We start from the raw sequence: 41,520 nt of genomic DNA on the forward strand, positions 1-41,520 counted from the left end.
ACGGCGTTGGTGTACGAGACCGTGCCGCTGGTGGTGATGTCGCCGGCGGTGTCGCTGAGCGTGACCGGCGTGTTGGTGGGGGTCGGCGCCGGCACGAGCTTCTGGCCGAAGCGCGCCGACACGGTGCGGACGCGCGCCTCGTCGGGGTCGATCGTGCCGTTGCCGTTGATGTCGAGGTTGGGGGCGGTGTTCCAGCCCAGGCCCGCGTTGCCGAACGAGACATAGAGCTGCGCCCGGATCTTGCGGCCGGTCGGCAGGTTCATGACGTTGTTGTCGTACGTCGCCGTGAAGGTCACGTTGACCGAGGCGCCCGGCGCGAGCGTGAGCTGCGGGGACAGGTTGATCGGGGCGCCGGTGGTGCTGTTCGTGAAGGTCAGCGGGCCCGACGCGGAGTTCTCGTCCATGGTCGTGACGTTGAACGAATCGCCGGGCTCGATGTCGTCATCGTCCAGGCCGTCGCTGTCGTCGTTGTTGTTGGTCCACTTGACGATCTTCGCGCTGACCGCCGCGTCGCCGGAGGTCGCGTTCGCGATGTCCGACGACAGCGTGACCCACTGGTTCGCCGGCTTGTGCTGGAGCGTCACGACCATGTTGCCGATCGGCGCGCTCTTGAGGCCGTTGTTCCTGATCGTGACCTTGCCGGTCACGACGAGCTTCTTGTCGCCGGTCGACGACTGGGTCGCCGTGATGTTCCAGGTGACGTCGTTGGTCGGGCTGATCGCGCCGACCTTCGAGAGGGCCCACGTGGCAGCGCTGCTCTGCGCCACGGTCGAGCTGCGGCTTCTCAGGGACAGCCGCGCCTTGCCGAGCGAGGTGGTGCGCAGCGCCGTCGCCTCGTCGGCCGCCGCACCGGCCGCAGCGACCGTCGCCGCCAGCAGGACGGTCAACGGGAGCACCCACCACCGCGTCGTGGTCGTCCGCACCTCGGGTTGCCCGCCGCGGCCCAGGACGAGCGTCAAGAGGAGGTTCCGGCTCCTGGGCTGAGTTCCCATTGTGCGCCTCATACCGATCCTCCTAGAGCTACATCCGGATTGACCCGCTCGAGGCGGGCCACCTATAGTTCTACCGACGCTAACCGGCCCAGCATCGGACTGGCCAGTCCCCTAAATGGAGGGTCCGGGACGTGTCCAAAGGCGACCTGTTGCGGCTGAGCGACGTTCGGCGGGTGATTCGGCTCGTCGGGGATTGCCGCGATCTCGGAGCGGATCCGGCGCTCTGGCACGAGCGGATGTTCGAGGGACTGTGCCGGCTGGTCGGGGCGACGGCATGCGCGGGCGGCGAGGGACTGTGGGGTCGCCCGCAGCGCCCCGTGCGCCCACTCTCGGCCTTCGCCGCCGGCTTCGAGCCGGATCAGCTCGCACTCTACGGCACCTACATGCGCCAACTCACCCCCGCGTCCGATCCGATCTTCCGGGCGCTCCAGCCATTGCCCGGTCGCCTGGTGACGAGGACGCGGCAGGAGCTGGTTCCCGATCGGGACTGGTACGGGGCCGCGCCGTGGAACGACTATTACCGCCCGAGCCACCTCGATCACCAAATGACGTCGGTCTTTCAGACCTCGGCGGAGGATGCCGTCGACGTCATCGCGCTTCACCGCACGACGGGAGACCGACCCTTCACGCCGCGTGAGCAGCGGCTGCTGAGCTTCGTGCATGAGGAGATCGGCCGCCTGATGGGCCAGGCGCTCGTCTCCGCCACCGAACCTACGCCACAGCAGGTTTCACCGCGATTGCGGCAGACGCTCGCGTTCCTGATCGAGGGCGACAGCGAGAAACAGGTGGCGAACCGTCTCGGGGTCGCCCGCGCAACGGCCCACGAGTACGTGAAGAGGCTGTACCGCCACTTCAAGGTCCGGAGCCGAGGCGAGCTCATGGCGCACGTCATCCGTCGCATCGCGAGCGAGCACTGGAAGGCCGTACTGCCGCTCCACGAAGAGGCGAAGCAGCGGACGTAGGGTTCCACCTCGCCGCGCGCCACCGCGGGACCTCACGAGACACTCACCGTCGCGATCATCGCGCGGACGACATCGCACGGCTTCCAGAGGACTAGCTGTACGGCGATCGACAAGGAGAGCGTCGCGGGCACCTGCACCACGTGATCGCCACCGGAGCCGCCGCGGTCTGCGGCGGCTCCGGCGTTGGCTGGGGTGTTCAGGGTTTCGGCAAGCAGAGACCGGTGTTGCGCCGGTCAGACAGGCAGTCGGCCGTCTTCCCGCTCAGCAGCGGCTCGTCGTTCCTCCAGTCGGCCTTCTTGCACTCCTTGTTGCCGCTCTTCGTCGTGATGTCGAAGCTGCCGCAGAACTGCGCCTGCGAGCACCCGGCGAGGTCGACGGGTATCGCGGCCGGCGTGTTCGGACAGGTGTCGATGCCGTCCGGCACTCCGTCGCCATCGGCGTCGGCAGTGGCGGCGTCGAGCTCGTCCGCGCAGGTCGCGAGATCGGTGTTGCACGTGCTGAGCGAGGCCTGGGCGGTGGCCAGGTTCGCCGCGCATGTGGCGACCGCAGCGTCCGGATACAATCCCGCCGTCAGCCGATACTGCCCGGCAACACCGCCGAGCGCGGCGATGAAAATCGTGTATTCACCACCGTCCGCCGGATCGATGTCGTAGGAGCGGCTCAACACCTGGCCCGGGGCGGTGGCGACGGCGTAGTCGATCAACCTCAAACCGGTCGAGCCTAGAGGATTGGTCGCCTCCGGCGTCGGGCTGGTGACGAAGGTCTGATGCCGTAAGGCCGTCGTGCTGGTGTCCCATCCGGCATACAGTGCATAGGCCAGCTGGGGAGCGACGCCGTCGGACGGATCATCGTCGAGGGTAACCGTGAGCTTCACTGGGCCGCCGGCGAGGATCGTGTCGAGCGGCGTCACGTGGATCAAGCCATAATCGAGGCCGTGTCCCCAGCCCTGGCCGCCGTTGCTCGGATCCGCCCAGGACAATCCGCCGACCGCGAGCACGAGATCGGTCGGATAGTCAGGGTCGTTCGCACCATTGTATGTCACCACCTGCGCGAGCAAGCTGCCCGAGGGTGGACTGGCACCCGCACCGGTCTGGATGGTACGCACCTGTTTCGCGTTGTGCAGGCCGCAGTACCACTGCACCGGGAGCGCGCCGGTGTAGTCGGCCACAGGACCGTTGGTCCAACTCGCCAACGCGCCGGACGTCGGTTGTCCGTCTGCGCCGTTCGTGCTGCCGCCGAGCCCCGAGCCGTACCCGGAGATGTTGTACGTCGCGTGGGTGTGGCCGGTCGACGTCGTCAGGGCGATCGCCGCCACCAATCCCGCCAAGATCACGGGGCCTTTCGTTCGTGAAGTCACTGATATCCCCTCCTTACGACAAAGTGGACCACAGTCTTTGGCTCCATTGACAACATAGGAAAGTGGAATGGTTATGTGAATGCGGCATGATGTCGCACGGGAGCAGCGCTACGTCACGGGTCGACCGCAAGGGGCCCGAGGGAATCGCCCCCCGCGCGACCGACGGCAGGAATCTCTTCGGTCGCGTCGCGCGTCGCACCCTGGCCATCGCCCACCACCATTCCGCTCGCATCGACCGCGCCATTCGGCACGAAGAGCTGGGGGTGATCGAACGGCGCCTGCTGACGGCCCACGCGTTCGTCGGTCAACGACTCCAGGAACGCTTCGAGCGCGTCGAGCTCGTCCGGTGTGTTCTCGAGGACGTTGAGCGGCGATATCTCGACCGTTGCATCGAGTGAATACTGCGGGACGACGTCTCCGCCGCGGGAATAGAACTGAAGCACTTGCCGCAACGTGAGAAAGCTTCCCGTATGGAAGTACGGCGCCGTGAGCGCCACGTTTCGCAGTCCCGGCACCTTCACCGCGCCGTCGACCGCGATCGGCTCGACCGGCGGCGGCACCAGCGCGCGCACCGTCGACAACGGCCGTCCAAAGGTGTCGCTACCGCCGACGCCGGGATCCTCGCGCGTCGGCAGGACGCCGATGTTGTTGAAGCCGCGGTCGAGAGCCTGGCCGTTGCGGATACGGGTCGGGCTCTCGGCAACGCGGCGGACGGATGCGCCGGTCAGCTCCGCGCCTTCGTGGCAGTTGATGCAGCGGCCGCGTGCCTGGCTGCGGAACACGTCGACGCCCGCCACCGCCTGCGGCGAGATCGCCCCCGGATCGCCATCCATGAAGCGGTCGTACGGCGAGTCGTCGGCGACCAGGGTGCTCTCGTAGAGAGCGATCGCGAGACCGAAGAAGAGCGGGAAGTTGTGCTCGAGGAGACGTTCCTCCCGCGTCATCGAATCGCGGTCGCTGTCGCGCGCGAGGTCGACGTGGCCGTCGGGCCAGACCCGCACCTTGCGGCGGGCGTGCCACCAACGCGGCTGGAACGCGCGGCGGACGAGCGTGCTGTAGCGAGCGATCCGCAGACCCGGCAACGGCCAACGGCTGAAGCGTCCGAGCACGCTGTCCGCGGGATGCACGAGCTGTCCCGTCAGCGGTCGCAGCCCCCCGATCCGGCCGCGCAGGTCGGACGTGACGATACGCTGGGCGAGGCTCCTGAAGGACCGATCGTGCGCCGCCATCTCGACGTCGCCCGTCGGCGGCGTCATCGCTTGCGACGCCAGGCTCGCGGGTGCGATCCGCACTCGCACCAGCTGCGGCGACCCGGGATCGTCGGCGCGGATCACCAAGGCGCCGGGGTCGCCGTCGCCCAGGCCGTTCACGCCGTTGAACACCCGCGCCGCGTGGCCGTCCCAGAACTGCCTGTCGTTGAAGACCGCGTTGATGACCGACGGCGCGTTGCGCGCGGTCGTGCGGCGCAGGTTCAGCCCCTGCAGCGTGAATCCGTCGGGGTCGGGCGCCGACTGCAACAACTCGGCGAGCCGGCGGTCGAGGCCGCGGAAGACGAAGTACGAGATCCCCTGCGAGCCGACCACGTCGTTCGACGCGGGCGTCGACGGAAAGTCCGCCGCACGGAGCAGATGGTTCAAGCCGCGACCGCGATCCCAGCCGCCATCGGGATCGGGCGAGCCATCGGGGCGCACGCGGCGCTGGCCGGGATTGCCCTGATTTCGTGTGCGTGCGTCCGCGCCTGCGTGGAAGTGGCAGGTCGCGCAGGCGACGATCCCGTCGCTGCCGATCTGCATGTCCCAGAACAACGCCTTGCCGAGCAGCACCGCCGCGTCACGGTCGCGGACGTACAAGTCGAGGTCGGCCGGCTCGGGGACGGGAACGGTCTTGAGCGATGGCGGGCGCGGTGGATCGTCGTCCGCCCACACGTCGGCACCGAGGGGCAATATCGCGAAGGCGATCAAGATCAGGTGAACGAAGCGCGACACGGCGGCAGGGAGCATACTGGACCCTCGTCCGCCTCGGTACGCGACACGTTGTCGCAGCCATCACGGCGGCGCCTGCGCGTCGAACGCGAGCAGCGGTCCGTCCGCAGCGCTCCGGCCCGATGCGGGGACCGCCGGCACCTCGAGATACTCGGTGGCGGCTCGCCCGTCCCTGCCCGCCCCGTCGACGGCGTGCTCGTCACCAACGTGCCCGTGCGGGATGGACAGTGCCGGGTGATCGAACGGCGCGCGCTCCCACCGCACCCGCTCGTCGGTGAGCGTGCGCAGGAACGCGACGAGGTCGGCGCGCAGGTCGGGGGCCGCGCCGATGCCGAAGAGGAACTCGGCGTCCTTGCCAAGCGACGCGAAGTTGCCGCCGCGGTTGTAGAACTCGACCACCTCGTCGAGCGTCGCCATGCCGCCATTGTGCATGTACGGACCGGTCAGCTCGACGTTGCGCAGCGACGGCACCTTGAACGCGCCCTGCACACCCAGCGGCAGTCGACCCCCGTCGCTCTGCGCGCTCTCGGCCGCGACGATGCTCGGGCTCGGCACGGCGGCCCAGCGTGGCGCGGTGCACGCCGTCGTCCCGGCCGGATCGTCGACGAGGTCGGTCGAGGGGAACGGCGGCTGACCGAATGCGGTCACCGCAAACGGGGCCGACATCGCGCAGCTGCGCGCAACGAAGTCGTCGACGGCGGCTGTGGGACCTCCGGCGAGCACGGCGAGATACTGCGCCGTGAACGACAGCGGGTTACCGAACGGATCGCTTCCCCCGATGCCCGGATCGGCATCGCGCGGCACCACCCCGGTGTTGATGAAACCCGTGTCGACAAGACCGAGCACCATCTCGCCGCCGCTTCCGCGCAGCGGCTTGCGATCGACCTCGGTGAGCGCCGCCGGATCGATGCCGAAGGTCGATCCCGAGAGCGTCGGCCCGCGGTGGCATTGTGCGCAGTGGAGATCGACGAAGGCCGCCAGCCCGCGCCGTTGCTGGTCATCGAAGGCGACCGGGACGCCGTCGGTACCGCGCGCGCCATCGAATGGCGTCTGATCGGCGATCAGCGTCGATTCGTACAGCTGTACGGCGAGCCCGAAGAAGAAGGCGAAGTTCGCTTCCATCTGATCGAATGGCGCGCCACCGACCGTCGGCGTCCCGACCTGGCCGCGGGCGACGCGCGACGGCGCGGCCCAGAACCGCCGGTCGAACGCGGCGCGCACGAGCGATGCGTATGTCCGCCGCAGTCCCTTGCCTGCCGGCGCGCGATAGGGACCGAGCACACCATCGGCGGGATGGACCGCCTGGAACTGCAGCGCGCGCCGTCGCAACAGCTTGCGGCCGAGGTCGGGAAACGTCCGGCCGCTGCAGGACATCTCGGTGGGATCGAGCGGGGGCTGGACGGCCTGGGATGCCAGCGACGCGTTCTGCAGGCGTAGCCGCTTGTGACGCAGCCGCCCGGCGCGCCACATCCACACGCCGGCGCTCGGGTCGCGATCGCCGTAGGGATTCACGCCGTTGAACACCGCGTTGGCGCGTCCGTCCCAGAACGAGCGTCGGTTGAATGCGGCGCCGATCACCGACGGCGCGTTGCGCGAGGTGACCGCGCGCGTGGCGAGCCCGTTGATCGTGAACTCGCCGGCGTCGCCCGGCGTGCAATCGTCGAAGGGCGTCGATCCGTCCCCGCCCCCCCGGAGCACCCCCGCGAAGGCGCCGCCCGATCCGGCGACGTCGTCGCTATCGAACAGCACGGTGGAGTCGATGATCGATACGTCGTCGAGCCGATGGAACGGGAAATCAGAAAGGCGGAGCGTGTAGTTCGATCCGCCCATGCCGCCGGACGCGGTCAGCCCGAACGTCGCGTTCGCGGCGCGGCCCGGCGACAGCTGGTTCTTCACACGCGCGTCGGCGCCGGCGTGGAAATGACAGCTCGCACACGCCATGCCATCACTGCCGACCTGCATGTCCCAGAATAGCGCCTTGCCGAGCGCGATCGCTTTCGCGCGATTGTGGACGATCGGGGCATGGCCCGAGAGCAAACCGGGAACCTTTGGCACCTCGACACCTTGCAGCGACCCGGGGACGTCGCCGTGCGCACGGGCGTCGCGTACCATCGCCGTCGCGAGGAGAATCATGGGGACGAGCGCGCGAGGCCGGCGAGCGATGCGAAGCGTCGAACGGCGCACGTCCTCCAAAGGTGCCACGCATGCCGGCGATCGTCGACGGCAAATCCCCGGGTGCGACATCCTGTCGCATTGCTCGCGACTTTCCCGGTCCGGTATTCGCCTGGTCATGCGTCGATCGTTGAGCGCGCTCGTCGTCTCCTTCGCTGCGTCGTTCCCGCTGCTCCTTTCCGCGGACGCGCACGCACACGCCACCTACAACCTGTCCGGATATGGCTCCGGGCTCGGCGGCAGCACGAACGGTGCGGATGGCACGCCCGCCGATCCCTCCGCGACCTGGACGAACGGCCCCCCTGAGGAGTACGGGGGCGCGCTGCCGGCGCAGTGGTATTGCGGCCTACACAACGCCACACAGGTGCGCCCCATGCAGACCGGCGCAGGCGCCAATCCGCCGTCGGATAGCTTGCTCGCGCAGGTGGCGACGTACAACGGCACGAACGACCCGGATCTGCCGACCGACCGCGTGCTCGCCGTCGGCGGCCTGTCGTGGACGGATCCGGCGAACGGCGACCAGGGCTGGGGGCACGGGCTCGACTACGGCGTGATCCACGTGACGCCGCTCGACACGATCGAGGAGAACGGCCCGGTCAAGCTCACCCTAACGCTGAGCGATGATCCGACCGACGACGTCGCCGTGACGTTGGCTTATGCGATCTATGGTGGATGGGACACCAGCACGACGGCCACGCGCCACCAGACGTTCACCACGAACCCCGCACCCATCGACAATCCGCTCGGATCGTCGGGACTCAAGCTGATCGATTTCGCGGTCGCGACCGGCCCGGGCGTGACCCTCAGCCGCTCCTACGACCTCGATCCAGCATACGAGGGGAAGTACACGGTCTTCATCGGTGCCCTCGGCGGCGTCGCCGGACAGTATCAGCTCACGGCGGGCCTGTTCCCCGCCGGCGCGGACACGAACGCGCAGCTCTCGCAATGCCAGGACGACCTCGCTGCAGCGAATTCCACGATCACCACCATGACCGCCGACGCCGACGGCGATGGCGTACCGGATGCGCGCGATCGCTGCGCGACCACGCCCGCGGGGCAGTTCGTCGACGACGGCGGTTGCTCGCAGGCCCAGTTCTGCGCCGCGTTCACGATCGCCAAGAAGTCGGACCGAAAGCTCTGCAAGGAGCTCGACTGGAAGAACGATGAGCCGAACATGAAGCCCAAGCAGGCGGACTGCACGTTCTCGAAGGCCTCGAGCGCGTGCGCTGCGACGGCGGCGCCCTGAGCGAGACTCGTGTGGTGGCCATCGGGCCACCCCGCTCCTCCGCCGCCGAGCGCCGCCGGCGGTCAGCCGCCGAGGCCGTGGAGGCAGAACTCCCAGGCGTCCTCGGCCGTCACACGCGCCCGGGAATTCGGGACGAAGCGGTTCATGAGCCAGCCGTACATGACGGTCTGCTGGATGAGCAGTGCGGCTCGCTGCGTATCGGTCACCTTGAGGGACCCGGCCGCGGCCGCCGCCTTGATCACGTCGACCAGGAGTCGGGAGATCGGCGCCATCGCCGCAGCCAGGCGGTCGGGATCCTTGAGCGCGAGCTGGAACGAGAACTCCGAGATGGGGACGCGGTTGTGGGCGCCGCGCTTGCGACGTGTCCCGAGAGGCTCGCACCATTCGTGGAGACGGATCGTGAAGGCGCGAAGTCGCTCGAGCGGCTTGGACTCGGACTCCACGGCGGCGTGGAGATCCTTGAGCGACTCGCGGATGGTCTCCTCGAGGAGCGCGAACAGCAGCTCGTCCTTGCTCTCGAAGTACTGGTAGAACCCTCGCAGCGACTGCTTCGAACGATCGACGACCTCCTGGATCGTGAACTGGGTCGTGCCCCTCTCGTCGATGAGCGCGAACGCGGCGTCCAGGAGTCCCTGAACGCGCAGCTCCGCGCGGGTGCGCGCGGCGCTGAGGCTCTTCGATACCGCACGGTGCCGCCAGCTGGGTCCGTGCCCGTCTTGCGGGTCGTCGGTTCTAGCCATGGCCATCCTTCACTTACCCTCCTGGAATTGCATTCTCGCAGAACGAGAATACAATCGCCAGCGCCTTCGGCCGCCGCAAACGTGGGGGACAGCTGGCGCGGGGGCCAAAGGAGACCAGGTGCGGATCGGCCTGATGATCGGCCCGGACAGAGGGCGGTACCGCCACAAGGTGGCGCAGCTCGTCGCCGACGCCGAGGCGGCCGAGGAGACCGGCTTCGCCTCGATCTGGGTGCCCCAGGTCCCCGGGGACTTCGACGCCTTCACCGCGATCACGCTCATGGGGCGGGCGACCGCGCGGATCGAGCTCGGAACCGCGGTCGTGCCGATCCAGACTCGCCATCCGATCGCCATGGCCCAGGCGACGCTGTCGAACCAGGCAGTGTGCGAGGGTCGCTTCACGCTCGGCCTGGGCACGTCGCACCACTGGATCATCGAAGACATGCTCGGCCTCCCGTACGAGCGGCCGGCCCACCAGATGCGCGACTACCTGGAGGTCCTGAACGCGGCCCTGCGCGGCCCGGGCTCGGTGGACGTCGAGAACGACGCGTATCGCGTGCACAGCCCGATCGACGTCACGGACCAAAGTGCCAATCCCGTGCTGCTCGCGGCCCTGGGTCCGGTGATGCTCCGTCTCGCCGGCCAGCACGCGTCGGGGACGATCCTGTGGATGGCCGACGAGCGCGCCGTCGCGGAGCACGTCGTCCCGCGCATCACGAAGGCAGCGGCCGAGGCTGGACGGCCCGCGCCGCGAGTCGTCGCCGGGGTCCCGATCGTCATCTGCCCCAACGACCGGGTGGACGAGGCGCGGACGTGGGCGAATCAGGTGCTCGGGCAGGCCGAGATCAGCCCGAACTACCAGCGGCTCCTCGCGCGAGGCGACGCCGACGACGTGGGCCACATCCTCGTGGCGGGGGACGAGTCGGCCGTCGGCCGTCGGCTGCGCGCCTTCCGCGATGCGGGGGCCACCGATCTCGCAGTTCGGGTCCTCCCGTTCGGACCACACCGCGAGGCACGCGTCGAGTCGCGGAATCGGACGCTCGCGTTCCTCGCCTCCCTGTGTCCGGAGCTGTGACGCCCGTGCGGGGCCGCGTCCGTCAGCGGTCGTAGTCCACGACGACCTCGCGGCTCGTGGGAATCGACTGGCAGGTCAGGATCCATCCCTGCTCGACCTCGTCGGCGTCCAGGGCGTTGTTCGCGCGCATCGTGACCGTTCCTTCCGTCAGGTAGGCCATGCAGGTCCCGCAGTTTCCCGCCTGGCACGCGAACGGTGGATTGAGACCCGCACGCCGCGCGGTATCGAGAATGGTATCGCCGGGCTCGTACCGAACGCGGCGTTTGCGGCGTTCGAGCTGGATCGTGACCGACTCCGTCTCGGATTCCGTGTCTGCGGCGCGTGCGTCGTCGGGTAGCTCGAAGCGCTCGATGAACAGGCGAGCCGGATCGACCCCTCGCTGATCCAGACCGGCCTGGACGACGTTCATGTACGGCCCGGGCCCGCACACGTAGAAATCGGCCTGCGTCCGGCTCCCGACGAGCGCAGCGCACGCCGCCGCGTCGAGGAATCCCTTCTCCGAGTCGAGGTGGTGATGCACCGAGAGGCGACCGCCCGATCCCGTCCGCAAGCGTTCGATGGCGTCGGCAAAGATGACGCCGTCGGGGCCGCGGTTCGCATACACCAGGGCGATCTCGCGCGCCGTCCTCGCGAGCGCGCTCTTCAGGATGGCGAGGACCGGAGTGATGCCGCTGCCCCCCGCGAACGCCACGATCGGAGTCGGGGCGGCGCGCAGCACGAAGACGCCGGCCGGGGGCATCACGTCGATCGTGTCACCCGTGGCGAGCGCGTCGTTCATCCAATTCGACATCTTCCCGCCGGGCACGCGCTTGACCGTGACCGTGAAGGGATCGCCCGTGTCCGGCGAGCTCGACATCGAGTAGCAGCGGACGATCTGCTCGCCGCCGATCGTCGCGCGGAACGTGCAGAACTGCCCGGCGACGTAGGCAAAGCGGGCCTCGAGTGCCGGAGGGATCTCGAGAACGAACGACCGCGCGTCGCTCGTCTCGTCGACGACGTCGGCCACCGTCAGGGGGTGGTAGCCGTGTTCTCGCAGCATTGGACGCTCCGCCGGGCACGGGAGCGCGGTCGATGATAGGACGACTTCGGGCTTTTGCAAGGTCACTCTCGTCTGTTACAAGTACAATTCTCTTTTCATGGATACCCGCGATACGCTCGAACAGGCCGAGCTGCGGCGCACCGCCCGCCGCGTGGCTCGCGAGCTCGGACCGCGTACCGTGGCGGACCTCGACGATCGCAAACGCAGCGAACGCCTCGCCGAGGCCGTGCGCAGCGCCGGGTGGCTCGAGCTGCGCCACAGCGCGGGCGACGGCGATCCGCTCGCCAGCGGCGTCGAAGCGGCCATCATCGCCGACGCGCTGGGCGAGGCCGTCGCCGACGTGCCCTTCTCCGGGCCGATCCTCGCCGCGGATCTCGCGCGCCGTGCGGGCGTGCGCCCCGTCGACGGAGCCGTCGTCGCCTTCTCCGCGGACCTGATCGATGCCGCCGTGGTCTCGCGCGCGGTGACGGACACGGCGATCCTCGCCGTCGACCACGCCGCACGGGGGCCCGTCGCGGCGTACGTCCTGGTTCCCGAAGGCGACGGCTACCATCTCGCACTCGCGACGACGGATGGCGCGAACGACGGCGCCGACCTCACTCGGGCGATCCGCCCACTCCCCGCCGGCACATCCGTGGTCCGGGTTCCCGACCAGTCCCGGCGCCTTACCCACGAAGATCTCGACGCGTGGGCGGCCCTCGGTCTCGCGCTGACGAGCGCAGACATCGTCGGGCTCATGCGCGGCGTGCTCGACCTCTCGGTCGCCTACGCGAAGGACCGCAAGCAGTACGGCGTCGCCATCGGAACCTTCCAGGCCGTGCAGCATCTCCTCGCCGAGGCTCGCTGCCTGATCGAGGCGGCGTTCAGCGCCGCGCTGTATCCCGCGTGGGCCGTGGATCAGCTCGCTCCCCACGATGCCCGCGCCGCGGGGCGCGTCGCCAAGGCCTACTGCGCGCGCGCCGCACGTACCGTCTGCGAGACCGCGGTGCAGGTGCACGGCGGGATCGGAAACACGTGGGACTGCATCGTGCACGTCTACCTGCGCCGGGCGTTGCTCTCCTCTCAGTGGTTCGGGGACGACGGTGAGCAGTTGCGCCAGCTCGAACGGATCCGCCTGGGGGTGACGTACGGACTTTCGTGACTCGCCGCAGGAAGCCGAGTTCCGGTCGCGGCTGCGCGCCTGGATCGCGGAGCACAACCCGGGACTGCCGGCCTCCTCGACCGACGACGAGTACTGGGCTCGGCAGGCGGAGTGGCACACCGCGCTCTACGACGCGGGCTTCTTCGGGCTCTCCTGGCCCTCCCGCTTCGGCGGTCACGACCTGCCTGCGGTCTTCGACGTCATCCTCGACGAAGAGCTCGCCGCCGCCGGCGCACCGCCGCGCCCCAGCCTCGGATACCTGGTCCAGGGAATCACGACGCACGCGAGCGAGGCGATCCAGCAGCGCCTGCTACCTGGCTTGATCAGCGGCCGCGAGCGCTGGTGTCAGGGCTTCAGCGAGCCCGAAGCCGGCTCCGACCTGGCCTCCCTGCGCACTACCGCCAAGCGCGACGGCGACGAGTACGTGATCCAGGGGCACAAGATATGGACGAGCTACTCCGACGTCGCCGACTGGTGCTTTCTACTCGCCCGTACCGACCCCGACGTTGCGAAGCACAAGGGCCTGTCCGCCTTCGCCGTGCCGATGCGCCAGCGCGGGATCGAGCAGTACCCGCTCCGCATGATGAACGGCATCACCAGGGAGTTCGGCCAGGTGGTGTTCGACGGCGCGCGCGTCTCGGCCGAGAACATGATCGGCAAGCCCGGCGAAGGCTGGCGCATCGCGATGACGATCGTCAGCCACGAGCGGGAACCCGGCGAGGTCGGCTACGTCGCGCGGTACGTGAAGACCGTGAAGGACCTCGAGGCGACCGTGCGGGCGAACCCCGGCGCGTTTCGCAGCGACCAGCGCGAGGCGGTCGCCTGGGCCCACGTGCAGGCGGAGATGCTGCGGCTGCACGTGCGTCGCAGGCTCTCCGAGCGTCTCGGCGGGCTCGACCACGGTCCCGGCGGCTCCATCGACAAGATCCTCATGACGTGGGTCGAGCAGACCGTCGGAGCCGCGGCGCTCTCCGTGGCGGGATCACGCGCCGTGGTCGACGGTGACGACGTCGCGCTGAAGATCTACCTCTACGGCCGCGCCCAGAGCGTCATGGGCGGGACCTCGCAGATCCAGAAGAACATCATCGCCACTCGAATCCTCGGCCTTCCGGCGACCTGAGTACGCCGCGCACAGAGAGGAGATCCATGGACTACCCTCTTCCCCAGGCGGTTCGTGTGGAGGCCGACGGCCCGGTGCGCATCGTGCGGCTCTCCCGCCCCGAGCAGCTGAACGCCGTGAACGACGAGCTGCACTCGGGCCTGACCCGCGTCTTCCCGCTCCTCAGCGCCGACCCCGATGCGCGCGTCGCGGTCATCACGGGGGAAGGTCGCGCGTTCTCCGCGGGCGGCGACTTCAGGCTCCTCGACCGGATGATCGGCGATCGTGAGCTGCGACGCCGGACGATCGCGGAGGGTCGAGAGCTCGTGCTCAACATGATCCGCTGCCGGGTTCCGGTGATCGCCGCGGTCAACGGCCCCGCCGTCGGCCTCGGCTGCAGCGTGATCGCGCTCTCGGACGTCGTCTACATGGCGGAGTCGGCCTATCTCTCGGATCCGCACGTGCCGGTGGGTCTGGTCGCGGCCGACGGCGGCCCGCTCACCTGGCCCCTCCACACCAGCCTGCTGCTCGCCAAGGAGTACGCGTTCACGGGAGACCGGATCGGCGCGGCGCGGGCGAAGGAGATCGGCCTCGCGAATCACGTCTGCCCCGACGGCGAGGTGCTCGCCGCGGCGCTCACCGCCGCCCGGAGGATCGCGTCGCTGCCGCAGCAGGCGGTGGAGGCGACGAAACGTGTCCTCAACCTGCACGTCGAGCGGGCCGTGCTCGCGACCATCGACTTCGCGCTGGCGGCCGAGACCGAGTCGTTCGATACGGACGATCTGCGTGGGAACGTCGCCCGCTTCCTGAAGCGATAGGAGAGACCGTGGCCAAGCGAACGAGGTTTGCGGAGTACAAGGACCGCTACGCCAACTACCGATTCGAGCTGAGCGCGGAGGGCATCCTCTTCATGCAGTGCCACACTGACGGGGGGAGCCTCGTGTGGGACTGGAAGGCGCACGACGACATGTCGGACGCGTTCGCCGACATCTCCGGTGATCGGGAGATCAAGGTCCTGATCCACACCGGGACCGGAGAGAACTACAACGCCAACTGGGGGCCCGCCACGACGGAGAAGCCCTTGTACCTCGCCATGGACGGCCAGAAGGGTCTCCAGAAACTCGACGAGAAGGCCTGGTACGGCCGCATGCTCATCGAGAACGTGCTGGCCGTCGACGTGCCGATGATCACCGCCGTCAACGGCCCGTGCAACATCCACTCCGAGATCCCGCTCATGAGTGACATCGTCCTGGCCTCCGACGACGCCTACTTCCAGGACCTTCCGCACTTCCCGCGCGGCATGGTGCCGGGCGACGGCCAGCACGTCATCTGGCCGGCCATCGTCGGCCGCAACCGGGCGCGGTACTTTCTCCTCACCGGGAAGAAGCTCTCCGCGCAGGAGGCGCTCGAATGGGGAGCCGTCAACGAGGTGCTTCCCAGGCACCGACTCCTCGACCGGGCGTGGGAGCTGGCGCGCGAGCTCGCGAAGCGCCCTCCGCTCACGCTCCGCTACACACGCATGCTGTTCACCCAGGACCTCAAGCGCGCCTTCCTGAACGAGCTGAATCACGGCATCGCCCGCGAGATGTACGCGCAGCGCCAGTTCTTCCCGGTCGGCGGGGGAATGGAGCCCCTCGATCGCCCCTGGGACAAGGAGCCCTGGTCGCGCTGATCCCCAGGCCCGCAGCCGCGCTCCCCCGCGGGCCGGCACGTAATAGTCCTTCCCCGCGGAAGATAATCGTACTATAGAGCCGCGGAAGGCATGTTCTCAGAATCGGGGAATAGGAACCTGCGGCCGGGCGCGACGCGTGCGAGGAGGAAGCGATGAGCGAGGTTCTGGCCCCCGCGGACTTCATCCGCGATCTGGTCGCGCGCATCGAGTCCCGCCGGACCTTCGGTCGTCACCCGCTGTGGCTCGAGATCTTCGACGGCAAGCTGCGACGCGAACGGCTGAAGGTGTTCGCCGTCCAGTTCTTCCTGCAGGTGCGCGAGTTCCCCCGCGCCGTGAGCGCGATGCACGCCAACTGTCCGTTCCCCGAGGAGCGCATCGAGCTCGCGGAGAGCATCTACGAGGAGGAGACGGGGCGGATCTCCGGCGCCAACCGGCCCCACCCGGAGATCTTCATCCGCTTCGGCGAGGCCGTCGGCGTTTCGCGCATCGAGATGGTCGAGGGCCGACCGCTGCCCGCGACCCGCGCGTTGATCGATTGGTTCGAGCTGTCGAGCAAGCAGCGCTCGTTCATCGAGGCGGCGGCGGCGATGAACCTGGCGGCCGAGGGCCAGGTGCCCGGCGCCTTCGGGCCGATGGCACGCCGGCTCCAGCAGCACTACGGGCTCAGCCGCGAGGCGGTGGAGTTCTGGGACCTGCACGAAGTTGCCGACGCGGAGCACAGCCAGGTGGGTGACAACATCGTCGTGCGCCATGCGACCGACGCCGCGACGCAGGTGCGCGTGCGCGACGCGCTCCAGCACTCGCTCGACGCCTGGTGGCACTTCTTCGACGGCATGCAGGCCGCCATGTGAGGCGAAGGAGAAGAAGATCATGGCCGCATACTTCATCGCCCAGTACGTCGTGAACGACCCGAAGCTCTACCGCGAGTACCAGGCCGCCGCCGGTCCGACCATCCAGGCCTCCGGCGGGGAGGTCGTGTCGTTCGACGTCGCCGCGGAGACCATCGAGGGAACGCCCCCCGGACCGCAGACGGTGATCCTCAAGTTCGAATCCACCGAGGCAGCCAAAGCCTGGTACCGATCACCCGCCTACCAGGCCGTGGTCGGCAAGCGCCTGGCGGCGACGACGGGGTTCGCCGTGATCTCGCAGTCCATGAACTTCAAGGGTTGAGCCGTCGGTAGTGATCACAACGCAGACAGGGGCGTCGACCGAGCGCCTGGGTTCCGAGCCGAAGCGGCTGCTGAACCCGGCGATGCTCGCCGTGGCCATCCTCGGCGCGGCGACGATCGCGGCCGTTGCCTACAACGCCCGCATGGGCACCGTCTCTCCTCGCATCGCAAACCCTGTCGTGACGGGGGTTCCCCGCCCGGTGGAGTTCCTGTTCGGATGGAACCACTGGCTCGTCCTGCACCAGGTGGGGACGGTCGTCATGATGCTCGTCCTCGTCGCCGTGTGCGTGTGGGCGTGGCGACGGCACCCTGCGCATCCCTACCTTCTGATGGTTCTCGCCGCGACGGCGATCGTTTGGCAGGACCCGATCATGAACTGGGCGCCCTATGCGGTCTACAACCCGCAGCTCTGGCATTTTCCCGAAGACTGGCCCCTCGTGAAGCTGTCGCCCACGGTCGAGCCCTTCATCGTCATCGGCTACTCGACCTTCTACTTCATCGGCCCGTTCGTCGCGGGAAGCTGGATCCTGCGCCGTCTTCAGGCGCGCGCATCCACCCACTCGTTCGTCTGGCGCCGCCCGCTCATCAGCTTGGCGCTGCTGCTCTTCGTCGTCGGCTTCGTCATGGACGCCCTCCTGGAGATCTTCCTCGTCCGCACCGGGCTGTACATCTACTCGCAAGTCATGCCGTGGGGATCCGTCTTCGCCGGAACGACCTTCCAGTTCCCGCTGATCGTCGAATCGTCGCTCGTCACCGTGGTGATGATTCCCGCGGGCGTGCTCTGCCATCGGGACGACACGGGACGCACGCAAGCCGAGAAGCTCGCTCAGAGGCTCGGTTGGTTCCGCACTCGCCCGGCCCTGGCCACGTTCCTGGTGATGGCAGGGATTTTGAACGTCGCCTACTTCGCATACGGGGCCGGCTTCGCGACCATCCGCGCGGCGAAGCTCGCCACCGCCGTCGCCTGTCCGTGGCCGTTTCCGGAAGCCAAGGTCTACGATCCAAACGGATTCTATGAGCGGGAGGGGCAGCGCGGCCCGTACTTCGAGGGCCACTGGAACACCTGGATGAGCGGCCAGCCGTCGGGACGTCCCGACGTGGAGCCGCCCGAGAACGGTGGACGTTGTGGGCCCGGCCGTGCATGAGCCGCGAAGCGTCGTCATCACCGGGGCGTCGCGCGGTCTCGGCCTGGCGTCCGCCGCGCACCTCTACGAGCTCGGATGGCGTGTCGTCGGAGCGATGCGCTCGCCCGCAGTCGGGCTCGAACGCCTTCGCGCCGCGACCGGAGCTGCCGGCGACGATCCGCGACTGCTCGCCGTGCGACTCGACCTGAACGATCCGGAGTCGATCGCAGCCGCCGCCAAGGGAATCCATCAGCAGGTCGGCGCGCCCGACGTCCTCGTGCACAACGCCGGGATCGCCGTCGCAGGTTGCGTGGAGGACGTCCCGATCAGCGCGTGGGAGCAGGTCTTCTCGACGAACCTCTTCGGACCCGTGGCGCTCACCAAGGCACTGTTGCCCTCGATGCGAGCTGCCGGGCGCGGCCGGATCGTCGTGTTGTCGAGCGCGGGCGGCATCGCGGGCATGCCGTCCGTCAGCACGTACTCCGCCGCCAAGGGCGCGCTCGAACGGTGGGCCGAAGCACTGGCGTACGAGGTCGCTCCGTTCGGCCTGGGTGTGACGATCCTGGTGGCCGGACTGTTCAAGACCGACATCCTCACCGACCAGACCCCGCACCATGGCGACCTGGGCGGCCCCTACGCCGCGCACTACGCCGAGATCGAGCGCAGGGGCCTCTTCATGGTGCGCCTGGCGAGCCGGCCCGAGCGTTTCGCGCGCGCACTTGCGTGGGCGCTCGACGAGCGGGCCCCGTTCGCCCGGCGCGCAGTGGGGCTCGACGCGCGCCTGCTGCTGCTCGCGAGCCGCGTTCTTCCGGTGCGGGTCCTCCGTGGCGTGATCCGTCTCGCGTTGGGTCTCCCACGGCGCGGCACCCTTCGAGAGCGCCAGGCCTCGCCGACGCCCGTCGCCTCCCGATCCGATGCAAGCAGGCAGTATGGCTGACACGTCGAAGGTCCGTTTCGAATCGCGGATGCTGATCGACGGCGATCTCGTCGACGGCGGCGCTGGTACGTTCGCCAACGTCAACCCGGCGACCGAGGAGCACCTCGGCGAGGTCGCCGATGCGTCGAAGGCGGACATGCACCGTGCGATCGATGCCGCTCGCCGCGCATTCGACGAGAGCGACTGGTCGACGAGCCATGCCTTCCGGCGACGCTGCCTGGAGCAGCTCCAGGCAGCGCTGGAGGCCGAGAAGGAATCACTGCGCGAGGAGCTGATCCTCGAAGCCGGCTGCCCTCGAATGGTGACCCACGGGCCACAGCTCGACGCCCCGTTGGCGAGCGCGCTGCCCTACACGGCCAAGCTGATCGAGGAGTACCCGTGGGAGGCCGACCTCGGTGACGCCTTCGTCGAGCTCACCGGTCAGCTCACGACGCGGAAGGTCTGGCGCGAACCCGTCGGCGTCGTCGGCGCGATCGTTCCCTGGAACTACCCGTTCGAGGTGACGATCCACAAGCTCGCGCAGGCGCTGGCCACCGGCAACACGGTCGTGCTGAAGCCGGCGCCGGACACGCCCTACAACGCGACGCGCCTCGGGCGCCTTATCGCAGAGCACACGGACATCCCGGCCGGCGTCGTCAACGTCGTCACGGCGTCCGACCACCTGGTCGGCGAGGAGCTCACGCTCTCCCCGAAGGTCGATCTCATCTCCTTCACCGGCTCGACGAGGGTCGGGAAGCGCATCATGGAAAGAGGCGCGGCGACGATGAAGCGCCTGTTCCTCGAGCTCGGTGGCAAGTCGGCCACGATCGTGCTGGAGGACGCCGACTTCCAGCAAGCCTGCCTGATCGGCATCGCGCCGTGTTTCCACGCGGGCCAGGGCTGCGCGACCCCAACCCGTCTGCTGTTGCCCCGATCGCGCTACGACGAGGGCGTCGCGCTGCTGAAGGGCATGTACGAGAGCGTCGCCGCCGGCGATCCGCAGGATCCCGCCACGTTGTGCGGCCCGGTAATCTCGGCCAGGCAGCGCGCGCGCATCGTCGGCTACATCCGGAAGGGCATCGACGAGGGCGCCACGCTGCTCGTCGGCGGTCCGGAGCCACCCGCGGGACTCGCCAAGGGGTTCTGGGTCACGCCCACCCTGTTCGTCGACGTCGACAACGCCATGACGATCGCGCAGGAGGAGATCTTCGGTCCGGTCCTCGTCGTCATTCCGTTCGAGGACGAGGACGACGCCGTCCGCATCGCCAACGACAGCATCTACGGGTTGGCCGGCAACGTGATGTCGGGTTCGCTGGATCGCTCCCTGGCAGTCGCCCGCCGGCTGCGCGCCGGCTTCATCGGTGTCAACGGCGGCGTGCCCTACGGCGCCGACGTGCCGTTCGGCGGCTACAAGGCCAGCGGCGTCGGCCGCCAGAACGGCCATGCCGGGTTCGATCAGTACACCGAGCTCAAATCCGTCGCCTGGCCGGTCGTCTGAAGGAGCCCCAAGGAATGGAACCCTACGAACCATTCTCGGAGGCGGTACGGGAGGATCCGTATCCGTACTACGCGGCGCTGCGCGACGAAGCGCCGGTCTACTGGGCGGAGGGAGCCCAAGCCTGGTGCGTGTCGCGGTACGACGACGTGCTCCACGTCCTCCGCCACCCGGAGCTCTTCTCCTCCGACGCCATGCGGACGATGCTCATGGGTGCTCGTCCGGGCGTCAACCCGCTCGAGGATCCCGAGGCGATGGCACGCGCACTGGCACTGACGCAGGCGCTGTCGTTTCCGTTGGACGAGTTGATGGGTGCGCGCCAACTCCTCTCCGAGGATCCACCGCGGCACACCGCGATGCGCAACCTCGTCAACCGGGGATTCACACCGCGACGCATCGCCATGTGGGAGGCGCGCCTGCGTGAATTCACCCGCCAGTGCGTGAACGACATCCAGCATGCCGACGAGATCGACCTCGTGGCGGCCCTCGCCATGCCGCTGCCGGTGCGCGTGATCTGCGAGATGCTCGGCGTGGAGCCGGAGCAGCGAGACCATTTCAAGCAATGGTCCGACCGGATCATCGCCGGCACGACGGGTTCGGCGCGCAATCTGGACCCCCTCACCAGCGGCTTCGCCGACGCCATGCGGGACCTCGCGGAGTACATTCGCGGCGTCACGGCCCAGCGGATCGAGCAACCCAGCGACGATCTCATCAGCGTCCTCGTCGCGGCGCAGGACGGTGGTTCGGGCCTGAGCGCGGCCGAAATGACGCTCTTCGTTCTCCTGCTGCTCGTGGCCGGCAACGAGACCACCACGAATCTGATCGGCAACGCGACGAACGCGCTGCTGAGCCATCCTTCACAGCTCGCCCGCGTAGGCGCCGATCGAAGTCTGGTCCCGAGCTGGATCGAGGAAACCCTGCGGTGGGATGCGCCCGTCCAGTTCGTCGTTCGCCGTACCACCACCGACGTCGACGTCGCCGGCGGGCGACTGCCCGCAAACACCCACGTGGTCGCGATCCTCGGCTCTGCCAACCGCGACGAACGGCACTGGGGCCCGACCGCGGCCGAGTTCGACGTCACGCGCAATCCGCAGGGACACCTGGCGTTCGGCTTCGGCAACCACTTCTGCCTCGGTGCGGCACTGGCGCGGCTGGAAGCCCGCGTCGCGCTCGAGGCGATGCTCGATGAGCTGCTGCGCCGCGAACGCAGCGAGCCGCGCGTGGAGCACATCGATTCCTTCATGATCCGGGGACCGAAGCGCTTCCTGTTGCGGCGCGCGCGTGACGGCGAGCGACGGATCCCGACGGAGCCCTGAACCATGGCGACGCTGCGAATCGTCCAGTGGACCACAACGTGAGTCTGTTCGACGCCTTTCGATACGACGGGAAGCGAGTCGTCGTGGTCGGCGGTGCCAGTGGCATCGGCGCCGCGGCCGCCCAGCTCGCGAAGGACGCCGGCGCCGAGGTGGTGGTCATGGACTTCGCCGACGTCACGCTCCCTGGCGTCAAGGCAATCCGCGTGAACCTGGCCGAGCGTGCGTCGATCGACGCCGCCGTCGACGAGTGTGGCGGCGTCGTTCATGCGCTGTTCTGCTGCGCCGGTGTCGCCGACGGCACTCCGGGAATCGAGCGGATCAACTTCGTCGGTCACCGGCACCTCATCGACCGCATGGTGTCCAAAGAGATGCTGCGCCGGGGCAGCGCGATCTGCCTCGTCTCGTCCCTGGGCGGGGTCGGCTGGGAGTCGAGCCTCGGGCGGCTCTCGAAGCTGCTCGACATCTCGGACTTCGATGCGGCGACCAACTGGTTCGTGCGGCGCGGACAGGCCAACTACACGACGACCAAGCTGGCGATCGGCGCGTACGTCGCTCGCGAGGCGTTCACGTTCCTCAAGCGTGGGATCCGCATCAACGCCATCAGCCCTGGCGCGACCGACACACCCCTGGCCCAGGCGAACAAGGAGACCTGGCTCGGGTTCGGGACCGACTACCGGGAAGCGGTCGGCATCGAGCCGTTCACGCCGATCGAGCAGGCGTACCCGCTCGTCTTCCTGTGCAGCGACGCCGCGGCGGCGATCACGGGAACCATCGTGAACTCCGATGCCGGCTGGCTCAGCTCGGCGATCACCAGGTCGTTCCCGGGCGGAACGTTCTTCGCGAAGATCCTGCTCGGCCGATCCCTGTGGGCTCGTCTCATACGCGACGTGGCCACGAGATTGAGCAGCCATCCCCGGTTCAGCGGCCGTCGACCCTCGTTCGTTCCGACGGGGCGCGCGTGAGACCACATTTGCCGCACGGAGGGAACCCGACGATGCGTGGACTGAAGCTCCTCCTCATCGTGCTCGTGATCGCTGTCTTGGTCGGTGTCTGGTCGCGGGACACCGCCGCCGCGGATTTCAAGACCGGCGACATGGTGGACAAGGACAGTTGGCAGAAGGCCGAAGCGCTCCTGCCGCCCGAAGTGCTGCGGCACTACAAGGACGGCGAGTACGCGAACAAGTTCATCGACTGGCCGATGGCGAAGACGGTCTTCCCGCCCGACTTCAAGGCGGCGTCGGACGCCAACGAAGGCAAGTTCACGACCAGCGCCGACGGGACCATCCTCGACAAGGCGACCGGCAAGCAGCCCCCCTACGTCTTCGGCGTCCCGTTCCCCACGATCGACGCGAAGGATCCCGCCGCGGCGGTGAAGATCGTGTGGGACCACTTCTATCGCAGCTGGTACTACGGCAACATCGTGGCCCAGTCGCAAGTGAACTGGGTCAGCCCTACCGGCCTCGAGCGGCGAGCCGACGTGAAGGCGGCCTTCGGCTACTACGACGGCGTCCCACAGGACGAGCTGCCCGGGGCGAACCCCGACAACTTCCTCTACCGCCAGCTCGCACTGGTGACCGGACCGGCGGACCTGAACGGCACCGCGGCGCTCACCTGGCGCTACCGCGATCCGGGCAAGCGCGACTCGACGTGGGCGTACGTGCCCGCGCTGCGACGCGTCCGTGCCACGTCGCCCGCCAATCGTTCGGACGGCTTCCTCGGATCCGACGTGAGTCAGGACGACGGTCAGTTCTTCGATGGGAAGGTCGAGGATTTCTCGTGGACGCTCGTCGGTCAAACCGATCAGCTCCGTCTCTCGGAAGAGACGAACTTGAAGGGACAGGCGAAGGCGGTCTGGGTCGAGGGCAAGGGCTGGGACACGGAATGGCCCGACCTCCCCTTCATCGGCTACATGGACCCGAGCTGGAAGGGCATCGCGTGGGCGCCGACCGCCGCCGCGTCCCTCTCCCTTCGTCGTCACTGGATCGTCGAGGGCGTGCCACGCGACACGTACTACCTGTTCGGCAAGATCCAGCTGTACATCGACACCGTGAGCTACCAGGGCGCGTGGAACCGCAAGTTCGGATGGAAGGGCGATCTGCTCGCGATCCATCAGGTGATGGCGTGGAACCCCATGCCGTTCACCCGGCCGGACGGCAAGGTCGATTACAACCAGGGGTCGAACCAGGCCTATCAGACGGTGGAGAACGTCAAGATGAACCGCGCCACGGTCGCCGGAATCAAGTCGAGCCCCACGGCCGGCTTCTACCTTCGCGGCAAGCTCGATCCCGCCCTCTACGACATCGACGCGCTCGCCCGATCCGGCAAATGAGAGCCGGTGCGATCGACTTCTCCGGCCAGGTGGCGATCGTCACCGGCGCTGGCCGGGGGCTCGGGCGTCTGTATGCGGTCGATCTGGCGCGGCGCGGTGCGGCGGTAGTGGTCAACGACCTCAGCGGCAGCATGTCCGGGAACGGCGCGGACCCAAGCGTCGCGGACCAGGTAGTCGCCGAGATCGAGGTCGCCGGTGGCGTCGCAATCGCCTCGCACGACTCGGTGGCCACCCCCGAGGGTGGCCAGGCGATCGTCGACGCCGCCGTCGATCGCTTCGGTCGCCTCGATGCCGACTAGCGCGCCCCGACCACCGTTCGCCGTCGGGAGAGTCTCAGTCCTGTCCGAAGCGGGCCACGAGGTGGGCGCGCTCGCCGTCCGGGTCGAGCCTGCGCGCCACCAGGTAGCCCGCGCCCATCCAGCCGCGTCGCATCCACTTCCCGAAGGAGATGTGGGTCCCGGGCGCCCCGGATGCGGCCGGGAGCATCTTCACTCGTTCCAGCGCTTCCTTGACGCCCCGGGGCGACAACGGATGCGCGTCGGCGAAGGCGTGGAGCAGCACGGTGGCGATGTCGCGGTTCACGACCGGGACGCAGTACTCCGGACGCCGGCCGTACCGCGCCGCGTACCGATCGAGGAACTCCTGGCCGAGACGATTGCCCGCGTCGTACTGGTCGATGCCGGTCCACCCGAGGATGGCGCTCCACATGACCGGGTGAAGCCACGCGTTCTGGAACGCGGTGCCCAGGTAGCGCGGCGGATCCCACTGGAGCTCCTGGAGCACCGGGTTGACGAACACGATGCCGAACCCGAACCCGCAGTGGACGAGCGCCTGCACCTTCGCCTGGTGCAGCGCTCGCACGGCGTTGCCGATGTCCTGCGCCGTCTGGGGGATGGTCTCCTCCGCGACGATGCGGATCCCCCGCGCGCGACAGGCGCCGCGGAACGCCTTCGCGTAGCTCTGGCCGACCAGCGACTGCTCCACCAGCACGCCGACGTCGGTGTGCCGGGCCTTGGCCAGAAGGTGCGCCCAGAAGATCGGCTCGTCGGTCATCGAACCCATCGAGAGGGAGAAGGTCCACTCGCCCAACCAGTCCTCGGCGCCGGTGACGCTGATCGCCGGCACCTGGAAGCGCCGTTCGATGGCTTCCTTCGTCGGCACGCAGTTGTCGGTGATCGCCGGACCGAACACCGCGAGGCAGCCTTCGTCGACGAGCTCGCCGTAGGCGTCGATCACCGCCTTCACCGTCCCCTTGGGCAGACCTTGAACTTCGCGGAAGACGATCTCGACCGGCCGATCGATGATCCCCTGCTGCCGGCCGTCGTCGAAGACGAGCTCGAAGGTCTGCTTCAGGTCGTCCCGCCTCTCCTTCGGGTAACCCTCGGGCAACACGAAATCGAACAGGTAGCCGAGCTTGATCGGCTCAGCGCTGCTTTCGTACGACACGTTGCCCCCCTTTCGATTCGCCGGCGAGGTAGGCGTCGATCATCTCGAACAGCCCCGCGCGAGCCAGCGCCGGGCGCCGCGCGAGGGCTCGCATGACCTCGGGGTCGACGCTCCCGGCAGCCAGCAGCGCGGCCTGCACGACGACGCAGCGAAGCTGGTCAGGTGGGCTGGCATCCGCATCGGCGAAGATCTTCACGCCGTCGGTCCACGGCCGCTCGCCCGGCTCGACCGGCGCCACCTCGATCAGTCGTCCCGCGATGGCCGATGCGATCAGGTGGAACCTTCCGAGCCCGGCCGATCGTGGTGAAGACCCAGCCATCGTTCCATCAGTACGGGCGGGCCGAGAACCGGGTCAACCCTCGCGGTCGATCCTGCTCCGTTCGATCTCTCACCGGCTACGAGCGGCGCCGGAAGCGCACCGGCAAGTCGTTCAAACCGCGGATGATGAAGGTTTCGATGTAGGAGAGTGCGCCCGGATCCACCAGCCGAATGTCGTCGAGCCGCGCGAGGAGTCGCTCGAAGCTGATGCGGGCCTCGGTGCGGGCGAGACTGGCGCCCGGACAGAAGTGCTCGCCGTGACCGAAGGCGATGTTGCGCCGGGCGTTGGAACGCCGTGGATCGAAGCGATCGGGGTCTTCGAAGACGCGTGGGTCGCGATTGGCCGCGCCGATCACCGCCATCGCGATGGACCCCGCGGGAATATGGACGCCGGCGAGGCTCGTATCGCGGAGGGCCAGGCGAAAGGACCCCTTGATGGGACCCTCGAGGCGCAGACACTCCTCGACGAAGTTCGCGATGACCTCGGGATCGCCACGGAGCTCGTCGGCAACTGCCGGCTGCTCGCAGAGGAATCGCATTCCCGCGGAGAGCAGGCGCGCCGTCGTCTCCTGCCCGGCGGCAAAGAGGACGGCGGCGAGGCGCACGACGTCGATCACCTCGGGGAGCTCTCCATCGGTGAACCGGACGCTGGCCAACCGGCCCATGACGTCGTCGCGCGGCGCAGCGCGTCGCTGCTCGATGTACTCGGCGAAATAGGGCGCCAGATTGGCGAACACCACGTCGCCACCCTGCCGTCCCTTGGGATCTCCGACCGTGCCCTTCTCGCCTCCGAGCCACCCGCGGAACTTCTCGTGGTCTTCGCGCGGGACCCCGAGCAGGTCGGCGATGACGAGCAGGGTGAAGGGCCTCGCGTAGGCCGCTGAAAATTCCACGGCGCCACGGTCGGCGAACTCGTCGATCAGCTCGTCGGCGAGGGCCAGGATGAAGTCCTCGTTCTGCTTGAGCCGATTGGGCGTGAACAGCCTGCCGGCCAGTCCACGATGCCGGGTGTGCTTGGGAGGATCGAGGGACATGAGCTGGTCGCCCAGCGGGATCTCGTGGCGCCGGCGCTCGACGACCTCGGCCCAGCTCTCGCCCTCCTCGGGCTGCGGCACGTCCACCAGCGGACCGAGCGGTCCGACGATCGCCGAGAAGCGTTCGTGGTCGGTGTAGACCTCGAGGATCTCGTCGATCCGCGAGAGCATGAAGACACCCTTGTGCGGCTCGCGCACCACCGGCCCGCGCTCGTGCAGCGCGCGGTAGTACGGAATCGGGTCCTGGAGGATCCCGGGGTCGGTGAAGAAGTCCCGCTCGAGCACGCTCATCGCGGTTGCTCTTATACTGGCGCGAAAGTAAGCTTCGCAAGGGCCGGAAACCCTATGAGCAAATGAGGAGAAGCACTGTGTCCCTTCCCGCTGAGCAGGTGCTGATCTCGGCCGACGACCATCTCGACATCCACGCGATGCCGCCCGACCTCTGGTCGTCAGGCTTGCCGACGCAGTGGCGCGAACGCGGCCCGCGGGTCGAGGACACGCCCGACGGGCCCTGGTGGTTCTGCAACGGTCAGCGCGTCTCGCCGAGCGGTCGCAAGGAGACCGGTTTCATCGCGGCGCACGACCACGGCCTTCGACCCGGGCAGCCGCAGACGCGCCTCGAGGACATGGACCGCGACGGCGTGCGCTCCCAGGTGGTCTACGGGCCGATGTGCACCCAGCTCCAGATCGACGACGCCGCGCTGCACGAGCAGGTCGCGCGGGTCTACAACGACTGGGCTGCCGAGTTTCAACGCAAGGCACCCGATCGCCTGATCCTGCTGCCGGACATCCCGTCGTACGATCCGCAGGCCGCGAAGCGGGAGCTCGAGCGCTGCGGGAAGCTCGGGCACAAGGGTGCGATCGTCAGCAACACGGTGGGTCGCGGCAAGCCGCTCTTCGCCGACGACTGGAAGGATTTCTGGGATGCCGCGGAAGAGATCGGCATCCCGATCCACGTGCACCTCTCGCCGGGAGGCCTCCACAGCCTGACCCCGAAGCTCGGCTCGTGGGAGATGCCCGCGGCCGTCGCCGTCGTCCCGATGCAGCTCGACGAGACGCTCGCCGGATTGATCTTCTCGGGCATTCTCGAGCAGCGCCCCCGCATCAGGTTCGTCATGGGCGAGGCGGGCCTGGGGTGGATCCCGTACGTGATCGAGCGGCTCGACCACGAGCTGCACAAGTACGGCCCGAAGATCCGGGACCACAAGCTCCAGATGCTGCCCAGCGAGATCTTCGCCCGTCAGGTGTTCACCACCTACGAGGACGAGAAGCTCGGCGTCGAGCTGATCCCACGCATCGGCGTCGACAACGTCATGTGGGCCTCGGACTACCCGCACGGCGACAGCACGTGGCCCCATTCGCGCAAGGCATTGGCCGAGTCACCGCTCGCGCTCCACGGCACCGAAGTCCTGCGCAAGGTGACGTGCGAGAACGCCGCGCGCGTGTACGGGTTCCACGTGTGAGGCGCCGAGGCGGGTGACGTCCCTCGGGCGGCACCCGCATGGCCCGGAGACGGCTAGAGCCCGAGGTCCTTCATGGCCTGACTGCAGCGCTTGCTGAGCTTGTCGCCCTGCTTCTTCAGACACTCGACGATCCGCCCCTCGCCGGCCTGGACGGACGCGCAGTGCTTCGCGATGTCGTCCTTGCACTCGGCCGCGCCGTACGAGAGGGCTGCCACGGCTCGCTCGAGGCGTACCGACGCATCATAGAGCCCGTAGTCGCAGCGCGCCGAGAGCTTGTCCTCGAAGGCGTAGAGACACGCCAGAAGTCGCCCTTCGCCCGGCGTCACCTGCTTGCAGTACGTGTCGAGCTCCGCCTTGCAGGCTTCCTTCACTTCATTGGCGAGCGGATCCTGATCCGCTCGAGCAAGCGGGGCGAGCGTACACAGCACGAGTGCGAATCCCACCGTCACCATCAATCGCATACAACGGATCCTCCTTCGCGGGCTGGATGCCCCCCTGAGCGCGGGCGCCGTATCTCTTTTGTCAGTTGTCGCACCAGATCGCCGCTTGCCCGTAGCAGCGATAGAGCGTGTTGCCGTAGCCGTCCTGGTTCCATTGCCAGGTGCAGGTGCCGCGCTGACCCCCGCCCTCGAACGGGCTCGGCATCCCACCGGAGGTGCTGCACGCCTGCTCGCTGTACTGCGACGCGATCGCGATCGCGTCGCTGCAGCAGGCGCTCTTGCTCTCGTAGACCCAGCCGGTGTCGCCCCAGCCGGGATACTCGGTCGCGTACGCCGCGACGACGGCGCCGAGAAGGACGACGAGGGTGGGGATCGACGATCGCACGGTTGCTGCCTCCCCGTCGCGTCTAGCAGGAAGCTCGTGCCGCTGACCAGCGCCACCCAGGGGCAGGTCGCTCCGCCTCGCGCCGGCCGCATCACCCCTTTGCCTCGCTCCCGCGAGGCCGTGTAGACCGGGCCGGCATGAGGCTTCTCGCGGCCGCGCTGATCGCCCTCTTCGCCACGGCGTGCGCGCATCGGGCGACGACGCCGCCCGTCGAAGCGTCGGGTTTCCTCGAGGACTACGGGCTCCTGCGCCCAGGCGGGCCGAACGAGCTTGCGCTCGTGTATCGCAACCCGAAGGCCGTCTGGACGTCGTACGACAAGGTGCTGCTCGATCCCGTCACGCTGTGGCGAAGCGGGCCCAAGGCGCTCGATCCCGTGCCGCGGGAGGACCTGCTCCGGCTGGTCACCGACTTCCAGAGCGCCGTCCGTGCCCGCCTGCGCGAGGACTTCCAATTCGTCGACGCGCCAGGCCCGGGCGTGATGCGGATCCGGCTCGCGATCACCGAAGCGCAGGGATCCGATCCCGTGCTCGACGTGCTCACCGCCTCGCGCGGCACCGGTCGCCCCCATCCGGCGGGCGGCGGCCCGCTCGATGCCGAGACCCGCCGATTCATCGCCGCCGCGTCGATCGAAGGCGAGATCCGCGATGCGCAGACGAACGTGCTGCTCGCCGAGGGAATCGACCGGCGCCGGAGCGACGTACCGCCGCACGAGACGTGGGCCGACCTCGATCGCGCGTTCGCGTCCTGGGCGGAGCGCGTCTTCGGGCGCCTCGAAGCACGGACGCACGGCCATTGACGCCGCCGGGGTGACGGGGCTCCGGCATCACTCGCCGGCCCTGGCTCTCTCCCGCTTCCGGCCGACCCGGCCCTTGCGCCGCCCGCGACCGGATACCGGCCGCCGGCGCGGGCCGGGTTCGCGCGACGCGATGGTCTCGCCCAGCAGCCAGGCCCGAAAGCGGGCGAGCTTCGGCCTCTCCGCAGAAGCCTCGGGGTAGACCAGGTAGAACGCGACGTCCATCTGGAGCGGCAGATCGAAGGGGATGGTCAGCCGCCCCGAATCGAGATCCGCCTGCGCGAGCGAGCGCCATCCGAGCACGACGCCAACTCCTTCCGCGGCCGCCTGCATCGCGTAGTCCGGCTGGGTGAAGCGGGGTCCGTGGGTCGCGTCGACGCCCTTCACTCCCGTCGACCTCACCCAGGTCGCCCAGTCCGGCGTCACCTGCTCCTGCGACGGCCAATCGAAGTGGAGCAGCACGTGGTGGCGAAGATCCTCCGGTGACGCCAGCGGGTGCTTGCCCTTCAGCAACCCCGGGCTGCACATCGGCACCACGCTTTCGCCGAAGAGGCGATGAGAGGCGAGACCGGGGTAGCGGCCGCGCCCGACCCGTATCGCTGCGTCGATGCCGTCGCGCTCGAAGTCCACGAGCTCGATCGAGGTGGAGATCCGCACGTCGATGTCCGGGTGTGTCGCGTGGAAACCGTCGAGCCGCGGGATGAGCCACTTGGTGGCGAATACCGGCGCAATGCTCAAGACCAACGCACCGCGGAGATCGTGCTCGCGCAGCGCGTCCATCGCGCGCTCCAGCTCGGCGAAGCCCGCACGCAAACCGGGGAGACACGCTTGCCCGGCGTCGGTCAGAAGCAGCGCGTTGCCGCTGCGACGAAAGAGCCGGACCTCGAGGTAGTCCTCCAGGGTCTTCACCTGATGGCTGACGGCGGCTGCCGTGACGCACAGCTCGTCTGCAGCCCTGGTGATGCTCAGATGACGACCCGCCGCCTCGAAGGCGCGAAGGGCGTTGAGGGGGGGTAGATCCTTCGCCATCGCCGGCTCCCTGCGATCGTCCCGGTCTTGCGGCGCGATCATGCCGTGCCGCGCGGGCTCCGGCAATTTCTCGTTGCGCCCGAGTGCCGGTGTGGAACCCGGCGTCGTTCGAGAATCTCTCAACCGGACGTTGAGAACAATTCGATTGTCTGTGCAGCACGGCGACCCGATAGTTCGCGCCGGAGGAACGATTGACGGCAATCGGCATTCTCGGAACCGGACGGACGGCCTCGCAACCAGGTGAAAGGAGACGCCCAATGACCGAGTGCGCGCACGAGTTCGACAGATACGCATTCTCGAGACAGCCCGACTACGACGAGCGGGCCTTCCGGCGGGCATTCGCGAAGGCAGTGCCGCTGCGGACCGTCGTGGTCTACTGCTACGACCCCCGCGCCACCGGCATTCCCGCCGCCGTCGCCAGGGAGTTCGGCGACGTCTTTCCCGGGAAGATCGTGAGAGGCGACACGGGGAAGAAGATCGCGTCCACGACGACGCTGTTCGAGGTCGTCGTCGCCGGCGGACGTGCGATCGACGCGCTGCGCTCGGTGACGGTCGCGCAGCACCTCTTCGGCATCGAGCGCGTCGTCGTCGTGCATCACACCTACTGCGGTGCGACGTCGTTCACGGCCGACGGGATCGTCGAGGCGTACGCGCGCGAGCAGGGCACGGACATCGCTTCCCTCTACCCCGGCGACAGCATCTGCATCACGGACTACGTGAGCTCGCTCACGCACGACGTGCGCCTGATCAGAATGTCGCCCGGCACCCCCCGACGAGCGGCGATCTACGGCTACATGTACGACATCGACGCCGAGGCGCTGTCGCTCGTGGTCGAAGACAAGCCTGCGTCGGCAGAGCGAGGCCTCGCGTCGTCCGGCAGATGGTCGTAGAGCTCATGCAGCAACCCGAAAGGAGGGACCCCTGGATGTCTGCTCAAGCGCTCTTGAAGCCCGCGCTCGCCGTGTTCGGCACCATCTTTCTCCTGGTCTACCCACTGGCGGTCGTCTGGCCGTCGGGCTGGGCCTGGCACGCCGGCGCTCCTCACGACTCGCAGTATTTCATGATGATCGTCGGGATCTACGCCACCCTCGGAGTCTTCCTGTTGATCGCGTCCCGAGACCCACAGGCCCATCGCAGCTTGATCTGGTTCACGGTGTGGTCGAGCGTCGTGCACGGCGGCATCATGGCGGTGCAATCGATGCCGGCCGAGCATCACGGGCACCTCCTGGGCGACGTTCCCGCGCTGTTCCTCGTCGCGGGCCTGCTCGGAGGGCTGCTCGTGTGGTCGAAGGATGGGGGACAACCATTGACAGACGCTTGATCGATCGATCAACTACGGCAGCGACTATCCGTTCACCCCGGAGGTCGCCGCCGCCATGGCCGCAGAACGTCTCGACGCAGCCGGCGAGGCGCACGGCGCGTCGACCGAAGCCCTGCGGACCAACACGGAACGACTCTTCCCCGCACTCGGCGGGACCTCGCGCTGATCACGAGTGCGGCCGTTTCCGCTGCGCACGACGCCTCGCACGGGGCCAGTTGGTGCGCCGGATGGGTACTGGTACATCGCGGCCATGGGCGTGGAGATCACGCGTGAGGAGTTCTCCGACGCGGATCGCACGAGCTTCGCCGCGCGTCTCGAGGAGAGCCTCGACGCGCTGGCGCTCCTCCTGGCGCGCCCGAGCTTCGGCGCTGGGCCTGCCACGCTCGGCGCCGAGCTCGAGCTGAGCCTCGTGGACGACTGCGGGCGGCCGCTGCCGGTGAATCGGGCCGTCCTGGCGAGCGCGCTCGACCCGCGCGTGGCGCTGGAGATCGATCGATTCAACCTCGAGATCAACACACGCCCGGTGCGATTCGCCGGGCGGGCGTTCGGCGCGCTCGCCGCAGAGCTCTCCGACGGTCTTACCGCCGTCACCCGGGCCGTTGCGCCGCTCGGCGGGCGGCCGATCACGATCGGCATCCTGCCGACCTTGGTGGCCGGCGACCTCCGGCCCGGCATGCTCACCGACTCCCACCGCTACCGCGCCCTCTCGATCGGCCTTCGCCGACTTCGGCAAGAGCCCTTCCGCATCCGCATCGACGGCCCCGACCCCCTCGACGTGCTGTGCGACGACGTGACCTTCGAGGGCGCCAACACCTCCTTACAGATCCACCTGCGGGTCGAGCCCGCCAAATTCGCCGCCACGTTCAACGCGGCGCAGATCGCGACTGCACCGGTCCTGGCGGCGGCGGGCAACTCGCCGCTGTTCCTGGGGCATCGGCTGTGGGCCGAAACGCGCGTCGCCCTCTTCCGACAGGCCGTCGACGAACGGATCGCGACCGCCGAGGAGGACTGGCGCCCCGGTCGCGTGTCGTTCGGCCATGGCTGGGTTCGTCGCGGCGCGCACGAGCTGTTCGCCGAGAGTGTCGCCCTCCATCCGCCGCTGCTGCCGCTCGTAGCCCCGGAGGACCCGATCGCCCTCGTGCGTGACGGCGGCACGCCCGCGCTCGACGAGCTTCGGCTGCATCACGGAACGGTGTGGCGCTGGAATCGCGCCGTGTACGATGCGACGAATGGTGGGCACTTGCGCATCGAGCTGCGTGCGCTTCCCGCCGGCCCGTCGGTGATCGACATGACGGCAAACGCGGCGTTCCTGATCGGGCTCACCTTGGCCCTCGCCGCCGAAGGCGAGCGGATGGTGAGCGCGCTCACGTTCGGGCAGTGTCGGCGCAACTTCTACGAGGCTGCGCGCCGCGGCCTCGACGCCGATCTGCTTTGGCCGTCGCTGCACCCACCGTCGCCACGCCTCGTACCGGCGGCGCGATTGATCGCGGAGCTGCTTCCGCTCGCGCAGGACGCGCTCGCGCGAGCCGGCATCGAGCAGGAGGAGTCGATGGCGCTCCTGAACGTCGTGGCGGTTCGCGTGGCGGAGCGCCGGACCGGCGCCGTCTGGCAACTGGAGACGCTTGCCAGGCTCGAGGGACACGCCCCGCGGGAGGCCGCGCTCCGCGAGCTGGTGGTGCGCTATCTCGAGCACGCCGCGTCGGGACGGCCCGTGCACGAGTGGCCGCTCGATGCGTGACCGGTCGCAACGGGCGACGGAGGGCTGACGACGAAGAACTCGACACCGAATCGAACGCCGCGCGCGCACCGACCACGTGCCGCCGCGCGCCGAGACGGCGCGGCCGTCCTGCATCCGGACCTCGTGATCGGGGGGCTGACTGAGCTCCTGCAGGTCGTCGCGAACCCCGTGGCGAACACGCTCGCCGACGTCGGTGCCTATGTCGGACGCCCGCTCGAAGAGCTTTTCCCGGCGCCGGCGGCGGTGCCCGCGGTGACGGTGACGGCGCGCTGGCGGGTTGGCGACCTCCTCAGCGAAGATCTCGCGTTTCGTTCCCTCCATGTGCCGCTCGAGCCGAAGTTCGACCGAAGGTACCTCCGGGATTACCGCGAAACGCGCCACGTCTATGCGCGTCGCATTCGGCCGGCCGCCGCCCGCGGTCGCCCGCGTCTTCTATATCTGCACGGCTACCTGCAGCCCGAGACCTTCGTCGAAGAGCTCGCCCTGCTGACCACGATGGCGCTGCAGTTCAACGTCGAGGTCATCCAGATGCAGCTTCCCTATCACGGTCGCCGTGCGCCCCGGGCCTCGCGTTTCAGCGGTGAGTTCTACTGGACGGCCGATCTGGTGCGCAGCTTCGAGGCGCTACGCCAGACGCTCCTCGACGCGCGGACGTTGCTCGGGTGGCTGCTCGCGGAGGACGCCCGGCCGGTCGGAGTGGCGGGACTGAGCCTCGGAGGCACGCTGACGTTGATCTTGGCCTGCCTCGAAGGACGCTTCGCGTTTGCCGTGCCGCTCATCGCGCACATGGACCTCGCCGCACTGGTGAGTGACGCACCCGTGCTCACGAAGATGCGGCACGACCTCAGGTCTTTCGGTTGGCGCAAGCAGCAGTTCGACGACTTCGCGCGAGGCGTCGGGTGGGACGAATTGCGGCCGAGGCTGCCGGCGGACCGTGTCCTCATGTTCGCCGCCTCGGAAGATCGCTTCTTCGACCCGCGCATCGTCCGCCGGTTGTGGAGGCGCTGGGGAAAGCCCGCGATTCACTGGTACCCGACGAGTCACATCGGTTTCCTGACGCACCTGCCGGAGGTACTGGGTGTGATGCGCGAATTCATCGACCGACGAGCGATCGAATAGCGACACTGACCGCGGCGCTGGTGACGAACAGCGGGCGCTCGGCGTGGTTCGTCAGCGTGCTGGCGCTGATGGTGTACCTGTTGCCGCCCGGCGTGCAGTGAACGGCCCCAGACCGGCAGATGGCGCGCTCACGGAGTCCCGTCGCCCTGCCCCCTCACCTTCTCCAAGGCCTGCTCCTTGTCTGCCTTGGCCTCCATGATCAGCTTGTAAGGTCCTCCCAGCCACGACGCGCTCGATGAAGCGCGCATCATCCGCATGATCGCTCGCCACGACCCTTCCCCTACACCCAGCGAGATCCGCCGCGCTCTTGCTGATCAGGTAGTACTGCCGGCCCCCGGCCAGCGACACCGCCACTTGCCGTGATTCGGCCGAGCGCGAGCTGTTCACGCCTAACGGCCATCGATCCCTCAGATCCACCGGCGCCGCAAGAGCCACGTCTTCACGAGCTGCGTCAGCACCACGTACGCGAGGAGCGTCAAGGCGATGAGGGGGCAATAGAGATGGGGGAGCGGCGTCATGCCGAGCGTAGGCCCCAACGGTGAGGATGGAAGCCAGACGCCCACGAGCATGATTGCCGCGGTCGTGGCCATGAGCGGAATGCTCGCGCGACTCTGAAGGAACGGAATGTGGTTCGTGCGGATGACGTGGATGATCAGCGTCTGGGTGAGTAGCGACTCCACGAACCATCCCGTTTGGAAGAGCGAGGCACGGCCCGGGTCCCAGCACCCGAAGACGTAGAGCATGATGAAGTACGTCGTGTAGTCGAAGACCGAGCTGCAGGGTCCGATGAAGAGGATGAACCGCGTGAGGTCGCTCATGGACCACGGGCGCGGACCGGCGATCTGCTCGGGATCGACCTCGTCCGTCGGGATCGGGACCTGGGAGAAGTCGTACAAGAGGCTGTTGGTGAGGATCTGGATCGGTGCCATCGGGACGAAGGGCAGGATGGCGCTGGCACCGAGGACGCTGAACATGTTGCCGAAGTTCGAGCTCGCACCCATGCGCACGTACTTGAGGACGTTGCAGAAGACCTTGCGGCCCTCGACGACGCCGTCTCCGACGACGAGCAGGCTCTTCTCGAGGAGGATGATGTCGGCCGCCTCCTTCGCGATGTCCACGGCCGTGTCCACCGAGATGCCGACGTCGGCGACGCGCAGCGCCGCGCGAGCCGGGGAATCACGGGCAAGCGGGTGGGCGAGCGTCTGATATTGAGGTGCTCCGTCAACGTTTCAGGCTTGTCCTGACTATCGGCCTTCCTGTTCGGCGCCATGTCCGACCAGCAGGCGGCGCGGGTCCAGGATCTCCTGCGGGCTGCCGGCGTACCGGTCGAGTATCGCTCGTTTCCCGACGTGGGCCACTCGATGCATGGCGAACGGCCCGACCTCTACGTCGATACCCTGGTCGAGTGGGTCGAGTCCCTTGCTGTGTGAACGTGTCGAAGAAGATCGACGTCCACGCCCACTACCTCCCGCACTCCTACCGGGCCGCGTTGCGCGAGGCAGGGCACGACCAGCCGGACGGCTTCCCGCAGCTGCCGCCCTGGTCGATCGAGGAGCACGTGGCCGCGATGGATCGCCTGGACATCGCCACCTCGCTCCTGTCGATCTCGTCGCCGGGCGTCTACTTCGGCGACGCAATCGCCGCTCGTGATCTCGCTCGCGAGATGAACGAGATCGGCCGGCGCGCCGTGGTGGACCATCCGGGGCGGTTCGGGCTGTTCGCCTCGTTGCCGCTGCCCGACGTCGATGCCGCCATGGCCGAGGTCGCCTACTGCTGCGATCACCTCGACGTCGACGGGTTCGTGTTGCTCACCAACGTGGGCGGCACCTACCTCGGTGATCCGTCGTGGGAGCCGGTCTTCCGGGAGCTGAGCCGTCGGGAGGCTCGCGTGTTCATCCACCCGACCTCCCCGGCGTGCTGGGAGCACACGTCGCTCGGGCGGCCCCGGCCGATGCTCGAGTTCTTCTTCGACACGACCCGCGCCGTCGTGAACCTGGTCCTGAGCGGCACCATCGCTCGTCACACCGACGTCGAGTTCATCATCCCGCACGCCGGAGCGACGCTCCCGATGATCGTCGACCGGGTGGGCGTCTTCTCGCGACTGCTCGAGGTCGACGCCTCCGTCGACGTGCTCCGCGACGTCGCCCGGCTGCACTACGACCTGGCCGGCTTCCCAGTGCCCCGTCAGCTCGACGCGTTGCTGACCATCACGACGCTCGAGCATCTCCACTACGGCAGCGACTATCCGTTCACCCCGGAGGTCGCCGCCGCCATGGCCGCAGAACGTCTCGACGCAGCCGGCGAGGCGCACGGCTCCTTGACTGCAGCGCTGCGGACCAACACGGAACGACTCTTTCCCAACCCCCGGCGCTTGCGACCGTGAACCGAAGGGGCTGAGCGTGACCCTGAGCGTGGTGGCGTAGCGTCGTCGCCATTTTCACATCCGTTCAGCCTGCCGCAATGGCGAACACAAAAGGACGGCGTTCACGCCCATGTTGCTGGGCGTGCTCGCGGTGGCACTGCTCACCTGCTCCCTGCCGACGGGCAGCGTTAGCTGAGACAGACCGGCGACGATCGCGGCTCTAGCGGGGGCGCCGTGCCGGTCGGACGCCGCCTCCGGTGACCGTCACTGCGCCGGCGCGGCGGGGGGCTGCGCTGGATTCGCCGCGGGGGTCTTGCCTTGCCGATCGGCCTGCTTCGCGGTGCGCTTCCCCTGGCGGCATTCCGCTCGGGTCTTCTCGTCGCCTGCTTTGCACGCCTGCTTCCCGGCCCGCGCCCCGGAACGCCGCTCCATGCCTTGCGTCTGCGCATACGTCGGAACGACGCAGGCCAGCGTCATGATAGCGGCCAACGCATAGGCCGCTCTTCGCGATTCCCTTTTCCGTTCCATGCTCGTTTCTCCCTCCTGGGTTCGGGGTTGCCGTCAACCGATGTCAGAGTTGAAGCAAGAAGCAAACCCCTCGTCCGCTGGAGCGAAGCGATGAGATTCCCTCGGTCGTATGCCTGCGAGCGGTGGCGGTCGGACTTCCCGAATGTGAGAAGCGACGGGAGCACGCGCTGCCTCGGTTACCTCAGTCCCAATCCTGGAGCTTCTTCGCCGCCGTGCCGTACGGGCCGAGCTGGTAGACGGCCGCCCCCGCGAGCGAGAAGGTGAACGGCTCGAACGGCTCGGCGAGCATCTTGTCGAGGTACTCTCTCGGCGCGACGCCGGTGCTGACGTGCGGATTGAAGTTCGCGCCGGACATCTTCGGGACATACGTCGACACGTATTGGACCATGGCCGCGTCGGTGGCGGGATCGTCGTGCGGGGCGGTGAACGCGCCGATGGGTCCGGTTTGCACCATGAACGGCTTCGCGGCGGAAATGATGTCCGCCTGCAGCTTGAGGAGTTCTGGCGTCGGCTTCGCGCAGATGCCGGCGACGCCCGTCGGGCCGGTTGGGGCGTAGTAGAATTTGAACGCCTCCAACTTCATCGCGCTCACATTGGCGGCGGCGAACACCTTGCCTTCCGCGGCGAATACCTTGTCCAAGTCCGCCGTGCGGACGAAGCACTGGAGCATCGTGATGTGCGGGGTGTGCGTCGCATCGAGAGCGAAGCCCTTCGGGTAGACCTCGAGCAGACGAGCGTTGTTCGCAGCGGCATGTCGAAGCATCGTGGCGTCGGGTTCCAGCAGGATGTCGATGGCCGTGACCGGCTCTTGCTTCGCGGAGGGTGCCGCCTGCTGCGCATGAGCCTGTCCCACCCGCATCGCCAGGGCACACACCATCGCTCCGCGAAGCAGGACGCGTCTCAGACCGTTCCGCGTCGGTGTCATGCCTCTTCTCTTTCAGCCGTTCCGGAGTCTGGCCCTATTCGACGATCCTCACTTGACGACGTCGCCGAGCGAGAGCAGCTCCGCTCGGTTGTTGACGCTCGTGACTTCGAGCGGAGCGAGCGCCGGGATGTTCTTCAGCTCGTCGTTGCCGAGAAAGGGGCGGCATTGGAACAGCCAGAGCTTGCCCGCCTTGAAGCCGAACTCGATGTCCCATGGGCGCGGCTTCCCGGCCGGGTCCTTCACCGGCGCAAGCTCGGCGGTGATCTTCTGACCGGCGCCCACGATCTGCTTGAGCTCGTCGGGCTCGAGGACGAACTCCTTGCCGCTCGACGGAACGATGGTGCTCCCGCCCGTCGGCAGGAGCTGGTTCTTCCACGGGGACTTGAACATGGTCACCAGCTCGACCCCCTCGGGCGACCAGAGCAGCGTCTCGGCCGACGTCCCGTCGACCGCACCGCTCGGCCCTTCGGACGTCGCCACCGTCATCTCCTTCTGGTCCCCGGTGTTGACGTCGGCCGTGACCAGTACGCCAGACTTGTCGTTCGCCACGGACTCGAGGATCACGACCGACGAGAGCACCCAGATCGGGTCGTCGATGAGGGTCTGGCGCCACGAGAAGGACCGGAACTCGAACGGCGACGCCCAGACCTCGCGCAGGCCGGAGTAGATGTCGGCGAGCGACTTGCGGTTGAACACGGTCAGGTTGAGGCCCGCACCGTTGAAGTTGTCCAGGTCCTCGACGTTGGTGTCGCTGCGCACGTAGCAGCCGACGCTCTGGGTCTTGTCGCCGGGCAGCAGGAGACCGTCGCGGTCGAGCCCGTCGCGGATCGCGCGCTCGAGGTCGGGCGACAGCGGCGTCTGACGGATCGAGTTCCGGATGACGTCGAGGCGCGGCATGATCCAGGCCGACAGGTCCTGCTCGTTCTTCCCCGCCGGAATCATCACCTCGAAGAACTCGTGGTACGTGCGTTGGACGAAGTCCTCGAGACGCTCGCCCGGCTTCGTGAGGCCGAGTGACTTGAGCTTGTCGGGCGCGATCGCCAGGGCCCGCTGGTAGTGATCGTGGTAGGCGCCGAACGGGACGACGATCCCGCGCGCGACATGATCGGGGAAGAGGTGCTTCAGCTCGCCCAGGTAGGCCGCCTTCGGCCCGCAGAACCGTCCCGAGTCACTGCGCCGGACCTCCGTCAGGTCGATCGGCATGTTCTTGGTGAGGTCGACCTTCGTGCGGTCGATGTGCAGACGCGGTCCGCCCCCCGCGAGGCTGCCGTCGGCGGCGCGGTGCTGGTTGCGCGTGAAGTCGTCGTAGACCGCGTGGTCCTGCGGCGTCATCGTGGCGGCGTCCTTGAGGATCACCCGCCCGCCGGGTGTCACGATGAAGAACACCTGCTGGCCGTCGTGCGGCTTGATCTTCTGGTAGACGCTCGGGCCCACGACGACGTTGGGAATGCCCAGCGCCCGCGCCAGGAGCTGGACGTGCGAGAGGACGTTGCCCTCCCCCTGGGTGAGGATGCCAGCCGCGGGATCGAGGTCGGCGGGCGTCTGCGGCAGGGCGACGATCTGGTCGCGGCTGAAGGAGTCGGCCTTCGGCGCGACCCGCAGGCGGCCGAGCGCGAGCCCCGGATTGAGCGCGCGTACGTCGCTCTCCACCTCCGTGCCGAAGATGTCGTGCCTGGTCCGCGCGCCCCCTTCGACGTAGTCGGTCAGCCGGGTCACGACCTGTCCGTAGAGGAGCAGCGGCGAGCCGCGCAGGATGTCGTCGCGGATGCCGGCGACCTGCGGCATGAGCAGCGTCCAGGGCGACCACACCTCGGCGAACGCGAGCGTCGCATTGCCCTGCGCCCATTCGACGACCCGCTCCGCCTCCTGGAGCTTGCGCTGGAAGTCGGCGCGGGTCGGCTTCGGCGTCGACGTGAGCTCGCGCAGCACGTCGCCGGCCGCGGCGCGCTCGCGCGCCGTGAGGAGGCCGGCACCGTAGGTGGCGTCGGTGAGGGCGCTCATGAGCTGGAGGTACTGGGCCACGGTGAGACCCGTCTTGTCGTCGAGCAGCGCGCTGCCGCGCCGCTGGATGGCCGCGGCAGCCGTGATGTCGAGGTCGACGAGGCGCCGCGCGTCGGCGGGGCCGACCGTGCGGGCGGCGACGGCCTGACGTGCGAGGCTCATGATCTGCGCCAAGGACGAGACCGCGTCGACCGCGGGGGTCTTCGGCGTCGGGACGACAGCGCCGAGCTTCGCCCGCACGGTCGCGTCCTGCAGCTCGCCCACCTGGCGCACGAGCGCGCTCTCGTCGGCCGAGGTGAGCTTGGTGATCTCGGCGATCATCTCGTCGACCTGGGCGCGCGTCGGACCGGGCGGCAGCTTGTCGCGGTACGCGGCGAGGTCGGGGATCAACCGAGCGGACATCTGGTTGTGGACCGCGTCGCGGAGCGGCTTGAAGCGCGGGTCGGCCGCCTGGACGCGCACCGCGATGGCACGGATCTTCTCGATCTGGCCGAGATCCGCATGCAGGAAGAAGCGCTTCTGGAGCTCATAGGCGAGCAGGAAGTCGCGGCTGTCGTTGAACTCCGGCGCGGTGAGGTAGCGCTCGAAGAACTGCGCCGAGGCCCCGGTCTCGTACTCCGTGCCCGAGAGCCCGCCGAAGGCGCGCAGCTCGGCGAACTTGTGGGTGGGGTTCGTCGCGACGAAGTACTGCTCGAGAACGTAGCCCCGGACGAGGTCGTTGTGGTCCGGGAACGTGTCCCACAGGTAGAGATCGCGCGAGAAGACGTTCGCGATGTAGACGCCGTTCTTCGCCA

General features: G+C 68.3%; 36 protein-coding genes and 3 pseudogenes. 24 read left to right on the forward strand and 15 right to left on the reverse strand.

Going from position 1 to position 41,520, the window contains the following annotated elements; translation table 11 throughout:
• Window positions 1-992 (reverse strand): hypothetical protein (locus VMS22_24785; protein ID HXJ37259.1); only part of this gene is annotated, 992 nt, incomplete at its 3' end.
• A gap of 173 nt (window positions 993-1,165) precedes the next feature.
• Here VMS22_24785 and VMS22_24790 point away from each other — a divergent pair.
• Window positions 1,166-1,954 carry a LuxR C-terminal-related transcriptional regulator gene (locus tag VMS22_24790; protein HXJ37260.1) on the forward strand — a complete coding sequence of 263 codons (789 nt, stop codon included), beginning with the start codon at window positions 1,166-1,168 and terminating at the stop codon, window positions 1,952-1,954.
• 196 nt (window positions 1,955-2,150) lie between these two features.
• On the opposite strand, the gene VMS22_24795 is transcribed toward VMS22_24790, so the two are convergent.
• The 3 genes from VMS22_24795 to VMS22_24805 form a co-directional block, all read right to left on the reverse strand.
• Entirely contained in the window at window positions 2,151-3,287 is a 1,137-nt protein-coding gene (locus tag VMS22_24795; protein ID HXJ37261.1) for a hypothetical protein, read from the reverse strand.
• Window positions 3,288-3,424: 137 nt separating this feature from the next.
• The gene (locus VMS22_24800; GenBank protein HXJ37262.1) at window positions 3,425-5,311 is read right to left on the reverse strand and encodes a cytochrome c peroxidase; all 1,887 of its coding nucleotides are present in this window, start codon (window positions 5,309-5,311) and stop codon (window positions 3,425-3,427) included.
• Window positions 5,312-5,356: 45 nt separating this feature from the next.
• Complete coding sequence (locus VMS22_24805; protein ID HXJ37263.1) at window positions 5,357-7,426, reverse strand: cytochrome c peroxidase; 2,070 nt, start codon at window positions 7,424-7,426, stop codon at window positions 5,357-5,359.
• A 157-nt stretch (window positions 7,427-7,583) separates the two neighbouring features.
• On the opposite strand from VMS22_24805, the gene VMS22_24810 reads away from it, so the two are divergent.
• Window positions 7,584-8,711 (forward strand): hypothetical protein, encoded by a 1,128-nt coding sequence (locus tag VMS22_24810; GenBank protein HXJ37264.1) that lies wholly within the window; start codon window positions 7,584-7,586, stop codon window positions 8,709-8,711.
• Window positions 8,712-8,773: 62 nt separating this feature from the next.
• Here the strand turns inward: VMS22_24810 and VMS22_24815 are convergent, their stop codons facing one another.
• Window positions 8,774-9,451: a TetR/AcrR family transcriptional regulator gene (locus tag VMS22_24815; GenBank protein HXJ37265.1), complete on the reverse strand. Its 678-nt coding sequence runs from the start codon at window positions 9,449-9,451 to the stop codon at window positions 8,774-8,776.
• A 118-nt stretch (window positions 9,452-9,569) separates the two neighbouring features.
• On the opposite strand from VMS22_24815, the gene VMS22_24820 reads away from it, so the two are divergent.
• Window positions 9,570-10,523 carry a TIGR03564 family F420-dependent LLM class oxidoreductase gene (locus VMS22_24820; protein ID HXJ37266.1) on the forward strand — a complete coding sequence of 318 codons (954 nt, stop codon included), beginning with the start codon at window positions 9,570-9,572 and terminating at the stop codon, window positions 10,521-10,523.
• A 22-nt stretch (window positions 10,524-10,545) separates the two neighbouring features.
• On the opposite strand, the gene VMS22_24825 is transcribed toward VMS22_24820, so the two are convergent.
• Window positions 10,546-11,562, reverse strand: coding sequence for a ferredoxin--NADP reductase (locus VMS22_24825; GenBank protein HXJ37267.1), 1,017 nt, complete (start codon window positions 11,560-11,562; stop codon window positions 10,546-10,548).
• A 97-nt stretch (window positions 11,563-11,659) separates the two neighbouring features.
• On the opposite strand from VMS22_24825, the gene VMS22_24830 reads away from it, so the two are divergent.
• From VMS22_24830 to VMS22_24890, 13 genes and pseudogenes are all read left to right on the forward strand, one after another.
• Window positions 11,660-12,703, forward strand: a complete 1,044-nt coding sequence (locus VMS22_24830) for an acyl-CoA dehydrogenase family protein (protein HXJ37268.1) — start codon at window positions 11,660-11,662, stop codon at window positions 12,701-12,703.
• Window positions 12,693-13,823 (forward strand): annotated as a pseudogene (locus VMS22_24835) (acyl-CoA dehydrogenase family protein). Before VMS22_24830 ends, VMS22_24835 begins: the two are co-directional and overlap by 11 nt.
• Before the next feature lie 26 nt (window positions 13,824-13,849).
• Window positions 13,850-14,620, forward strand: a complete 771-nt coding sequence (locus tag VMS22_24840; protein HXJ37269.1) for an enoyl-CoA hydratase/isomerase family protein — start codon at window positions 13,850-13,852, stop codon at window positions 14,618-14,620.
• Window positions 14,621-14,628: 8 nt separating this feature from the next.
• Window positions 14,629-15,474 carry an enoyl-CoA hydratase/isomerase family protein gene (locus VMS22_24845; protein HXJ37270.1) on the forward strand — a complete coding sequence of 282 codons (846 nt, stop codon included), beginning with the start codon at window positions 14,629-14,631 and terminating at the stop codon, window positions 15,472-15,474.
• A gap of 152 nt (window positions 15,475-15,626) precedes the next feature.
• Window positions 15,627-16,325: an iron-containing redox enzyme family protein gene (locus VMS22_24850; protein ID HXJ37271.1), complete on the forward strand. Its 699-nt coding sequence runs from the start codon at window positions 15,627-15,629 to the stop codon at window positions 16,323-16,325.
• Between the two features lie 19 nt (window positions 16,326-16,344).
• Window positions 16,345-16,644, forward strand: a complete 300-nt coding sequence (locus VMS22_24855; protein HXJ37272.1) for a DUF1330 domain-containing protein — start codon at window positions 16,345-16,347, stop codon at window positions 16,642-16,644.
• An 82-nt stretch (window positions 16,645-16,726) separates the two neighbouring features.
• A complete protein-coding gene (locus VMS22_24860) occupies window positions 16,727-17,788 on the forward strand; it encodes a spirocyclase AveC family protein (protein HXJ37273.1) in 1,062 nt (353 codons plus the stop codon).
• Window positions 17,781-18,704, forward strand: a complete 924-nt coding sequence (locus tag VMS22_24865) for an SDR family oxidoreductase (protein HXJ37274.1) — start codon at window positions 17,781-17,783, stop codon at window positions 18,702-18,704. The genes VMS22_24860 and VMS22_24865 overlap by 8 nt, the downstream gene beginning before the upstream one ends.
• Entirely contained in the window at window positions 18,697-20,181 is a 1,485-nt protein-coding gene (locus VMS22_24870) for an aldehyde dehydrogenase family protein (protein ID HXJ37275.1), read from the forward strand. Before VMS22_24865 ends, VMS22_24870 begins: the two co-directional genes overlap by 8 nt.
• Window positions 20,182-20,432: 251 nt before the next feature.
• Window positions 20,433-21,494: a cytochrome P450 gene (locus VMS22_24875; GenBank protein HXJ37276.1), complete on the forward strand. Its 1,062-nt coding sequence runs from the start codon at window positions 20,433-20,435 to the stop codon at window positions 21,492-21,494.
• Between the two features lie 38 nt (window positions 21,495-21,532).
• Entirely contained in the window at window positions 21,533-22,456 is a 924-nt protein-coding gene (locus VMS22_24880; protein HXJ37277.1) for an SDR family oxidoreductase, read from the forward strand.
• Window positions 22,457-22,488: 32 nt separating this feature from the next.
• Window positions 22,489-23,823, forward strand: a complete 1,335-nt coding sequence (locus tag VMS22_24885; GenBank protein HXJ37278.1) for a DUF1329 domain-containing protein — start codon at window positions 22,489-22,491, stop codon at window positions 23,821-23,823.
• Window positions 23,820-24,116, forward strand: a pseudogene (locus VMS22_24890) (SDR family NAD(P)-dependent oxidoreductase). Before VMS22_24885 ends, VMS22_24890 begins: the two are co-directional and overlap by 4 nt.
• A gap of 40 nt (window positions 24,117-24,156) precedes the next feature.
• Here VMS22_24890 and VMS22_24895 read toward each other — a convergent pair.
• From VMS22_24895 to VMS22_24905, 3 genes are all read right to left on the reverse strand, one after another.
• Window positions 24,157-25,269, reverse strand: coding sequence for an ABC transporter substrate-binding protein (locus tag VMS22_24895; protein HXJ37279.1), 1,113 nt, complete (start codon window positions 25,267-25,269; stop codon window positions 24,157-24,159).
• Window positions 25,247-25,507: a hypothetical protein gene (locus VMS22_24900; protein HXJ37280.1), complete on the reverse strand. Its 261-nt coding sequence runs from the start codon at window positions 25,505-25,507 to the stop codon at window positions 25,247-25,249. The genes VMS22_24895 and VMS22_24900 overlap by 23 nt, the downstream gene beginning before the upstream one ends.
• Window positions 25,508-25,664: 157 nt before the next feature.
• Complete coding sequence (locus VMS22_24905; GenBank protein HXJ37281.1) at window positions 25,665-26,912, reverse strand: cytochrome P450; 1,248 nt, start codon at window positions 26,910-26,912, stop codon at window positions 25,665-25,667.
• 77 nt (window positions 26,913-26,989) lie between these two features.
• On the opposite strand from VMS22_24905, the gene VMS22_24910 reads away from it, so the two are divergent.
• On the forward strand, window positions 26,990-28,084 hold the full coding sequence (locus tag VMS22_24910; protein ID HXJ37282.1) for an amidohydrolase family protein: 1,095 nt from the start codon (window positions 26,990-26,992) through the stop codon (window positions 28,082-28,084).
• 53 nt (window positions 28,085-28,137) lie between these two features.
• On the opposite strand, the gene VMS22_24915 is transcribed toward VMS22_24910, so the two are convergent.
• Window positions 28,138-28,545 (reverse strand): cysteine rich repeat-containing protein, encoded by a 408-nt coding sequence (locus VMS22_24915; protein HXJ37283.1) that lies wholly within the window; start codon window positions 28,543-28,545, stop codon window positions 28,138-28,140.
• A 61-nt stretch (window positions 28,546-28,606) separates the two neighbouring features.
• Window positions 28,607-28,909 carry a hypothetical protein gene (locus VMS22_24920; GenBank protein ID HXJ37284.1) on the reverse strand — a complete coding sequence of 101 codons (303 nt, stop codon included), beginning with the start codon at window positions 28,907-28,909 and terminating at the stop codon, window positions 28,607-28,609.
• Window positions 28,910-29,046: 137 nt separating this feature from the next.
• Between VMS22_24920 and VMS22_24925 the strand changes: the two genes are divergently transcribed.
• On the forward strand, window positions 29,047-29,706 hold the full coding sequence (locus VMS22_24925; GenBank protein ID HXJ37285.1) for a DUF3313 domain-containing protein: 660 nt from the start codon (window positions 29,047-29,049) through the stop codon (window positions 29,704-29,706).
• 27 nt (window positions 29,707-29,733) lie between these two features.
• Here VMS22_24925 and VMS22_24930 read toward each other — a convergent pair whose 3' ends face one another.
• Window positions 29,734-30,933 carry a transcriptional regulator GcvA gene (locus VMS22_24930; GenBank protein ID HXJ37286.1) on the reverse strand — a complete coding sequence of 400 codons (1,200 nt, stop codon included), beginning with the start codon at window positions 30,931-30,933 and terminating at the stop codon, window positions 29,734-29,736.
• 56 nt (window positions 30,934-30,989) lie between these two features.
• Between VMS22_24930 and VMS22_24935 the strand changes: the two genes are divergently transcribed.
• From VMS22_24935 to VMS22_24950, 4 genes are all read left to right on the forward strand, one after another.
• Window positions 30,990-31,622: a carbonic anhydrase gene (locus tag VMS22_24935; GenBank protein ID HXJ37287.1), complete on the forward strand. Its 633-nt coding sequence runs from the start codon at window positions 30,990-30,992 to the stop codon at window positions 31,620-31,622.
• 35 nt (window positions 31,623-31,657) lie between these two features.
• Window positions 31,658-32,053 carry a DUF6632 domain-containing protein gene (locus tag VMS22_24940; protein HXJ37288.1) on the forward strand — a complete coding sequence of 132 codons (396 nt, stop codon included), beginning with the start codon at window positions 31,658-31,660 and terminating at the stop codon, window positions 32,051-32,053.
• A gap of 250 nt (window positions 32,054-32,303) precedes the next feature.
• Window positions 32,304-33,791, forward strand: a complete 1,488-nt coding sequence (locus VMS22_24945) for a glutamate--cysteine ligase (protein ID HXJ37289.1) — start codon at window positions 32,304-32,306, stop codon at window positions 33,789-33,791.
• A gap of 321 nt (window positions 33,792-34,112) precedes the next feature.
• Window positions 34,113-34,910 carry an alpha/beta hydrolase family protein gene (locus VMS22_24950; protein ID HXJ37290.1) on the forward strand — a complete coding sequence of 266 codons (798 nt, stop codon included), beginning with the start codon at window positions 34,113-34,115 and terminating at the stop codon, window positions 34,908-34,910.
• A gap of 407 nt (window positions 34,911-35,317) precedes the next feature.
• Here VMS22_24950 and VMS22_24955 read toward each other — a convergent pair.
• Window positions 35,318-36,073, reverse strand: a pseudogene (locus tag VMS22_24955) (cation transporting ATPase C-terminal domain-containing protein).
• A gap of 105 nt (window positions 36,074-36,178) precedes the next feature.
• On the opposite strand from VMS22_24955, the gene VMS22_24960 reads away from it, so the two are divergent.
• Window positions 36,179-36,340 (forward strand): hypothetical protein, encoded by a 162-nt coding sequence (locus VMS22_24960; protein ID HXJ37291.1) that lies wholly within the window; start codon window positions 36,179-36,181, stop codon window positions 36,338-36,340.
• A gap of 2 nt (window positions 36,341-36,342) precedes the next feature.
• Window positions 36,343-37,293, forward strand: coding sequence for an amidohydrolase family protein (locus VMS22_24965; GenBank protein HXJ37292.1), 951 nt, complete (start codon window positions 36,343-36,345; stop codon window positions 37,291-37,293).
• 688 nt (window positions 37,294-37,981) lie between these two features.
• Here the strand turns inward: VMS22_24965 and VMS22_24970 are convergent.
• Together VMS22_24970 and VMS22_24975 are read right to left on the reverse strand one after the other, a co-directional pair.
• Entirely contained in the window at window positions 37,982-38,725 is a 744-nt protein-coding gene (locus tag VMS22_24970; GenBank protein ID HXJ37293.1) for a hypothetical protein, read from the reverse strand.
• A gap of 48 nt (window positions 38,726-38,773) precedes the next feature.
• A partial coding sequence (locus VMS22_24975) for a PEP/pyruvate-binding domain-containing protein (GenBank protein ID HXJ37294.1) occupies window positions 38,774-41,520 on the reverse strand: 2,747 nt, incomplete at its 5' end.

This window comes from Candidatus Eisenbacteria bacterium, assembly GCA_035577985.1.
Classification (GTDB): Bacteria; Desulfobacterota; Binatia; order DP-6; family DP-6; genus DATJZY01.

Bases quoted from the DNA above. Each gene is read 5' to 3' on its own strand.
- VMS22_24925 (HXJ37285.1), top strand. From the start codon at position 29,047: ATGAGGCTTCTCGCGGCCGCGCTGATCGCCCTCTTCGCCACGGCGTGC.
- VMS22_24905 (HXJ37281.1), bottom strand. From the start codon at position 26,912: ATGAGCGTGCTCGAGCGGGACTTCTTCACCGACCCCGGGATCCTCCAG.
- VMS22_24855 (HXJ37272.1), top strand. From the start codon at position 16,345: ATGGCCGCATACTTCATCGCCCAGTACGTCGTGAACGACCCGAAGCTC.
- VMS22_24945 (HXJ37289.1), top strand. From the start codon at position 32,304: ATGGGCGTGGAGATCACGCGTGAGGAGTTCTCCGACGCGGATCGCACG.
- VMS22_24935 (HXJ37287.1), top strand. From the start codon at position 30,990: ATGACCGAGTGCGCGCACGAGTTCGACAGATACGCATTCTCGAGACAG.
- VMS22_24800 (HXJ37262.1), bottom strand. From the start codon at position 5,311: ATGCTCCCTGCCGCCGTGTCGCGCTTCGTTCACCTGATCTTGATCGCC.
- VMS22_24885 (HXJ37278.1), top strand. From the start codon at position 22,489: ATGCGTGGACTGAAGCTCCTCCTCATCGTGCTCGTGATCGCTGTCTTG.
- VMS22_24850 (HXJ37271.1), top strand. From the start codon at position 15,627: ATGAGCGAGGTTCTGGCCCCCGCGGACTTCATCCGCGATCTGGTCGCG.
- VMS22_24830 (HXJ37268.1), top strand. From the start codon at position 11,660: ATGGATACCCGCGATACGCTCGAACAGGCCGAGCTGCGGCGCACCGCC.
- VMS22_24870 (HXJ37275.1), top strand. From the start codon at position 18,697: ATGGCTGACACGTCGAAGGTCCGTTTCGAATCGCGGATGCTGATCGAC.
- VMS22_24960 (HXJ37291.1), top strand. From the start codon at position 36,179: ATGTCCGACCAGCAGGCGGCGCGGGTCCAGGATCTCCTGCGGGCTGCC.
- VMS22_24810 (HXJ37264.1), top strand. From the start codon at position 7,584: ATGCGTCGATCGTTGAGCGCGCTCGTCGTCTCCTTCGCTGCGTCGTTC.
- VMS22_24805 (HXJ37263.1), bottom strand. From the start codon at position 7,426: ATGATTCTCCTCGCGACGGCGATGGTACGCGACGCCCGTGCGCACGGC.
- VMS22_24940 (HXJ37288.1), top strand. From the start codon at position 31,658: ATGTCTGCTCAAGCGCTCTTGAAGCCCGCGCTCGCCGTGTTCGGCACC.
- VMS22_24825 (HXJ37267.1), bottom strand. From the start codon at position 11,562: ATGCTGCGAGAACACGGCTACCACCCCCTGACGGTGGCCGACGTCGTC.
- VMS22_24970 (HXJ37293.1), bottom strand. From the start codon at position 38,725: ATGACACCGACGCGGAACGGTCTGAGACGCGTCCTGCTTCGCGGAGCG.
- VMS22_24840 (HXJ37269.1), top strand. From the start codon at position 13,850: ATGGACTACCCTCTTCCCCAGGCGGTTCGTGTGGAGGCCGACGGCCCG.
- VMS22_24860 (HXJ37273.1), top strand. From the start codon at position 16,727: ATGCTCGCCGTGGCCATCCTCGGCGCGGCGACGATCGCGGCCGTTGCC.
- VMS22_24915 (HXJ37283.1), bottom strand. From the start codon at position 28,545: ATGCGATTGATGGTGACGGTGGGATTCGCACTCGTGCTGTGTACGCTC.
- VMS22_24815 (HXJ37265.1), bottom strand. From the start codon at position 9,451: ATGGCTAGAACCGACGACCCGCAAGACGGGCACGGACCCAGCTGGCGG.
- VMS22_24875 (HXJ37276.1), top strand. From the start codon at position 20,433: ATGGCACGCGCACTGGCACTGACGCAGGCGCTGTCGTTTCCGTTGGAC.